Below are 43,753 nucleotides of genomic sequence, written 5' to 3'. Positions count from 1 at the left end.
CCCCCGCGGGGGCGCGGCGGGGGGGGCCCCCCCCCCCCCCCCCCCCGAGGCCAGTCCCGGAGTGGTGAACGATCCGGCATGGAGGGAATGCCGGAGCGTGGTACGGCGGATCGTGCCCGAGCCGTCCGGGCGGTGCCGGGCGGGGCCGGATCGACCTGCCGATGGTGCTACTGCCTGGTCTGCGCTGGCCGCCGCTGCGGGCGGCCCGAGGTCAGTCCAGCAGGCCGATCTGCCGAGCGAGGTGGACCGCCGCGGTCCGGTTCCGTACACCCATTTTGCGCATGATGCTGCGCATGTAGGTCTTGACGGTCTCCGCGCGGATGGTGAGCTGCTCCGCCGCCTCGACGTTGGAGCAGCCGGTCGCCACCAGGGTGAGGACCTCCATCTCCCGCAGTGTGAGCCGGAAGGGCGGCGGCTTCGCCGGGTTCGGCGCCGCCGGCTCGGTCCGCAGCAGCGAATAGATGCGCAGGATCCGGCGCCGCAGATGCGGCGCCGTGAGCTGTGCGCTGAGCTCCAGCAGCTCGATCTGGGCGAGGCGGACCCGCTCCCGCTGGGTCCGTACGTCGGTCGGTTGGTTGTCGGCGCTGAACGAACCCGACGCTCGCTCGAAGCCGGCGGTCACCGCCTGGTGCGGGCGCACCTGCAGCGCTGCCGGCTCCGATACCACTGGGGCCATCGTGCTCCTCTCCCTGTCCACTCCGGTCTACCCGACCCCACGGCCTCCTGCCGCTGGCCAATCGACGCCCGCGCGCAGATTCATCCGAGGGTTGGGCGTGAGATCAGCCGTACACCACGCTTGTGGGCGGCCGGGCATGGTCTGGCCCCGGGGGAAGTGGACGCGCCGCCACTCCAGCCCCCTCCGGACTCGGCCTCCCTTCGCCGGGCCCCACGGTCGGCTACGTCAAAAAGGTTATCCCGCTGACAGGCCAGCTCGTCAATGGTGTCTGAGCCGATGTGCGAGAAGCTACGTTCATGGCCGAGGAAGGCGCGATCAGGGTCCTGAACCTCGGCGGCGCGCCACCTTCCCGGCGGGCCGGTGGCTGGCCTGATGCGTCGTCACCCGCCAGTTTGCGGGGGCACGGACGAAGATTCCGCGCGACGATCGCGGGCGCGCCGGCGATCGGCCTGGGCAGGGGCGACGAAAGCGATTCTCGCAGGCTATCCGCCCGCCCTTCGTAAATTCGGGATGACGTTGGCCGATGAGTCCGCCGTATGCACGGGAATCTGTGCGTGCCGATGGTTTGGAATGGGCGGAGTCGGCTGCCGCGGTCGCCGCGCCGGGCCCGCTCGCCTCGCCGTGCGCCGCGCTCGCACGGCCACCGCCCCGGCCGCGTCCCCGCCGTGGCGCCGCCGCGTCCTCACTGGGGCGCCGCCGCGACCCGCGGGCGGCGCCACGCGCCGGTACCCGCCGGTCGGAGGGCGGGTGCCGGCGCGGACGGGCGTCGCGCGCGCCGGTACGGTCCGGCGCCGACCGATGCTCGTCCGACGCTGGGGCACGGGCCCACCGCCCCGAAATGCGCTGTTTACCGGGGTAAAACGGCCGTCCCGTCCTGCGCGGCGGTCGCGGCCGCGACCCGGGCCGCCGGCGACGTTCGGCGTTGCGACCGGGACGGAGCGGTTCTGCCCGTTGCCGGACCGGCGGAGCGCACGTCCGGGGTGCGTCGGTCTGAACATCCGCGTGACCGGCGGCCTGGCCCGGCGCCCGGCGCGGGCCGAGGCCGGCGGGTCCGGCTCCGTTTCGCCGCCGTGGCACGGACCGCGGGCCGGCTGCCGGCGGCGTTTTCCGGTCCTGGTCGACGCGCGCCCGAACCCGGTCCGGACCAGTTGGTGAACCTGAAACCTGCCAGCGGCGACGCGTTTACCCGACGACGGGAGGGTCGGCGTTGCCGAGGGCGCATCGGCGGCGGATGAAAGGTGCTCGGAGGATTCCGCGGACAGTCGGACGAAGAGGTGACCCAGACCATGGAAACCTCTCTTCCTATCGCTTTTCCCGGCGGCCCTGGCTCTTTCGTCGAAGGTAATGGGAAACTCTGCGCGAGGTGCTGGGGCTGTGCGTCACGGGAGAAATCGGGATGCGCATCTCCGCTGGTGTGCTGTATGCGGAGCATATTTTTGTCCAGGTCCGGGCCAGGGCTGGGTGTCTGACGTCCGGATACGGTTCGGTGATCCTTCCGCCGCGTTGTCGCGGTTTTACGGCCCAGTCCACACGTGGGATTGTCGCGGTGGCAATGGACCGAAGGTGACCCCAGCGTGGAGTCCGTCGCGAAGCAGTCCGCGCGAGCGCGGGGGAATCCGGTCGATGCGGCGGTTGGGCGGGCTGCCGGCGCCCTCGGCTCGACGCGCCCGGACCACCGGGCGGTACCCGGGGTGACCATGGTGCGAACGAGGCCCCCGACCCGGCCGCGATGGGCAGCCCAGCGGCATTCCGGGACGGCCCGTCCGAGGTTTCCCGCCGGCTCGCGGGGATGCGGCCATATCACTGCCAGAGTGCGCGCCCCGGTGACCGGATGGACCTGCCACGTGTGGTGATGGCGGGTGCTCCGCCGCCGGCTCAGCAGTTTGCCGGCCGATCCTTCCGTTCACCACGCGGCGGGCTCATCCGGTCGCCCAGGTCGATCTCGCCGATACGGCCGTCCGCCCCGCCCGTCGCTCGCCGCCGTGAGTGCGTCGCGCGGCGTCCGCCGATTGCGATGGCGCTGGTCAGCGCACCAATCGCGCATTGTCCGATGTGCGCACCGCGAGCGGACGGGCCGCGCCGGACGGCGGCGATGGTGAGTGGCTGTGTCAGCGACGTGTGCAAATGTGGTCTCGGGTACGTCCGGCCACCGGAAAGTTTCAAAATCATTTGGCGGAATTGGGTGGCGCTGGTCCAGTCGCGGAGCCGTTGCGGTGGCACGGAGTGCCAAAAGGTTGTCCGCTTCTTGTTCTGGCGGACACTGCCCGTGTGCACTGCTTCAAAGTGCATTCCGCGTCGGCGGTCGACGAGTGGCCGATTGTGTTGACTTCCGGGCGTACGGTGATGCCCGTCGCCGTTGATCTCCGTCGAGGGCGACGCCTCGTGTGATGTCCGGGACCTTCGGTGAGGGCTGGGGGTGCGGGCTCCGCCGTCCGTTTCGCCATGAAGCCGGACGGCGTCGCCAGGTGGTCAATTCTGGACGGAACCCGCTGGGTTCACGCGGGTGTTGTCCGCCCGCCGTGCGGACGTGTCGGGATCGTTTCAGGCGTGGGCGACGAGCCGCCCGGTCATCGACTCGGGCAGGATCCGCACCCAGTGCGGGTGATCGATCCGATTGGCCCACGGAGCCAGTCCGGTCGCCTCCAGCCGGGCCAGTGTCTCCGCGTCGGTCACCCGCACCGCCCTGCCGTTGACCAGGACGCTCCACCCGGTGCGGGCCACCGGGTCGTGCCCGTCGACCTCGAAGCCGACGGCGGCCTCCTCCAGCGCCACGGCCAGCTTCGACCCGTCCGCCGTGCGGAAGGCGATGGCGTCCCCGTCCAGCACGTAGTTGACCGGCAGGATCAGGACCTCGCCGTCCGATCGGAAGGCGACCCGGCCGACCCGCTCGCCGGCGAGCAGCCATCCACAGGTGTCCGCGGGCAGCACGCCGCAGCCAGCGTGATCGAGGACGGCACCGCCGTCGCCGGTGAGCCCCGACGCACCTACGTTCGTCGCACCCGCAGCGGTCGATGTCATCGTGTTCCCCTCGTCCGTTCGATGGGCGTCCGGACCGCCGGGGCGCAGGGGCCGTTCGGCGACGCCGCCCTCGACGGTAGGTGCTCGCCATGGGCGGGACAGGGGCCGATCGTCGCCCGCTGGACGGGCTTTCCGGCACGGCACCGCCCCGACGGCTGGCGACCCGCGTCGCCACGGAGACCGGCGCCACGGCGCAGGCCCGCCCCCGCGCCGATCACGGTCCGCGACCGCCGATGTGACGGAGCTGGACCGGCTGCCCGGGGAGAAAGGAATGTGGGTCCCTCTGGTCGGATTCGCGCCTGAGTCGTCGCCCAGAAGGACCCACGTTCCCCCTCGGCCACGCACGACGGCCGAGGACCCCTGACCGTCGGTGAACTCGGAGGCCGGCGATGGCCCGCCACGGCCAGCCCGGGCCTGGCGCGCGCGTCGGGGGTGGCGGGGGCCCGGGCTAGTGAGGGTCGCCGGCGGGGGCCTGGCCGGGTTCGGCCCGCGCGGGCGCGGCGGGCGGCGCCTCGGCCTGGGCGGGCACCCCGGGCACGCACGCGGCCCGGAAGTCGACCGGCCGTCGTGCCTCGAACCCGAGTGCCTCGTAGAGAGCGATGGCGCGGGTGTTCGACGCGGCCGCATGCAGGAACGGCCGCTCGCCGCGGGCCCGGATCCCGGCGGCGACCGCCCGGACGAGCCGGCCCGCGAACCCGTTGCCCTGATGAGCCGGGTCGGTGCACACGGCGCTGATCTCGGTCCAGCCCGGCGGGTGCAGCCGCTCGCCGGCCATCGCGACGAGCGCGCCGCCCCGGCGGATGCCGAGGTAGGTACCCATGGTGAGGGTGCGGGGCAGGAACGGCCCGGGACGGGTCCGGGCAACCAGGTCGAGCATCTCCTCGACGTCGGCCGCGGTCAGCGGCACCGCCTCGGCGTCGGGTGTCGCGTCGACGCCCACGTCGACCATCTGCACGCCGGGACCGAACCCGGCCGCCTCCCAGCCGGCGGGCGGCGTGGCGTCGACGCAGGTGTACGGCACCAGGGCGCCGGGGCCGTACAGGGCGGCCACATTCCGCCAGGTACCTTCGTCCGGTTCGTCGGGCAGCCCGACGAACGGGCAGACATCGCGCGGGTAGCACAGTACGTCACCGCGGCGGACGGCGAAATCCGCGTGCGGTCCGAGCAGGGCTGCCCGGACGGGATTGTCCAGAACATGTCGCATGCTCACAGCATTCCTCCCGCTGGCCGCGTCGGGCCCGCCGGGAAGTCAACGCACCGGGCCGCCCGCGCCTTCCAGGTCGGTCCCGGTCCGGTCGGTCGCGGCCGGGCCGGGGTTGGCCTCGGCACCGGCGGGCAGGTCACGGATCTCGGTGAGCAGGCGGGCCTCGTCGCTCACGAGGCCGGGCGCCGGGTGGCCGCCGGTGCGCGGCGGCGCACCCCGCCCCGTCCGGACGGCCAACCCGACGTCCGTGCGTTGTCGCCGGCCGACCGGGGGGCTAACCCGACAAACCGTCCATTTCATCCCAAGCTGGCACCATCAGGGCTGCCGGGACGTGCCAGCCGTGTGCCCCTTGGCCGCACGGAAACCCTGCTCCAGGTCGGCGATGATGTCGGCGACGCCCTCGATGCCGACCGACAGTCGGATCAGGCCCGGCGTGACCCCGCTGTCGATCTGCTCGGCCGGCGTGAGCTGGGCGTGGGTCGTGGAAGCCGGGTGGATCGCCAGCGAGCGGACGTCGCCGACATTGGCCAGATGGCTGTGCAGCGCCAGGCCCTCGAGGAAGGCCCGGCCGGCGTCCTCGCCGCCCAGGATGCCGAACGCGAGCACCGCCCCGGCCCCCTGCGGCAGGTAGCGCCGCGACGCCTCGTGCCAGCGGCTCGATGCCAGCCCCGGATAGGCCACCCACTCCACCTCGGGACGGTCCTGTAGCCAGCCGGCGATCGCGGCGGCGTTGGCGCTGTGCCGCTCCATCCGCAGTGACAACGTCTCCAGCCCCTGGAGCAGCAGGAACGCGTTCGTCGGCGACAGCGCCGGGCCAAGATCGCGTAGCAGCCGGGTGCGGGCCCGCACGAGGTAGGCGCTCTCGCCGAACGCCTCGTGGAAGACGAGGCCGTTGTAGGCCGGGTCCGGGGTGGTGAAGCGGGGATGGCGCCCGCCGGCCCAGTCGAAGTGCCCGCCGTCGACGATGACCCCGCCGATCGACGTCCCGTGCCCGCCGATGAACTTGGTCGCCGAGTGGACCACGATGTCCGCGCCATGTTCCAGCGGGCGGGCGAGGTACGGCGACGCGAGGGTGTTGTCGACGATCAGGGGCAGCCCGGCGCCATGGGCGAGCTCGGCGATGCCCGCGAGATCCAGGACGTTGCCGCGCGGGTTGCCGATCGTCTCGCCGTACAGCGCGACGGTGTTCGGCCGGATCGCGCCGCGCCAGGCGGCCAGGTCGTCCGGGTCCTCGACGAACGTCGTGGTGATGCCGAACTCGGCGAGGGTGTACCGGAGCAGCGCGTACGTGCCGCCGTAGAGCGAGGCCGCGCAGACCAGATGGTCGCCGGCGCCGGCCAGGTTGAGCAGCGCCAGGGTGATCGCCGCCTGGCCGCTGGCCGTCGCGAGCGCCGCCACCCCGCCTTCGAGGTCGGCGACCCGCCGCTCGAAGGCGTCCTGGGTGGGGTTGACCACCCGGGTGTAGGTGAAGCCGACCTCGGCCAGCGAGAACAGGTCGGCGGCGTGCTTCGTGTCGTCGAACACGAACGACGTGGTCTGGTAGATCGGCACGGCGCGGGCGCCGGTCGCGGGGTCCGGCGCGGTCCCGGCGTGGAGCTGGCGGGTCTCGAAGCTCCGTCCGGTCGGGGAGGTCGTCACGGGTGTCCCTTCGGCGGTTCGACGTCGGCGTAGTAGCGGCGGGCCACCTCCGGATGGCTGCGCAGCCAGCTTTTGAGGGTGTTCTCGCCGTGCTGCGCGAAGATCGGATTGTCCGGGTCGGGGGGCGGCGGATCACCGATCTCGCGGGCCAGCTCGGCCGGCAGTGGCACCGGTTCGAGCGTCGCCGACAGTCGCGGGCCGAAGAAGAACGCCACGGACAGCCGCTCGTGGCCTGGCGGTGGGCTGACGACCCGGTGCACCGTGGCCCGGTAGTAGCCGCGGGTGGCCAGCTCGAACATCTCGCCGACGTTCACGATGAAGGACCCGGGCCGGGGTGTCGCGTCCAGCCAGCCGCCCGCGCCGTCCGCGACCTGCAGCCCGGGGCTCGCGGGCCGCCGGCCGTCGCCCGTCCGCGACCGGACGTCGTCCTGCAGGACGAACGTGACGAACCCGCCGTCCTTGTGCGCGCCGACCCCCTGGTCGTGGGCCGCGGGGTGCTCGCCCGCCGGGGCCAGGTAGCGGATCAGCTTCAGGTGCGACCGGGGCTCGTGGGCGAACGACCGGTCGAAGTGGTCGGCGGGCAGGCCCAGCGACTCGGCGAAGGCCCGCACCAGCAGCCGGGACAGGCCGCCGAGCCGGGCCATGTAGCCGAGCACCGCGCCGCGCAGTTCGGGCACCGGCCGCGGCCACTGGTTCGGCCCGTCGAGGCGCAGGTAGGGCGGATCGTCCGGGCCGAGGGTCCGGGGTGGGCGTTCGTCGGAGATGTCGATCTGCTCGCGCAGGTCGGCGCTGCCGCGGGTGATCTCCTGGCCGAGCCGGGTGTAGCCGCGGAAGTGTGGCGAGTGGATGTTCTCGATCTCCAGTTTCGCCGCCGCCGGCAGTTGGAAGAAGCGGCGGCTCACCTCGAGCACGGCGTCGGTCTGCGCGACCGGGACGCCGTGCCCGGTCAGGTAGAAGAAGCCGGGACCGTGGCAGGCGTGGCGCAGCGCGTCGAGGAAGGCCGCGCGTCCGGCGGTGCCGGCGAGGAACGGGCCGATGTCGAGTGAGGGCAGCAGACTCATGCGGGCTCCAGACCGGCCGCGCCCGCGGGCGCGGCCGGTTGGTCGGAGTGATCAGCGAGGCGAGGTCGCGGCCCGGCGGCACCCGGCCGCGGCAGGACGCGGACCGCGACACAGCGCGCTCGACACCCGCGCGTGGTCCACGTGTCGACGGCTGACGAGGGCCTCGGTGGCTGGCATCGGACCACGGTAGATCCGGTCCTCGGCAGCGGTCCAGCAGCCGGGCCCACCAGGGGCGACCGTCGCGAGGGCTCGAAGTGGACCCCAAGGTCCGGTTAAGCTGGGTACGCACAACCGGACTGTGCAGTTCACTTCTTCGGGTGCGGGATGGGGCCGATGACCAGCAGAGCGACGGAATCGACGACAGCGGGATCAACCGTGACCGAGGCGGCGCGGGGGACGGCGGGCGGCACCGCCCGGGGCAGTGGCGCCGGGACACGGTCGCGCGGCGGGGGGAACCTGGGTGTCCTCGCGCTGGCCGCGGCGGCGTACTCGCTGGCCCAGACCGCGGTGGTGCCCGGCCTCGGCGAGCTCAGCGGCGCGCTGCACACCTCGACGCAGAACGTGTCGTGGGTGTTCAGCGCCTACCTGGTCGCGGCCGCGCTGCTCACGCCGGTGATCGGCCGGCTCGGCGACATGGTCGGCAAGCGCCGGATGCTGATCGTGTCGCTCGTCGGCTTCGGCGCCGGCAGCGTGCTGGCGGCGCTGTCGCCCAACATCTGGGTGCTGGTCGTGGCCCGGGTCATCCAGGGGGTCGGCGGCGGGATCTTCCCGCTGTGCTTCGGACTCATCCACGACACGTTCCCGGCGGAGCGTCGCCCGGGTGCGCTGGGGGTGATCTCCGCGATCGCGGGCATCGGCGCGGGCGCCGGGCTGCTGATGGGCGGGCTGCTGCTCGACCACGCCTCCTGGCAGTGGATCTTCTGGGCGGGTGCGATCATGGCCGGCGCCGCCACGATCGGTGCTCTGCGCCTGCCGGACACCGGTGTGCGCACCCCCGGCCGGATCGACCTGGTCGGTGTCGTCCTGCTCGCCGTCGGCCTCACCGCTCCGCTCATCGCCCTGACCGAGACCTCGAGCTGGGGCTGGGGCGCTCTGCGCACCATCGGCCTGTTGGTCCTCGGCGCCGTGGTGCTGGTCGTGTTCGGGTTCTACGAGCGCCGGGTCGACGAGCCGCTGGTCGACATGCGGGTGCTGGGCCGGCTACCGGTGCTGACCACGAACCTCGCGACGCTGATGATCGGTTTTGGCACGTTCGGCGCGTTCGTGATCGTCCCGCAGATGGCCCAGACCGCGACGTCCTCCGGTTACGGCTTCGGCCTGGGCGCCACCGAGGCCGGCCTGCTGCTGCTGCCGGGCTGCGTGGCGATGCTGGTCACCGCGACCTTCGCCGGGCGGCTCAGCCTCTGGCTCGGCTCCCGGGCCTTGCTGCTGATCGGCATGGCGGTCTCGGCGGTCGGCCTCGGCGTGCTCGGCGCCGAACACGGCAGCGAGGGGTCGGTGATCGCGCTCACGATCGTGCTCTTCGGTGGCATCGGCCTGGCCATGGCGGCGGTGCCGAACATCATCGTGACCTCGGTCCCGGCCGAGATGACCGGGCAGGCCACCGGGGTCAACACCGTCGTGCGCTCGGTGGGCTCCGCGCTGGGCTCCCAGGTCGTCGCCACCCTGCTGGCCTCCAGCGTGCCCGCCGGCCGGACGCTGCCGACGAACAGCGCGTTCACCGACGCGTACCTGCTCGGCGGCGCGGGCCTGCTGTGCGGGGCGCTCGCCGCGGTGTTCATCCCGCGCCGAGGCCGGGCGGAGCCGGCGGCCGCGATCCCGGTGGTCGGCGCGCCGGACTCCGCGGCGGAGCTGCTGGTGAATCCCGAGGTGATTCCCGCGCCGACGGTCGTCACGCCGGTCTCCGACCTGGATCCTGCGTGAGCTGAGCCGGTCGGTCGGGCATGCTGTGGTCATGGTTTCCCTGCCGGACGGCGCGGTTGGCCGCGCGGATCCCGACTGGTCGGCGCGCCGGTCCGACGCCCGGCGCAATCACGAGCAGATCATGGCGGCCGCGATCGAGGTGTTCTCCGAGAAGGGCCTCACCGCCACCGTGACCGAGGTGGCGGCCCGGGCCGGCGTCGGCAAGGCCACGGTCTACCGCAGCTACCCCACCAAGGACGCGCTGGTCCAGGCCGTCGCCGAGCACCAGATCCGCTGGGTCGACGCCCGCGTCGCCCAGGCCGCGGCCGAGGAGGACCCCTACCTCGCCCTGCGCGACTTCCTGGACGACCTGTTCCAGCGGCTCGTGCACGACCCGGTCCTGCTCGCCGAGGTAATGCCGAGGGAGGAGCTGCGCGCGGCGACGACGGCCTCCCTCGAGACGCTGGGACGCATCGTCGACGCCGCCCGCGATCGCGGGGCGCTGCGCGCCGACGTCACCGCCCTCGACGTGCGGATTCTGAGCACCGGCTGCGCCCGGGCCCTGGTCGATCTCGGCAACCGGGACCCGCAGGTGTGGCGACGCTTCGCCGGCCTCGTGCTCGCCGCCCTCGGCCCCACCGCCACGAGCGTGCGACCCGACTGACCCGGCGCCCGGCGCAGTGCCTTGACCTCAACCCGTGTTCAGGGTGGAGGCTGGACGGGGCGCCAGATCGGTGCCTCGAACGGACACAGGAGCGTGGTGGCGCATGACGGTTCTGGTGACGGGCGGGCGCGGCGCGGTCGCCCGTGCGGTGGTCGATGACCTGCTGGCCGAGGGTGTGCCGGTGCGGGTCGCCAGCCGCGAGCCGGCGCGGGTGGACGTGCCGGCGGGGGTCGAGGTGGTGGGCGCCGACCTGGCCCGACCCGAGTCGGTCCAGGGCGCGCTCGATGGCGTGGGCGCCGTGTTCCTCTACGCCTCGCCCGAGGGCGTCGAAGGGGTTCTCGCCGCCGCGGCGGCGGCGAAGGTCGACCGGATCGTGCTGCTGTCCTCCCTGTCGACCGAGCAGGAGGGCGCGTCGAACGAGATCGCCCGCAGGCACGCGGTCGTCGAGGAGGCGATCGCCGCGTCCGGGCTGGCGTGGACCTTCGTGCGGCCGGGGGCGTTCGCGACGAACGCGCTGGCCTGGGCGCCGACGATCCGCGCCGGCGAGGTGGTGCGCGAGACCTATCCGGAGTCCCACGCCGCGCCGATCCACGAGCGGGACATCGCGGCGGTGTCCGTCCTTGCGCTGCTGCAGCCCGGCCACGAGGGCGCCCGTTACGCCCTCACCGGACCGGAGTCGCTGACCAGGCGCGCCCAGCTCGACCTGATCGGGCAGACCGTCGGCCGGCCGGTCCGCCTGGCGGAGATCCCCCCGGACGAGGCGCGCGCGGAGATGCTGGCCCGGTTCGGTGGCCCGGCCGCCGCCGGCGTCGTCGACGCGCTGCTCGGTTACCAGCGGGACCAGGTCGGCGTCCCGGCTCAGGTCACCGACACCGTGCGGGCCGTCACCGGCCGCCCGGCCCGGACGTTCGCCACCTGGGTGGCGGACCACGCGGCAGACTTCACCGCGGCCTGAGGGCCCGCCCGCGGCTCAGCCGGCGAGGATCGAGGTGATCCTCGCCCCGGCTGGGCCGGGTAGGTCCGCGACCGGCAGCCAGCGGTGGTCGGTCACCTCGTCGAGACGCAGGTCCACCGTGCCCGGTGAATGCGACCGCTGAATCTGAAAAACAAATCGAAAGTCGTAATGTGTGTGTTCTGGTTCGGCCCGGGCGGGATTCTCGGGAATGACATGGACGTCGATGTCCATGGGCAGCTCGCGCAGCGGCCGGGCCGTCGAGGGGTGAACACCCGTCTCCTCGGCGAGTTCCCGCAGCGCGGCACCCGCGAGGGTGGCGTCCTCACGCTCGACGTGGCCGCCCGGGAACAGCCAGCGGTCCAGCACGCGGTGGTGGATCTGCAGCACCCGGAACGTCGTGTCCACCACCACCGCGCCGCAGGTCACGTGCCCGGGCAGCGTCGTGCGGGCGGTGACCGGCGAGCTGGCGGACGCCAGATCGAGCAGCGGCGTCAACGCCTCGGCCTCCGCGGGATACGCGACCAGATAGTCCCGGACCAGGGAGATCACCCGATCGTTCAATCTTTGTTCCTTATTCGTCGTCGGTAGGTGAAGTCGGCCTTCGCCAGAGCAGGGCCCGCCGCTGACAGCGTTCCTGCCGGCCATCCCATGATGGCACGCCGGGCGCCATTTCCGGCCGTCGCGGCCGGCGGGATCAGTGCCGTCCGAGGGCGGTTCCCGGTTCCGGGGCGGACGCGGTGCCGAGGGCACGGATGGCGAGCTCCGCGTACAGGGCGGCGCCGTCGGGCAGCACCGTCTCGTCGAACCGGGCCCGCGGGCTGTGGTTGAACGGCGCCGTGCGCGGATCGGCGCCGGCCACTGCGGCGCCGATCGCGACGAGGCTGCCCGGCACCCTCGTGAGCACCCGGGAGAAGTCCTCCGAGCAGGCCAGCGGATGCGCGAGCTCGGTGTAGCGGCGCTCGCCGAACGTCTCGGCCACCGCGCGGGCGGCGAGCGTCGCCGCGGCCGCGTCGTTGACCGTCGCGGGCCGTTCGGGGACGAACTCGACGTCCACCCCGACACCGTGTGCCGCCGCGATGCCGTCGAGCACCCGGCGGGCCTCCCGCTCCACCCGTTGCCCGGTCTCGGCGGAGAACGTCCGCACGGTCGCCTCGAAGACCGCCTCGTCGGGGATGACGGTCCGGCGGGTACCGGCCCGCAGCACCCCCACGGTGATCACCACCGGGTCGAACACGTCGAACCGGCGGGTCACCATCGACTGCAACGCGAGCACCATCTCCGCGGCGACGGTGACGGGGTCACTCGCGCGGTGCGGCATCGACCCGTGCCCACCCTCGCCGCGCACGGTGACCCGCAGCATCGCCGACGCCGAGGTGATCGCCCCCGCGCGGCCGCAGAACTGGGCCCGCGGCAGCGCCGCGGAGAACACGTGCAGCGCGTACGCCGCCGACACCCGCGGGCCGGCCGCGTCGAGCACCCCCTCGTCGATCATGTGCCGGGCGCCCTCCCAGCCCTCCTCGCCGGGCTGGAACATGAACACGACGTCGCCGGGCAGCCGGTCGCGGCGCTCGGCCAGCAGCCGGGCGGCGCCGACCAGCATGGCCGTGTGCAGGTCGTGGCCGCAGGCGTGCATGACGCCGTCGAAGACCGACGCGTGCGCGTGGGTGGTGAGCTCCTGGACTGGCAGCGCGTCCATGTCGCCGCGCAGTAGCACCGCCGGCGCCCGGGTGCCGGGCCCCGCCCCGCCGCGCAGCACGGCGGTCACCGAACTGAGGGTTCGGCCGAGGGTGACCTCCAGAGGGAGGCCGTCGAGCGCGTGGAGCACCTTCTCCTGCGTCCGGGGCAGGTCCAGCCCGATCTCCGGCTCGCGGTGCAGGCGGCGGCGCAGCTCGGCCAGGTCACCGGCCATGACCTGGGCGTCCTCGAGAACCGACATGCCCCTCCTCGCCGTCGCGGGCGCCGAGGTCACCCGCCGGCCCGTGGACCGGCGGCCGGCCCCGCGGGCGGAAGACCTCGACCGTTGCACTCAGTGTGCGCGCCAGCGGTGACGATCGTGGGGCGCCGGGCGTCGCCGCCGGCGGATACTGCGGAGGTGGACATCGACCGGATTGACCACCTTGTGCTGACCGTGACGGACGTCGAACGCACCGTCGACTGGTATGCGCGGGTCCTCGGGATGACCCCGGTGACCTTCCGCGGTGGCCGCCGTGCCCTCGCCTTCGGCCGGCAGAAGCTGAACCTGCACGCCGCCGGGCACGAGTTCGAGCCGAAGGCGGCCCGGCCCATCCCCGGCTCGGTGGATCTCTGCCTGGTCAGCGGGCTGCCGCTGGACGAGGTGCGGGCCCACCTGGACGCGCTCGGCGTGCAGGTGGAGCAGGGCCCGATCGCGCGTACCGGCGCAACCGGGCCGATCACCAGCGTCTACGTGCGCGATCCCGACGCCAACCTGATCGAGATCAGCACCTATGACGACGAGGTGGGCGGCGACGAGGTGGGCGGCGACGAGGTGGGTCCGGCGGCGGGAGCAGGCTGACCCGTCCGCGGTGCCGGCAGGTCCGGGCTGGCGGTCGTGTCGGGGCCGGCGGTCGTGTCCGGGCCGGCGGTCGCGTCCGGGCCGGCGGTCGCGTCGGGGCCGTTCGGAACGCCGGCGAGCCACAGCGCCACGCTGCCGACGATGGCGATGACGAGGTTCAGCGCGAACGCCGTCACGGCGATGTACCCGGCCCGGCCGAGACCGGGCACGGTCGCCAGCGATCCGCCGAAATGGTGGGCGAGCGGACTGTGCTGTTCGTACGCCATCAGCGTGCCGTAGACCATGCCGACCAGCCAGCCGCCGAGCAGCGCCCGGCGGTGCAGCCGCGGGCGCCACAGTCCGAGTGCCACCGCGGGGAAGGTCTGCAGGATCCACACCCCGCCGAGCAGCTGCAGGTTGATCGAGTTCTGCGTGTCCAGGCCGAGGACGAACACCAGCGCCCCCGCCTTGACCAGCAGGGACGCGATCTTCGAGACCTTCGCCTCCTCGGCCGCCGTCGCCGCCGGGCGCAGGTGGCCGACGTACACGGTGCGGGTGAACAGGTTCGCCGCGGCGATCGACATGATCGCGGCCGGGACCAGCGCGCCGACCGCGATCGCGGCGAACGCGACACCGGCGAACCAGGCCGGGAACTCCTGGTCGAACAGCAGCGGGATCGCGAGCCGCGGGTTGGTCGTGTGCACCCCGGCGGCGATCGCCACGTAACCGAGCAGCGCCAGGAAGGCGAGCAGCAGCGTGTAGAGCGGCAGGACCGCGGTGTTGCGGCGAATGACCTCGCGGGAGCGGGTCGCCAGCACCCCGGTGATCGCGTGCGGGTACATGAACAGTGCCATCGCCGAGCCGAGTGCGAGGGTGCCGTAGGCGAGAAAGTCCTTCGGCCCGGGGATGAACACCGCCGTCGGGTGCCGGCCGGCGGCGGTGGCCGCGGTGTTCGCGGCGTCGAACTTGCCCTCGGCCGCGTCGAAGACCGCGCCGAAGCCGCCGACCCGGTGCGGGATGACGATGATCGCCACCGCCACCACGAGGTAGATGAGCAGGTCCTTCGCGAACGCGATCAGCGCCGGCGCCCGCAGGCCCGCCGTGTAGGTGCACACGGCGAGTACCCCGAAGGCGATGATCACCGGCAGGTCCCGCACGAGCGCGTTGCCACGGTCCGTTCCGACGCCCATCACCTCCAGCACCGCCTGCATGCCGACGAGCTGCAGGGCGATGTAGGGCATGGTCGCCACGATCCCGGTGACGGCGACGGCGAGCGCGAGCGAGCGCGAACCGTAACGGCCGCGGACCAGGTCGGCCGGCGTGACGTAGCCGTGCCGGTGCGACAACGTCCACAGCCGGGGCATCAGGACGAACACCACCGGCCAGACCAGCGTGGTGTACGCGACGGCGTACCACCCGGACACCGCGCCCGCCGCGTACATCGCCCCGGGCACCGCGACGAACGTGTACGCGGTGAAGATGTCGCCGCCGACGAGGAACCACGCGACGAACCCGCCGAACCCACGCCCGGCGAGCCCCCAGTCGTCCAGGCTGGCCAGCGCCCCCGGGCCGGCACGGCGCCACCGGGTCGCGACGAAGCCGAGCACGGCCACCGCGGCGAGCAGCACGGCGAACACCGCGAACTGCGCGCCGTGAAATCCTCCCGTCGGGGCGCCCGCCGCGGCCGGCGCGCTCATGCCCGCCGCCCGTCGTCGCCCGAAGCGCCCGAGCGGGTGGCCTCGGCGCGGCTCAGCAACCAGACGCAGCCCGCCATCCCGACGGCGCCGATGAGCAGCCACAGCAGCGAGTACCAGTAGAAGAACGGCACGCCCCACAGCCGGGGCCCGCGCCGCGCGTAGGTGCCGACCAGCAGCACGGCGGCGATCTGGCACCCGAGGACGACCGCGGTGGCCATCCGGGCGAGCGGTGCGATGGCGAGACGGGAATCCGCCGGCCGGCGGGCGCCGCGCCGCCGATGGCCGCGCCCGGTCCGGTCGAGGTGCGCGGGGCCCTTGCGCTGGCCGCGCTCGCTGGCGCGGCGGTCTTCGGTCATTCGCAGTCGCTCCCGCGCCGAGCCATACCCAAAGTGGTCGGTTCGCCACTCTAGGGTGCGCAGGGTGTGCGGCCGAGCGGGCACGATCCCCTGGCTGTGGGCTCCAAGTGATCTCACGGCTGGGTACGGGCGGCCGGGCGTGCGCGGCTGGGGGAGGGGGCCGCGGCGGCTGGGCGGGCTGGCGTCGGGTGCGGACCCGAGCGGCCACCTGTCGCTTCTGGTGGGCTCGGCATCCGTTTTGCCCCTACAGACGCGACATCGGGCTGGCTTCCCGTGACGTGTCCCGGCTGGGTCAGCCGGAGGTCGCCGCGGTCGTGCTCGCGGTCGCGGCGACGGTGGCGGCGGCCGCCTGGGCCTCCTGGATCACCTTCCTCACGATCGCGGCGACCGGCGCCTGCTCGGTCGCCTCCTTGATCCGGTCCTTGGCGTGCCGGCGGTCGGCGCGCTGCGGCGCGACGACCTCCAGCAGCCGGGAAGGCCCGGACAGCGCGAGCACCGTCGCCGTGCGCGGGTCGAACGGGCCGTCGCCGGTCGCGGCCGCCCGCAGGCGGCGGACCACCTCGTCGCGCACCTCGGGACGCAGCACCGGATGGTGGGTGACGGTCACGATGACCACCCGGTCCCGGCGCCGCCCGAGTACCCCGGCGTCCACCAGCGGGTCGACGACCCGCCCCCACACCCCGCCGAGCGCCCGGTCCATCCTGCCGAGCTGGTCGGCCGCCCGCCGGCCGCGCACGGTGCCGAGCAGCGCGTGGGTGTCGGCCAGCAGCGGATGGTCGGGCGGCGCGCCGATGGGGGCGAGGCGCCGCCCGTCCTCGGCGATGAGCCCGAGCAGCCCGAGCTCCGCGATCAGCGCCCCACTCAGCGCGACCTTCAGCGGGTCGCGCGAGGAGTTCACCGGCGTCCCGGTCTGCGGATCGAGCGCGAGCAGCAGCAGGTCCTCAGCGAGCAGCATGGCCGTCATCCCCTCGGAGATCGTCGCGGGCCGTCGGAGATCGTCGCGGGCTGAGCCAGTGACGAAGTTCGAGGATCATTCCCGCCCCGCCGAATCGCAACCTCAAGGTCGCCGACCCGACAGGCCACCCTCCGGCGGTCACGAAGAGACGATCGACCTGGGCGTCACCTACCGTTACCGCTGGTGGTGACCGTGCAGGCTGAGGGGGCAGGTGGGTCCTTCTGGTCGAGTTGGCGCCCGCATTGTCGCCCAGAGGGACCCATACATCACGCTTCCGGTGCGGCCCTGGCGCCGCCGGGCACGGTGGGTGACCGCGGGCCGCCCGGCGCTGCCGGGCGGTCAGAGCCAGCCGGAGTCCTCGGCGGCGCGCAGCGCCTCCATGCGGTTGCGGGTGCCGGTCTTCGCGATCACGGCCGAGAGGTAGTTGCGGACGGTGCCCTCGGACAGGAACAGCCGCCCGGCGATGTCGGCGACGGTGGCGCCGTCGCGGGCGGCGACGAGGACGTCACGTTCCCGCCCGGTCAGCGGGCTCGCCCCGCCGGCGAGGGTGGCGGCGGCCAGCGTCGGGTCCACCACCCGCTCGCCGCGGGCGACCCGGCGGATCGCGTCCGCGAGGGCGTCCGCCGGGGCGTCCTTGACGACGAAGCCGAGCGCGCCCGCCTCCATCGCGCGGCGCAGGTAGCCGGTGCGGCCGAACGTGGTGACGACGAGCACCTGGGTGGCGGGGGCGGTGGCCCGCACCGCCGCGGCGGCGGCGAGCCCGTCGATGCCGGGCATCTCGACGTCCATCAGCACCACGTCGGGGCGCAGCACGGCGACCTGGGGGACGACCTCGTCGCCCCGGCCGACCTGCCCGACGACCTCGATGTCGTCCTCCAGCGACAGCAGCGCGGCGAGCGCCCCGCGAACAAGATGCTGGTCGTCGGCCAGCAGCACGGTGATCATGGCTTGCCCAGGAGGGCCGCGCGGCCGGCGGCCGCGTCCCTGTCCCCGGCTGCGTCCCTGCCCCTGGTGGTGGTCGCCGCCGGGGAGCCGGCCGGGTCCCGGGTCGTCGGCGTCGGTGGGAGCGGGGCGGCGGCCCGCAGGCGGAAGCCCGGTGCCGAGCTGCCCGGGTGCGCGGGGCCGAACTCCAGGCGACCGCCGGCGGCGCGCACCCGTTCGGCGAGGCCCGCGAGGCCCGCGCCGTCCGTCCGGCGCGACTCGGCAGGGCCGCGACCGTCGTCGACGATCTCGATGGCGCCGCCGTCGACGGTGACCCGGAAATGGCTGGCACCGCTGTGCCGCACCGCGTTGGTCACGCCCTCGCGGAGCACCCAGCCGAACAGCTCCCGCAGGCCCCCGGGAACCTCGTCCACGGACGCCGGCAGTTCCCCGCGGATGCCCGCCGCGGCCAGCACCTGGCGGGCGGCGGCGAGTTCGGTGACGAGGCTGACCTCCCGGTAGCCGGCGACGGTCGCCCGCACGTCGGCGAGACTCTGCCGGCCCAGCGCGGCGACCTGGGCCATCTCGTCGGCGGCCCGAAGCGGGTCCCGGTGGGCGAGCTTGGAGGCGAGCTCGGCCTTCACCGTGATCGTGGTGAGCGCGTGGCCGAGCAGGTCGTGCAGGTCGCGGGCGATCCGCAGCCGTTCCTGTTCCTTCGCCAGCCGTTCGATCTCCAGGTTGGCCCGGCGCAGCTCGGCCTGGTTGCGGGCGCCGCTGCGGATCACGTGCATCGTCAGCGCGGCGAACAGCACCGGCGCGCACAGCGACCACTGCGGGCCGTTCGCCCGCCACCAACCGATGTGCTGGGGCAGCCAGGTGTCCACGGCGGCGATCCCGAGCACCATCGGGATCGAGGCGACCGGCGCCACCACCAGGGTGAGCGCCACGGCGAGATAGACCGTCATGACCAGGCCACCACCGCCGACGACCGGCAGGTACGCGACGATGCACGCGGTCATGCCAGCCAGCAGCGGCGCGCGAAGGTCCAGCCGGCCGTGGAAGACCGCGAGGGGGAGGGCCCACATGTAGAGCACGCAGAAGGCGACCAGGATGACGCCGCCGTACGCGATGACGATCGCGCTGTCGTGCAGCGCGAACATGTCCGAGACGGCGTAGCCGAGGTAGACCAGGAAGACGCCCGAGACGCGCCGCCAGCGCCAGGCATCCATCCCCGGCCGGCCTTGCGTCGGCGTCGGCGTCGGCGTCGGCATCGACGTGAGCAGCCAGCGACGCATCGCGCCGGCCTGCGCAGTCCCCATCTCGCCTCCCTGTACCGGGCGCGGTTTCAGGCGCGGAGCTGGTCGCGCAGGTAGGCGCGGCCGCCGATCGCGCCGAGGACGACCGCCCAGATCGCCAGGGTGACCAGGCCGCGCATGCCGATCCAGCCGCCCTCGAGCACCGCGCGGCCCGCCTGCGCCGACCAGTACATCGGGAGCAGCTTCACGATATCGGCGAGCCAGTGCGGGAAGTTCTCCACCGGCACCCAGATGCCGCCGGCCAGTGCCAGCAGGCTGAACACCCCGCCGGTGATCGCCTGCATGCTCTCCGGCCGCACCAGGTATCCCAGCCAGATCGCGAAGCCGCCGAGTGGGATGAGGCCGAGCAGGATCGAGGCACCGGCGCCCAGGTAGGTGCCGGCGGACAGGCTCACCCCGCGGGTCGCGCGGGCAGCGACGAACACCGCGATGATCGGCAGGATCGCGATGGTGAAGCCGATCGCCGCCTTGCCGATCACGTACTGCGGCCCGGACAGCGCGGTGAGCCGCAGCTGCCGGTTCCAGCCGATGGAGCGCTCCACCGAGATCCGCCCGGCGGTCCCGAGCACGGCGTTCATCGCGCCGAACGATGCCATGCTGATCATGATGTAGGGGGCGACGTCGAGGGAACCGATGTGGTCGCCCTCGCTGGAGGCGCTGAACGCCGAGAACAGCAGGATCGGCATCAGCAGAGTGAAGATCAGTAGCCGCGTGTTGCGCCAGGCGTGGGTGATCTCGGAGCGCATGTACCGAAGCGAGGTGGTCGCCCAGGCCATGGTCGGTCCCGGCGGAGCCGTGCCGGCGTCGGGAGTGGTCGAGGAGAGGGTCATCGCGTGGTCTCCGTCTGGCTCGTGGCCGTGCGTCCGGCTGGGATCGGGGCGGTGCCGGTGTCGTCGGTGCTGTCGGCGGTCAGGGCGACGAAGGCATCCTCGAGACCGGCACCGACGACCTCGATGTCCTCGACCCCCGGGAACGCCGCAAGCAGTGCCCGCAGGGCCGCGTCGCTGTCCGGGCAGGACAGGCTGATCGACTCGCCGCGGCCCTCGACGTGCGCGACGCCGGGCAGCCGGCCGAGCGCGGCGAGCGCCCCCGCGTCGAGGCCGCGCAGCGTGGCGCGGATCGTGCGCCCGCCGACCAGCGCCTTGACTTCGGTCGTCGGACCGTCGGCGATGACCCGGCCGCGGCGCAGCAGGACGATCCGGTCGGCGAAGTCGTCGGCCTCCTCCAGATAGTGGGTGGCGAACAGCACGGTCCGGCCCGCCGCCGCCCAGGCGCGCATCGCCGTCCAGAAGGCCCGGCGGCTCTCGACGTCCATCGCCGCCGTCGGCTCGTCAAGCACGATCAGATCGGGGTCCGGCAGCAGCGCGAGCGCGAAGCGGACGCGCTGGCGCTGCCCGCCGGAGAGCCGGTTGGTGCGGGCGTCGGCCAGTTCGCTCACGCCGGCCCGCGCGAGCACCTCGTCAGGCGCCAGCGCGCGTGGATACAGCGCGGCCACGGAGGTGAGCATCTGCCGCACGGTGATCTCCGGACGAAGGCCGCCGTTCTGCAGCATCGCGCCGACGAGTCCGGCGACGCAGGCCTGCCGCGGGGTCCGGCCGAACAGCTGGACCTCGCCCTCGTCCGGGCGGGTCAGCCCGAGCAGCATGTCGATGGTCGTGGACTTGCCGGCGCCGTTCGGCCCGAGCAGGGCGACGATCTCACCCGGGGCGATCGCCAGGTCGACGCCGTCGACGGCCTGCACATCGCCGTAGCGCTTGCGCAGGCCGACGAGGTGCACGCTGGGCGTCGGCGCCGGGGCCGCGCCGGGGGCGAGGCCGGCCGCGGTGGGCAGCTCGCCGGGCGGGGAGGAGTGCCTGGTCATGAAGGAAGGATTCCGCGGATCGGCGCGGCGCCCCAGTCATGACCGTCATCGGTGCGCCATGACAGTTGTCACGATCCGGCCCCTGCCTGTCTCTGCCCGTGCCCGGCGCGCGTCTGCGCCGTGTCTGCGTCGTGTCCGTGTCGTGTCCGTGTCCTGAGCCTGTCCGGCTCGTGGTTCTGCCTGTTCCGCGATCCGGCCGGTGGGTGATCGGCTGCGGACGGTGGGGGCGGCGCTGTGGTGGCGGGAACCGTTTGTAAGGCTGGGGCCATGGATCTGCGCATCTTCATCGAGCCCCAGCAGGGGGCGTCGTACGAGCGCCAGCTCGCCGTGGCGAGGGCCGCGGAGGACGCCGGTTTCGACGGCTTCTTCCGCTCCGACCACTTTCTGCGGATTGGACCGGGCGATCCGTCGCCAGGTCCGTCGGACGCCTGGGTGACGCTGGCGGGCCTCGCGCGGGAGACCTCCCGCATCCGGCTCGGCACGCTCGTGACCAGCGCGACCTTCCGGCTGCCCGGACCGCTCGCGGTCGCGGTCGCGCAGGCGGACGCGATGAGCGGCGGCCGGATCGAGATGGGACTCGGCGCGGGCTGGTTCGACGCGGAACACGCGGCGTACGGCGTGCCGTTCCCGCCGGTCGCGGAGCGCTTCGACCGGCTCGCCGAACAGCTCGCGATCATCACCGGGCTGTGGGGCACTCCGGAGGGGGAGACGTTCTCCTATGACGGCGTGCACTACCAGCTCGCCGACAGTCCCGCGCTGCCGAAGCCGGCGCAGCGCCCGGGCCCGCCGATCATCATGGGCGGCGCTGGCCGCCGGCGGACCCCGGCGCTCGCCGCCGCGTACGCGGCCGAGTTCAACGCCGCCTTTGCCCCCGCCGACGTCATCGGCGAGCGGTTCGCCCGGGTCCGGGAGGCCGCCGCCGCGGCCGGACGCGCACCGGATGACCTGGTGTACTCCACCTCCAACGTCGTGGTGTGCGCGCGGACCGACGCGGAGCTGGCGCGCCGCGCCGAGCGGATCGGGCACGACGTCGACGAGCTGCGGGCGAACGGGTTCGTCGGCACCCCGGCGGAGATCCTCGCGAGACTGGCCGAGTTCGGGCCGGACGGCGCCGGCGCCTCCCGCGTCTATCTACAGGTCCTCGACCTCGAGGATCTCGACCACCTCGATCTGATCGCCGCCGAGGTGCTCCCGCACGTCTGAGCGCACTGTGTCGGCGGTCCAGGACCGCCGGCACAGTCCTTCGGGGTTGCCCGAAGGCGCGAAGTTTCGACTGTTACGCCTGCGCGACAACGGTATGTGACTCTTATCACATCTACCGCTGACGTTAGATGGAGGAGCTAGCCTCCTGTGTCGTGACGACCCCTGACACCGCTGGCGGTGGCCTCGCGCCGATCGGGGCCCGCGCCGTCCCGACGCAGTCCGGACGAGACTCCTACAAGTGGATCGCGCTGTCGAACACGACCATCGGCACGCTGATGGTCACGATCAACACGTCGATCCTGCTCATCGCCCTGCCGGACATCTTCCGAGGCATCCGGATCGACCCGCTCTCGCCCGGGAAGACCTCGTACTTCCTCTGGGTGATGATGAGCTTCCTGATCGTCACGTCCGTGCTCGTCGTGAGCCTCGGGCGGGTCGGCGACATGTTCGGCCGGGTAAAGATGTACAACCTCGGCTTCGCGATCTTCACACTGTTCTCGATCCTGCTCGCCGTCACCTGGATGCACGGGACGGCGGCCGCCTGGTGGCTCATCCTGATGCGGGTCGGGCAGGGGGTCGGTGGCTCGTTCCTGTTCGCGAACTCCAGCGCGATCATCACCGACGCGTTCCCCGAGCACGAGCGGGGCTTCGCCCTCGGCGTCAACGGCGTCGCGGTGATCGGCGGGTCGTTCCTCGGCCTGCTGATCGGCGGCGTCCTCGCGCCGATCGAGTGGCACCTGGTGTTCCTGGTCTCGGTGCCGTTCGGGATCTTCGGCACCGTCTGGGCGTACCTGAAGCTGCGCGACAACGGGATGCGCACCCCGGCGCGGATCGACTGGGCCGGCAACATCACCTTCGCGGTCGGGCTCGTCGCGATCCTCACCGGCATCATCTACGGCCTGCAGCCGTTCGGCGGCCACACCATGGGCTGGACCAGGCCGTTCGTGCTGATCTGCATGTTCGGCGGGCTCGCCGTCCTGATCGCCTTCGTCGTCATCGAGCTGCGCGTCGACGATCCGATGTTCCGGCTGCAGCTGTTCCGCCACCGCGGCTTCCTCATGGGCGGTCTGGCCACCCTGCTCGGCGCGCTGTCCCGCGGCGGCCTGCAGTTGATGCTGATCATCTGGCTGCAGGGGATCTGGCTGCCGCTGCATGGCTACAGCTTCGAGCGGACCCCGCTGTGGGCCGGTGTCTACATGGTCCCGCTGACCGTCGGCTTCCTGATCGCCGGGCCGCTCGCCGGGCGGATGTCCGACCGCTACGGCGCACGCCCGTTCGCCACCGTCGGCCTGCTCGTCTCCGCCGCCTCGTTCGGGCTGTTCGACGTCCTGCCGATCGACTTCAGCTACTGGTCCTTCGCGCTTGTCCTCGGGCTGATGGGCCTGTCGATGGGTCTGTTCGCCGCGCCGAACACCAGCGCCGTGATGAACACCCTGCCGCCCGCCGAGCGCGGCGCCGGCGCCGGCATGCTCAGCACCTTCCAGAACTCGGCTGGTGTGCTGTCCATCGGTATCTTCTTCACGATCATCGTGCTCAGGCTTGCCGCGAGCCTGCCCGACGCGATGTTCTCCGGCCTCACCGGCCAGGGCGTGCCGGTGGCCAAGGCGCACGAACTGGCCAACCTGCCGCCGATCGGCAGCCTGTTCGCCGCGTTCCTCGGCTACAACCCGAGCCAGACGCTGCTCGGGCCGGACACCCTGAACGCCCTGGACCCGGCGAAGGCGCACTTCGTCACCGGCCAGACGTTCTTCCCGCACCTCATCTCCGGCCCGTTCGGCGACGGACTGCGCCTCGCCTTCGCCTTCGGCGCGGCCTCCTGCGTCCTCGGCGCCGTGCTGTCCTGGCTGCGTGGGCGCGGCGCCCCGCAGGTGCACCGTTCGTTGCGCGAGGACGCCGGGATCGGCCTCACCGGCGCCGGCGCGGCCGCGGCCCTGGAGGAGGGCGCCGGCATCGCCCTGCCCGCCGCCGGCGCGCTGAGCGCCGAACGGTAATGGCCAGAACCGCGCGGGGCGGCGTCATGCGGAACAATCACGTGATGGGCGACACGGACGCGACGACGAAGACGGCACAGGGGCTGCTCGGCATCGGTCAGGCAGCGCAGGAGCTCGGGGTGTCGGTGCGGGCACTGCGGTACTACCAGGAGATGGGCCTGATCACGCCGTCCGGGCGGACCTCGGGCGGCAACCGGCTCTACGCCGAACCGGACCTGGCCAGGGTCCGCCGGATCAGGGAGCTGCAGACGCTGCTCGGCTTCAACCTCGACGAGATCCGCGCGATCCTGAGCTCGGAGGACCGCCTCACCCAGGTCCGGCTGGAGTACCGGGCCGCCTCCGACGACGGCGACCGGTTGCGGCTCCTGCTGGAGGCGCAGGCCGCCTACCAACGGCTGCGCGGCGAGGTGGACGAGAAGGTCAGCAGGCTGACCGCCTTCCGGGACGAGATCGACGAGCGTCTCGCCCGCACCGAGCGCCTGCTCGGCGACGCGGTCGTCCACTCGTCCTGACCGGCGACCAGGCCGTCGGCGTGCGTCTGCCGGCAGCTCACTCAGCTGGGCGGCCCGCGGCGAAGCATTCCGCTGCGGGCAGCTCCATGGCCAGCAGTGCCGCATCGTCGCGCTGCGCCGCATGGGTCCAGGCCCGCACCCGCTCCACCAGGCCGTCGACCGCCTCGTCGAGGTCGGCTCCGGCGAACGCCGCCTCCACTGCCGGCACCAACGGGAGGAACTGGCCGGTCGCGGGATCGCGGGCCTCGGTGATGCCGTCGGTGTAGAGCAGCAGCCGGTCGGCCGCCCGCAACGTCACCTCGGTGGTGTTGTCCTCCGCGGACAGCAGCCCCAACGGCGGCAGCCGCAGTGCCATCTCGAGCGGTCGGGCCCGTCCGCCGCGCACCAGCAGCGGGTCGGGGTGCCCCGCGTTGACCAGCCGCAGGCACCGCCCCTGGAGCTGGCCGACGACGGCGGTCACGAAGTCGTCGGGCCCGCGGACCTCCGCGGCCTCGGCGTCCAGAGCGGCGAGGACGGCCCGCGGGTCCTCCGCCTGCCGGGCCGACCAGCCGAAAGCAGCTGAGCACCCGACTCGCGATGCGCACCGCGTCGAGCCCCTTGCCGCGGACGTCCCCGACCAGCATCCGGGTGCCCCAACGCGTCTCGACCACCTCGTACAGATCCCCGCCGATCACGGCTTCGGCGGCGGCGCTCTCGTAGCGCGCGGCGAACCGTAGCCCCCCGGCCGAACGCGGCACGGGGGTGAGGATCGAATGCTGGGCGACCTCCGCCACCCGGGTGACGTTCAGCAGCTTCGTCTCCCGCCGGGTGTTGCACCGGCTGACGAGCACGGCCAGCACCGCCCCCATTGCCACGCCGCCGACCCGCACCGACTGTGCGGCGGGACCGCCACCGGCCTTGCCGAACAGGTCGTCGTGCAGGCCCAGCAGCACCCCCGCGAGGACGGCCAGCACCCCGTACAACGCGGTCAGGCGCGGCCCGGCGAAGGTGGCGGCGAGCATCGGACTGAGAACCGCCAGTTCCAGGACGGTCCACTCCTTGTCGGCCAGTTGCAGCCCGACGACGATGCCGAGCATGAGCAGCGGCAGCAGGCCGACGACCACGCGGTTCACCGCGGCGGTGACGCTGGGCGGGCGGCCTGCCCGGCCGACCGGGTGCGTCATGGCAACCCACTACCCCCTGGTAGCGCCGCTGACGCATGGGACCCTTGGGAGCCGGTTTGGTCACGGCGGTCGCAAGGCGATGCCACCTGCGGCTAAAGTTACGCCCGCAAATCATCTCATACCTTTCGGTGGCGGCGGTCACCTGCCCGCCGGCAGCATGCGTGGCAGAGCTGACCGTTCGACTGTGGGAGAGCTGTGGGAGAGAGAGGTTCGATGCCGGAGTCCGGTGGTTCGACCACGACAGGTCCAGGGGCACCGGCCGCCGCCGGCATCGTTCCCGGTGACGGCGCCGTTCCCGGTGACGGCGCCGTTCCCGCTGACGGCGCCGTTCCCGCTGACGGTGGCGCGGTCGCTGGCGCCAGCCCGGCGGGCTCCGGCCTGGTCGTGCCGCGGCAGCGGTCGCCGCGCCGCCCGGCGACGGGGTACAACCCGGCGCTCGACGGCCTGCGGGCCCTCGCCGTCCTGGCCGTTCTCGGCTTCCACATGAACGTGCTGACCGGCGGGTTCCTGGGCGTCGACGTGTTCTTCGTGCTCAGCGGCTTCCTGATCACCGGGCTGCTGCTCGCCGAGCGGGACCGGACCGGCAGCGTGTCTCTCGGTCGCTTCTACGCGCGCCGCGCGTTTCGGCTGTTGCCGGCGTTCGGGGTGTTCGTCGCGATCGGCGCGGTACTCGTCGTCGCGGTGAAGACTCGCGCCGACCAGTGGGACTTCCTCGACAACGCGGTCACCTCGCTGCTCTACGTCAACAACTACTACCGGGTGTTCCGGCCCGAATCCGGTGGCGCGTGGTTCGGGCACACCTGGTCGCTCTCGCTGGAGGAGCAGTTCTACCTCCTCTGGCCCGTCGTGCTGATCCTGCTGTGCCGCCGGCCGGCGGCCCGTCGGCGGCTGCCGGTGATCCTCACCGCGGCCGCGGCAGGCGTGTTCCTCTGGCGGGAGGTGCTGATCGCTCTCGGCGCGCAGGACCCGCGGATCTACTTCGGCCTCGACACCCGCGCCGATGCCCTGCTGGTGGGCTGCGGCCTCGCGGCCTGGGGCTGGCTCGGCACGCTGCTGCCCGCCTCGCACGGTCCGCGGGACGCCCGGCTGACCCGCTTCGCCAGCGCGATGCGCCTGGCCGCCTTCGGGGCCCGGACCAGCCTGGTCGCCGGGAGGATCCTGGTGGTGGCCGGACCGGCCGCGCTGGCCGCGCTGGCCGTGCTGGCCGTCGTCGTGCCGGAGCCGGGCCACGGGATCACCGCGATGGACCTCGGCGGCTTCACCGGGGTCGCCCTGCTGGCCGGGATCGTGATCGTCAGTGTGGACCGACGCCGGGACGGGCCGCTCGCGGTGGTCCTCGGCTGGGCGCCGCTGTCCTGGTTCGGCAGAATCTCCTACGCCTTCTACCTGTGGCACTTCCCCGTGGCCGGCACGGTGCGCGACAAGCTGGGCGGCCGGCTCGACACGGCCGCGCAGGTCCTGATCGCGATCGTGCTGAGCACGGCCCTCGCCGCCGCCTCCTACTACCTGGTGGAACGGCCGGTGCAGCGGCGCAGGCCGCGGTGGGTCGCCAGCCCGGCCGGCCAGGCCGCGCCGGTCCGCCGTCCGGACACCGCCGCTGTCAACCTCATGGGCTGACTACTTCCGGTGGGGATGCCTGCCGGGCGACGCGGCCGGGTGGTGTGGCGGTGGCCGGTCGCCCGGGCAGGCGATCGATCTACTTCTGGTGCGCCGCGGGGTTGGGGGTGAGCTGTCCGCGGGCGAGCTGGCCGAGGAAGTCGGTGTTGTCGTAGAAGTGCTGCGTGTCGGTGAGGCGGAGGTCGTCGGTGACGTGGGCGACGGTCACGCCGAACATCTCGATGCGTTCGCCGGTGGGCTGGACCCCCTTGTAGGGACCGCTGAAGGTGCCCCAGTGCCGCCACTTGAAGGCGATGACGGGCGGCGGTGAGTAAACCTCCAGCACCTCCCAGAAGAAGCCGCCCGGAAATGCCGTATGAAAAACGTCATGTGACGACTCGAAGGATTCCTCGCTCGCCGAGTAGTAAGGGTTCTCGCCGATCAGGACGTTGTAACTGCCCTGTTCCGCCAGCTCGGTGCTGCCGACCGAGGGTCCGCCGTTGACGCTGACGCGGACCTGGTCGGCAACCATGCTGACCCATTCGGTGGGGTTCTTCTTGTGCGAGAGTTCCATCTCGAACACCTGTACGACCCGCTCGACCACGTCGGCGAGAGATCCCGGGGCGTGCTGCGTGGTGCGTTCCGCCGGCATGGTCTGGTGGGACAGGTGATAGTCCGGCGGATGGCCGTCGCGCCACGCCGCGTCCGGCATGGCGGCGATCACCGCTTCTCGGCCCTGCAGATGCAGCGGCTGATCGGGCGCAGTGTCGTCGGTCACGTGTCGTCCTCCGAAGTCTGAAAACCGTGAGGTCGCGGCCTTCGTGGGCCCGCGGCGGCCAACTGGTCACCGGGGCCGGAAGATTTTGGCCGGATGTCCATCGGCCTGATCTTCAGCGAAATTCCTCGGATTATCTGGTGCGCACTGCCGGAACGGCAGGAAACGGGACGAAGGTCCGCCGCCCGCGTCGACCGTCGAGCCACGGGGCGGGTAGATCGTCGAACATTTCCGGACGCCGTCGGCTCGCGCGTGATGTCAGGTGACGTCGGCCGGCGGTGGAAATCCTGTGTTCCGATCCCGGCCGTTGGTCGCATGGTGTTTCCCGGACCGGCGGCGCGCGGCGGCGGGCGAGCCCGTCGGTCCCGCAATGGTGCCCTCCGCGGGCCTAGGCTGGGACGCCGCGCCCGGCCGGCCGCGTCTGGACGTCACGACGTGACGCCCGGCAGGCATGCCATCCGGGCAGACGTGACACCCGGCATCTGTGCAGGTCGGCGGCGAGTCGCCTGTGATATAGCCAAGATGGGGCAGGTAGGAACTATGCCTCCCTCGGCATGACTACCAGACCAGTGGTCATAAATATCTAGTGCCCACCTGTTGGTCGGATGTTCATCCGGCGCTGCGAGCCTCTGCTCGGCGCGCCGGGTGGCCGCGTCCGGTGTCGCGACGTCGAAGGGGACCGACATGGGAGATGGGGATCCGTTGATCGTCGGAGTCGATGCCGGCTCCGCGACGCTGCGTGACGCCGACGGGCTCGTCCAGTACCTCGTCGAGACACTGGCACTGCCGGCGGACACGGTTGCCTGCACGCACCTCGTCGACGTCGGGAGTCCGCACGTCGCGCTGTCCTTCGCGTTGCCGCCGGCCTGGCGTGACCCGCAGTCGTGGGGTCGGGTCGCCCGGCTGGCCGGCGACCTCGCCGCGGCCAGTCTGCGCGCGGCCCGGCCGGAGGCGCTGGTGGGGCTGGTCGACCTGGGCGCACCGCTCGCCGGCCCGGTCGGGGTGGCCGCCGGCGCGGAGCGGATCGGGCCGGCCGCCCTCGCGGACGGCGCCGCCCGGGCGGTCGCCGACCACGCCGGCCGGCACGGCGGCCGTGCGGTCGTCTACCCGGGCGTCGGCCGGCTGCGGGGCACGGTGCCGGTGGAGACCGTGCTGGGCCAGACCGCCGTGGGCCGGGTGGTGGCCTCCGCGGGCCAGGCGGCGCCGCGGCGCTCGGACCTGCTGCGCACCCGCGACCACGTGCGCCCGGTGTGGCGCGACGGCGTGCTCACCCTGCACACGGCCGCCGAGCGCGGCCGGGTGTTCGCGCCGGCCGAGGTCCCGCCGGTGGCCGGGGTGGTCGCGCGCCCCTGACCCCCGGGCCGAGCTTGGCCGGCCGGGACGCCGGGACGGCTCAGTAGGTGCAGGAGGGCGTCTCCGTGGCCGGTGTGGCCGGGGCGGCGGCGGCCGGCGGCGCGGGCGCTGCCGTCGTGGCGGTGCTGGCGGGAGCGGTGCTGGCGGTTGCCGCGGTGGGAGTGACGACCTCGGTGAAGCTGGAGCCGAGGACGAGCTGCACGCCGGTGACGGTCGAGTCGGGCAGCAGGGTCGAGCCCGGCACGGCCGCAGCGACGGTGCGCGCCTCGGCCTCCTGCCCGGTGCCGTAGATGACCCGGGAGGTCTCGTGGGTCAGGGCCGAGGCGTTGCCCGAGCTGCGGGCGCGGAAGCCCTTCGCGGTCAGCTCGCTGACGACCTTCGAGGCCAGCCCGGCGCGGCTGGAGCCGTTGAGGACCGCGACCCGCACCTGCGACGGCTGCGCGGTCACCCCGGCGGCCAGGGACGGCCCGACGCCGCCGCTGGTGTCGTCGGTGGGGGTGGCGCCCTCGACCTTCCCACCGAGCGGGGTGACCAGCCGGGCAAGGTCGTCGGGCCGGTAGAACTGCACCGACGCCCGGACGCCGTGCAGTTTGATGTCACCGAGGTCGTCGACGGCACCCTCGGCGCGGGTCGGCGCGTGGGTCGGCACGGTCTGCATCCGGATGCCGCCGCTGGCCAGCCCGTGGAGGCGGGTTGCCAGCGCGCGCAGGTCGGTGAGCTGGGTGTGGTCGTCGAGAGTGAGCGCGCTCGCGGCAGCCGACGTCAGGCGTTCGACCTTGACGGGGTTCGTCAGGGTGTCGCCAGACATGATCTTGTGGAACATGGCGCCGATGAACTGCTGCTGGCGGGCGATCCGGTCGGTGTCGCCGGCCGGCAGCCCATGGCGCTGGCGGACGAAGGCGAGCGCCTGGTCGCCGTTGACCTCGATGGTGCCCGGGCCGCCGACGAAGCCACTCATCGGGTCGTTGGTGTTCGTGCTGGTCCGCCAGCGGCCGTCGTCGTCCTGGAAGTGCTGGGAGGCCGCGGTCGCCTTGATGCAGACCTGGACCCCGCCGACGGCGTCGGTGAGCGTCTTGAAACCCAGCAGGTTCATGGAGAGGTAGTGGTCGACCTGCATGCCGGTGAGGCTCTGCACGGTCTGCACCAGCAGTGCCGGGCCGCCCGAGGAGATCGCTGAGTTGAACTTGTCCTTGGTGGCGGCGTGGTGCTTTCCGGCTGCGTCAGTGTATTCGGGGATGGTGACGTACGTGTCGCGCGGGAACGAGATCATGGTCGTCGTCCCGTCCTTGTCCAGGTGCGCCAGGATCGTGGTGTCCGAGCGCTGCCCGTCCAGGCCCGGCCGGTCGTCCGTGCCCACCAGCAGGTAGTTCGCCACCCCGAGGGCGCTGGACCCGCTCGAGCCGAGACCGAGGTTGATCCGGTTGACCTTGCCGTTGATGAACGCGTACGCAGCCCATCCGCCGACGGTGACGACGAGCACGCTGGTCGACAGGAACGCGAGGAAGGCCAGCAGCCCGCGTCGGCGGCGGCGGGGAGGGAACCCGCTGGGGGCGCCTCGGCCCGCCCGGCCCGGCCCGGAACCCCGGGGGTCGAGCCTCGCCGGAAGTACGCGCGAGTCGTGCTCCAGGTGCGGTGCGGTCACATCCCGCCTTTCCTCGAGGGTGCCCTGCGCGCAGGGTCCGACGTAGTGCGGAAAGTAACACGTATAGGTCGAAGCTTCTCATTGGGGGTCCGGTAGGGATTCTCCGTATCCGCTCTGCGACTCTTACGTTCGCGGATTGGAATGAGGTAATCCCGGCTCATCGCGCCAGGGCGTGACAGCCCGCGCTCCACGTTCCCTTCGTGCGCTCCGGGCGCATACTCGTGGTAGTGAGGGATGACCTGAGGTCCATGTGGCGTCGGGGGCGTTCGGCCGCTGCTGCGGCGCGCGGGCCGGGCGGGCCGGGTTCGGCCCCTGGTTCCGCTCGCCGTCCTGGTCGCGGTCATCGCTCTGGGGCAGAGCGGTGACCGTCAGTACGCGGTCATCACGGCCATGGTGATCAGTCCGCTGCTCGCGGCGGCGCTGACCGGCCCTTGGGCGGCTGCGGCGTACGCGGTGCTCGCGATCGTGGCCTCGGCGCTGCAGGGCATCACGCTCGGCCACTACAGCGGGGTCGGCCATGAGGGCGCCCCGCCTCAGGTCATCCGGCTGGCGGTGATCGCCGCCGGGGGGCTGATAGCGGTGGCGGCGAGCCGGGACCGGATCCGCCGGGAGGCCCGGCTGCGGGACGTGACCCGGGTGGCGGACGTGGCGCAGCGGGCCATCCTCGGTGGTGTGCCGGACCGTCTCGGTGAGCTGCGCCTCGCGGTCAGCTACGACAGTGCCAGTGCCAGTGCCAGTGCTCAGGCCCGCGTCGGCGGCGACCTGTACGAGGCGGTGGCCAGTCCATGGGGGATGCGGATCCTCGTCGGTGACGCCCGGGGAAGGGGCTGGACGCGGTCCGGCTGGCCAGTCGGATCACGGCCACCTTCCGGCTCCGCGCCGGGCGACGACGTGGGCCCGCTGGTCACCGAGTTCGCGCCGACGGGTACCCCGGCCGCCGGGTGGCAAGGACGCTCCGCCAGCCCCGTCTTCCGCACATGGGGAATCGATGGTTTGGTCGATCCACCCGTGGATCATGATGGTTGGGTGCGGTCGACGCCGAGGATGTCGAAAAGGTGTTGCTGGAGGGGGCCGGGTCTGGGGATGCGGGCGGGCTGGTCGCCGGTGGCGGGGATCAGGCGGAGCCGGGCGAAGGCGTCGAGGATGAGGCGGCCGGTGGGGCGGGCGGGCCTGCCGACGTAGAGGCCGGGGATCTTTCCGTCGGGGCCGGCTCCGTGGCGGGCTTGGCGTTCGATCAGGGAGAAGACGAGCAGGGCCAGGCAGATGACGTGGACGAGGGCGTGGATCCGCCGGTTGGAGTGCAGGAACATCGGGGCTACGGCGAGCGGGCTTTTGAACTCGCCGTAGCGGCGTTCGACGACTTCCTGGCCCTTGTAGCGGCGCAGGACCTCGGCCGCGTCGATGGTGTCGGGCAGGTTTGTCAGCAGGGCGTACCAGCCGTCGGTCGCGGTCTCGGCGGCCAGCGCCTTGTCGTCGAAGTGCCAGGAGAGGGTGGGTTTCCCGGTGTCGGGGTCGGTGGCGGTGTAGCCGCGCAGGTAGGCGGCGACGCGGCGGTCGCGGCCGATCGCGGTCAGCCGGGCGGTGACGGCGGCCGGGCCGGCGGGACGTTCGACGCCCGGGACCCGGTTGGCTGCGAGCGTCAGGCGGTCAGCAGCCGGCGGGGGCGACCGCCGCGGATCCCAGGGCGGTGTAGAGCATCTGCCGCCACAGGTTGGCCAGTTCGAGGTGCGCGGAGTTCGTCGAGCACACGGGTGTGTCGTTGTCGACGACCGGTTCGTCGTGCGCGGGGTAGATGTACGAGGTTCCGGTCGCGTTACTGAGGAGCACGTGGCTGTGGCCGTACGGCGGTGCTGTAGTCAGTGTCCCGGCTGTGTTGTCGACGCTCACCGGGGCGCCGAAACTCTCCAGGCCGCCGCTGACGCCGCCGAGTACTTTCTCGACCGCGGTGACCTTGGTGATCCACGGGTCGTTGGCGTTGGTCGCGAGGATGTAGCGGGACAGCGGGGTGGCGGAGGAAAAGGGGTGGCTGGCCCAGTAGGCGACGGTGGTACCGGCGGTCGTGCAACTGTCGGCCGGGTCGGGGGAGTAACAGTCGTCCGGTGAGGAGAACAGGACGGCGCCGGTCACGGTCCGGATGCTGCCGAGGTAGGCGGCCTCGCTGGCGCCCTGCGAGTGGCCGCCGACGACGAGGGAGCCGTAGGCGGGCAGGCCGTTGCTGAGGAAGGCGGACCAGCCCGGGTTGTCGTTCGCGGCGAGCCAGGTGAGAGCGGCGGTGAGGCGGTGCTCGATGCCGTGGGTGGCGTCGGCGCTGCCCGTGTCCGACCACGACTCCGCGGTGCCGTTGAACCGGTTGAGGTGAAGGCCTCCGTAGCAGTCGGTGGACGGCGAGGTTCCGGTGTTGCTCCCGCACACGATCGCGGCCAGGGCGCCGTTGTTGTAGCTCATCCCGACCGTGTAGAAGCCGAGCTGCTGGGCTTGGACGAGGACGTCCTGGTAGTACGACGGGACGGCACCGGTGCCTGGGAAGAAGACGAACAGCTTGCCGTTGGGAGTCCCTGTCGGCCGGCCGTAGCAGACCGTGCCCGCCATCGAGCCGGTGCCGCTGATGGCTGGGTCGGTGGTGGCCGGGTTGACTCCGCCGAGCGGGCTCCCCGTGCTGCCGCAGGGCGGCAGGGCTGTCGCCGCTGAGGCGGTGGCTGGCGGCAGGACGACGACGAGGGCGGCGAGGGCGGCCGCGGTGGCCGTCACGGCCAACAACCCCGATCGCCGTAGCGCGTGGGTCGATCGCACCGGGTGGCTCCTTCCGTCAGGCATCTCAAATATCGATGCAATCCAGATACTGGCATAATCTCAAATGAGGGGAGGGCTTGGGCTCCCGGGCGGCGGCTGGCCGTGACGGCTCGGCCGAACTCGGACCGGGATCGCCTAGATTCGGTCGATGGAACGCACACGCCTGAGCCGGGAGGAGTCCAGGGCACAGACCGTGGCGCGCATCCTCGCGGCGGCCGACGCGCTGTTCCGGGCCAAGGGCTTCGCCGGGGTGTCCGTCGCGGAGATCGCCGAGGAAGCTGGCTACTCGACGGGCGCGGTCTACGCGAACTTCCCGAGCAAGGGCGCCGTCCTTCTCGAGATCAACCGCCGCTGGCGCGACGACGAGGACCGCGAGCTGGGCGCCCTGATGGCGCAGGCGGATTCACCGGCTGCGGCACTGGCCGCGCTCAGACGCTGGCACGCCGGCCTCCGCCGCGACGAAAGTGCACGCTTCCTGCTCGACAGCGAGACTCGCCTGGTGATGGCGCGGCGGCCGGAGCTGCGAGCCGTCGGCGCCGAGGGCTACCGGCAGGCGCGGGTTGACCTCGCGGCCCGCATCGCCGAGCAGGCCGCCCGGCTCGGAATGACCCTGCTACAGCCCGCGGACGTCCTCGCCACCCTGCTCATCGCGCTGCGGCGGGGGATCGAGGCCCAGTGCTGGTTCGATGACGACGCGGTACCCGACGATGTCTTCCCCCGGGGGGTCGCGCTCCTGTTCGGGCTCGACCCCGATGCGGCCCTCGGTGTGAGTCCCGAGCCCGAGAGCGGACCCGGGAGATCGTGACCTGGTCGACGTCAGGGCCGCGCTCGGCCAGCGGCTCCTCGACGGCCCGGACCACAGTGCCCAGCGAGCGCACCTGAGCCTGCCACGACCCGGCTCAGCACAACGGCGGCGGCGGGTCCGGTGGGCTCCATGCCGAATGCTGCCCGCACGCGGTCCACACGGAGCCCACATCGGAGGTTCGGACACTGGCGCCCGATGCCCCTCCCGCGTCTGGAGATCCGCTGTGTCAACCCCGGTCGAGTCCACGTCCCCCGGAATGTTCCGTGATCCAGCCGGGGGCGGGTCGCCCGTCACGGCCGCGGCGCCCGGCTTCGCGGCCGATCAGCCTCCGCCGCCGAAGCCCGTCGCCGAGACGCCCCTTCCCCAGGGGCGCAGGGGGCCGCGGCGCCGCCGGGTCCGTGTGATCGCTGTGCTGGTCGCCCTCGCCGGCGTCCTCGCGGTCGCCGCCGTGCTGGTCGAGGGAGTCCCTGCCGGCCGGGCCGGGTCCAGCGTCGTTGCCGTGCCGCACCCCGCGGACCTTCCGAGACCGTCCGGTGACACCGGCGGGTCCGGTGCCGACACCGCGACGGCCGACCGCAACGTCATCGCCGTCCTCGGTTCCGACCTCGCCGACCCCTACGTGCTCACCGTCGGCGCCGTGAGCTACGCGTACGGCACGAACACCGAGGCAGGCGGCAACGTACCGGTGTTGAGCAGCACCGACCTGAGGGCCTGGAACCGAGTGGGGGATGCCCTGCCGACGCTGCCCGGCTGGGCCGCGGACACCGGCCTCACCACCTGGGCTCCGGCGGTGTCCGCCGTCGACGACGGGTACGACCTGTACTACGCGACCCGCGTCGCGGCGCTCGGGATCGAGTGCGTCTCGGTCGCGCACGCGACCGGCCCCGCCGGCCCGTTCACGGACTCCTCCACCGGACCGCTGATCTGCCAGGAGAGCGAGGGCGGCAGCATCGACCCGAGCCCCTTCTCGGACGGCGGCGAGCGCTACCTGACCTGGAAAAGCGAGGGAATCCGACCCGGAACCACCCCGGCCCTCTGGGCGCAGCGGCTCAGCGCTGACGGCCGTTCGCTGGTCGGCACACCGGCCCGGCTTCTGGGACCGGACCTGCCCTGGCAGGACGGCGTCGTCGAAGGCCCGGCAATGCTGGCCCGGGACGGGACGTTCACGCTGTTCTACTCCGCCGGGGACTGGCACAGCCCCACCTACGCGACCGGGACCGCAGCGTGCGCCGGGCCGCTCGGCCCCTGCACCGAGAATCCCCAACCGATGCTGCGCACCGGCGACGCGGGCGTCGGCCCAGGCGGGGCCGAGCCCTTCCGCGCCGCCGACGGCAGCTGGTGGCTCGCCTTCCACACCTGGACCCGACGCCAGCCCGCGGCCTGGCCGCACGCGGACCGCCAGCTCGTCCTCGTGCCTCTCACCCCAACCGGCGCCCCGACCATCACCGCCGACGCGGCACTACGAGCAGGCCGGGTGACGCGGACTCCCGGCGCGGGTCGCACGGGGTGACCCAGGCCGTTCCCGCTCGGGCAGTTCGGACCGTGGCCGAAGGCCGGCTGACGGGAGCCGGACGAAGCGAGAGCGTGTCCGGATGCACGCGCGCGTCACGAAGGGGGTGCACCATTCCGGGCCCGCCTTAGCTGAGATCGGCGATGATCTGGATTGTCGCCTCGGCGATCAGCGACTCGTCGACCGGGGTGTCGTACCCGGAGCGGTCCGACATGATGGCCATAGCGAGCGGCGCGCCTGTGGGCGGCCACACGACAGCGATAGCGTTGGCCCGCCCGTAGTCGCCTGTTCCGGTCTTGTCGGCCGCCGTCCATCCCTTGGGAAGCCCGGCTCGGATGCGGTGCGAGCCGGTCAGGTTGCCTTTGAGCCAGTCGGTGAGCAGGGCACGTCTGTCTGCCGTCAGTGCGTCGCCGAGCACCAGGCTTCAGTAGTCCGCCGCGATCGCGCGGGGAGTCGTCGTGTCGCGTGGGTCCTCGGGCGCCCTTCTGTTCAGCTCGGGCTCGTAGTCGTCCATGCTGCTGACGGTGTCACCGAGGCCGCGCAGATACGCGGTCAGTTGCGCCGGACCACCGAGGTCACGCATCAGCAGGTTGCCCGCCGTGCCGTCGCTGAAGCGGATGGCGGCGTCACAGAGCTGCCTGATCGTCATTCCGGTCGCGACGTGATCCGGCGTGATCGGCGAGGTGGAGTTGACATCTTCTTTCGTATAGGTGACCAGCTTGTCGAGGTGGCTGAGCGGGTTGTTGTGCAGCACCGCCGCCGCCGCGAGGGCCTTGAAGGTGGAGCAGAACGCGAAACGCTCATCCGCTCGGTAGGCCACGACAGCGCCGGTGTCCGTCGTCAGGGCGTAAACGCCGAGGCGGGCCTTGTGCTCACGTTCGAGTGCCAACCACCGCGCGGTGTCGGGGGGACGGACAGTGGTGCGGGTCGCGGGCAGCGGGGAGATCGGATGGTCGGCCGCGCACGCCGCCAAGGGCGCGAGAGCCGCCGCGACGAGCACAGCACGGCGGGACGCGTCAGACGTGGGACGAGGCATTCTCCGGACCTGTTCTCTCCTAATAACGGGACTATTCGTGCTGTGGACACCGCCGACCATACGTCACCGCTGTTGTGCCGCTTACGTCCGGCCCGGTCAGGCAATGGCGAGGATCGCGCGGCGAAAAACAGCCTCGGGTCGGCCCGACGCAACAAGACCCGGACCGAACCCGCATGTTTCTCGAGTCCTGCTCATATCCCACCCACACGAACCGAAGCTCTACGGCACGTGGGTAAAGGCCCTCCGCGGCTCGCCCGACAGCGAATTCGATGCGCCACGAGGTGTTCAGGGCGCTGTCGCGAGATCCGGCCCCGCCCCAGGAGGCCCTGCGGGCTCGGGGAGCAGGCGCATAGCCGGGTAGGCCGGGCGCGTTTGGAACCGTGAACGAGGCCGGCCGGCGGAAGGGCCGCGGTCCGGCGAGGTTGACGAGGACCCCAGCCGATCGGAGCCGAGGGTGCGTGCGGATGAGGAACGATCATTTGAGGCGTTCATGGGAGCCGCGGCCGAGCGGTTGCTCCTGACCGCGGTACTGCTCTCGGGTGGCGACTGGGCCGCCGGAGAGGATCTGCCCGCATGTCCGGCCAACCCGGTCGTCGTTCAACGCGTCCGCCGCAATGTCGAACATCTCCTCGACCGCCCAGGACCTGGCCCATTCCTGGACGTGCAGCAGCGGGGTCGGCGACGTCAACCGGTTCGCGATCAGCACGGCGATCACCTGGCCGTGCGTGACACGCGCGACGTCACGGACCGGGCAGAGCCGATCAACCGTGCCGACCACGTCCAAACGCGCCAGGAAGTCCCGCACGACCGGCAACGCCCCGAGCGGCTTGTCCACGCTCGCAGGCCCGTACTCCACCGTCACCGACACAGCCCCGAACCGTGCCAGCCCGGACACTCCCCGCACCAGCCCCGGCAACATCACCAGCTCAAAAGATCACGCAACCAGCCCATCACACGCACGTGCGGAAGACGGGGCTAGCTGACGAGGGCGTGCATCGCCTGGTCGAGCAGTGCGGGCAGGTCGGCGTGGCCGTCGGACTCCCGCCACGCCGTCATGGCGGCGTGGTAGCAGCCGAGCGCCGCGGAGGCCAGCGCGCCGGGCCGGGGATCGACGGCGCCCGCCGCGGCGGGGCCGAGCCGGCGGGCCAGCTCGGGGGTGAGCAGCCGCTGCCAGCCATGCTCCCGCTGAAACTGGCGGGCCTGCAGCGACGGGGTGACGGCCATCATCCGGGACAGCCGCAGGGTTCGCTCGGGGTTGGCCGCGCTTTCGGTCGCGATGAGCCGCAACGCCTCGCGCAGCGCCTGCCATGGCGACTCGTCGACCGGTCGGGCGGCGAGCGTGTCGCGCAGGTGCAGGCCGCGCTCCTCGATACCGAGCAGGACGACGTCCTCCTTGGTGGCGAAGTAGCGGAAGAAGCTGCTGCGGGACAGGCCGGCGCGCTCGGCGATCTGGTTGATGGTGGTCGCCTCGAAGCCCTGCTGGTCGAACAGGTCGAACGCGACGGCCATGATCTCCGCCTGCAGGGCGCGCCGGGTGCGGCTGCGCAGGTCGCCGCCGGCAACGGCCGCGCCGGACCCGGCGGGTGACGGCGCGGAGTTTCTGGCCATGGAGCCAGGGTACCACCAGTGAGATTTCGGCCCGAAATTTGGACTGAGTCTCACTTTCGGGCTAGAGTCCGACACTGGATCGACCCGCACGCCCACGTGAGAGGTGGCACATGACCGTGCAAGCCGCAGCATCCGGCGGCGACACGTCTGCGACCCGGCTCGGCCCGTGGGCGCGGTACCGAGCGACGTACTCGCGGCTGCCCGCCGCCGCGCAGATGATCGGCCTGCAGCTCTGGCTCCCGTTGCTGTTCGTGCTGGCCTTCTGCCTGTGCTACATCAACGCCTTCCACCAGCCGAACCCGCGCGACATCCCGGTCGCCGTGGTCGGCACCGGCGCCGCGGCGGACACGTTCGCGCAGCGGCTGCAGGACGCCTCGGGCGGGGTGCTGGCCGTGTCCACGGTCGGCTCGGTGGACGAGGTCCGCGCTGACCTGCGCAGCGGTGACCTGGCGGCGGTCTTCACCCCGGGGTCCGCGAGCACCCCGGCCCGGCTCATGCTCACCAGCGCCGAGCAGTTCCAACTCGCCCAGGTCGCCCGGCAGAGCTTCGCGCCGGTCGCGGCGGCGGAGGGGACGACCCTCGCCGTCGACGATCTCGCCCCGCTGCCGAAACACGACGCCTACGGCACGTCGCTGTTCTACGGCGCGCTGCTGTGGACGATCCCGGCCTACATGGTGGGGATGTTCGTCGGGACGATGGGTGCGGCGCTGCGCCACCGGGTGCGGCTCGGCATCATCGCCGGCTCCGGGTTCGTGCTCTCCGGGCTCGGCGCCCTGTTCGTCGGGCCCGTCCTCGGCGCGGTGCACGGGCACTTCCCGCAGCTGTGGTTGCTGGGCTTCGCCGCCGCGCTGGCCGTGGGGCTGCTCGTCAACGGGCTCGCGTACTTCTTCGGCCGGTTCGTCAGTGGCGCGGCGATGATCATATTCGTGTTCCTCAGTGTCCCGTCGTCGGGCGGGGCGTATCCGGTCTCGTTCCTGCCCGAGCCGTTCCGGGCGCTGCATCCCTACGTCTTCGCGACCGGCCTGCTCGACGTGCTGCGCGACGTCGTCTACGGCGTCGGCCCAGGGGTGGGTCGGGGCGCGCTCGTCATCGGCGGCTACGCGGCGGCGGGCGCGCTGCTCACGGCGCTCGGGCGGCCTCACTACCTGCGGTTGACCGCGCGGCGCGCGGCCAGCGGGCGGCCGCTGCCGATGATGCAGGCCGCGCAGCGCGCGATAGCCGCCGCCAGCATGCAGCCCGGTGCTGCCCAGACCGGTGCTGCCCAGACCGGTGCTGCCCAGACCGGCGCGGCGGCGCCCGCCGTCGCCGCGGTCGGCAGCGGGTCCGCCGGTGCGGCGGGGGCCACGGCCGAGTCCGGTCGGAGCGGTGACCCGGCAGGGCAGGGCCGCCAGGAAGATCCCTGCGCCGATGACTACCGGGAGGTGGCCGCCGACTCGGACGCGGCCGCGGTGTCCGGTGCGGCGGCGGGCAGCGGCGCGGCCTGACCCGGGCGGTGCCCGCTGTGCGGTGCGGCCTGCCGCGCGGGACCGCTCCGCGGAGGTCCGCTGGTCAGCTGGTGGGGACGGACCAGCGGACCCGGGTGCCGCCGTGCGGGCCCGGTTCGATGACGAAGGTGCCGCCGAGTCCCTCGGCCCGGCTGCGCAGGTTCGCCAGGCCGCTGCGCCTGGTCGTCGGGCCCATGCCGACGCCGTCGTCGACCACCTCCGCGCTGACCCGCCCGTCGGCGGCGGTCACCGTCACCTCGACCGCGTGCGCCTGGGCGTGCCGGGCGGCGTTGGACAGGGTCTCGCGCACCACCGCGACGAGATGGTCGCCGACGGCGGCGTCGATCGCGCTGTCGACCGGGCCGTCGAGATGCAGCCGCGGGGTGAAGCCGAACGCGTCGGCCATGTCGTCGATGATCCCGAGGATCTTGGCTCGCAGGCCGCTGCCCGTCGCAGGGGTGGAACGTCCCCGCAGCTCGAAGATGGTCTGGCGGATCTCCCGAACGGTCTCGTCGAGATCCTCGACGTAGGTGTTCATCCGCTCGGCGCGGGCCGTGCGTTCCTCGCTGGCGGCCAGGCCCTGTAGGCCCATCGCCACCGCGAACAGCCGCTGCATCACATGGTCGTGCAGGTCACGGGCGATGCGGTCGCGGTCCTCCAGCAGCGACAACCGGCCACGGGCGGCCCGGGTGCGGGCCAGTTCGAGCGCGAGCGCCACGTGGGCGGCGAAGGCGGCGGCGAGTTCGAGGTCCTCGTCGGAGAACAGGCCGCTGCCGCGGCGGCGGCCGAGGAACAGCGCCCCGGAGGTGACCTGGGAGGCGATCAGCGGGACGATCATGATGGGGCCGACGTCGAGCCCGTCGACCTCGGATCCGCCGAGCGAACGCGCGTCCCCGACGACCAGCGGTGCCCGTTCGCGCACCGCCCGTCCCGCCAGGGAGGCGTCCATCGGAACGTGGCGGCCGCGCAGCCGGTCGGCGTCATGCCCGTCGGCGACGTCGAAGCTCAGCGCCCCCGCCGCCGGGTCGCACAGGGCGAGCGCACTGGTGTCGGCGCGGGCGACGTTCCCGGCGCGGCGCACGATGAGCTCCAGCGGATCGTCGCCGTCGGCGAGCAGGTGGCGGGTGATGTCCGCCGACGCCTGCGACCACTGCTGGCGGTGCTGGGCCTCGCCGAACAGTCGGGCGTTGTCGATCGCCACCCCGGCGTTGGCGGCCAGCGCCAGGACCAGCTCCTCGTCCTCCGTGGTGAACTCCGCCCCGCCGCGCTTCTCGGTGAGATAGAGGTTGCCGAAGATCTCGTTGCGGACCCGGATCGGCACCCCGAGGAAGCCCTGCATCGGCGGATGGCCGGACGGGAAACCGACGGCGTGGGGATGATCGGCGATGTCGTCGAGGCGCACCGGCGTCGGCTCCTCGGTGAGCAGGCCGAGCACGCCGTCCCCGCGCGGGGTGCTCCCGATCGCCTCGACCATGCTGGGATCCATCCCGACGTGGACGAACTGCTCGAGGTGGCCATCGCGGGCGATGACGCCGAGCGCGCCGTAGCGGGCGTCGACCAGCTCGCAGGCCGACTCGACGATCCGGCGCAGAACCACGTCCAGGCTGAGGTCCGCGGTGATCACCCGGTTGGCCCGCAGCAGGCCACGCAGCCGGCCCTGGGTGGACAGCACGTCCTGGGCCCGGTCGACGAGCTGTGCCAGCAACTCGTCGAGTTCGAGGCGGGCCACCGCCGGGAAGATCAGATCGCCGGGGGACGGGGCGCCGTGTCCCCGAACGCTCCCGGAGCGGGGACCTCCTGGAACGGCGAGGTGGTGCTCGGCGTCGGTGCCCGGGCGGCGGGGGGAGTATCCGCCGGCTGACGCCGGACCGAACTGGTCGCGGTGTGGACGGATCCCGCGGGCTGGCCATCCGTCGGTGGTGGGCATCGCGTCAACACACTGGTCGAGGGAGCTTCCGCACCGCATGCGCCGGTTCCGTCGACACCTCGCGGACCTTCATCGGATGTCCTCCCTCCTGACTGCCGGCCGGCACCGCCCCGCACGGCCGTGACACAGCCGCAGATGGTTCGTCTCCTCTGATCTTCGGCCGGCGTCGTCGCGGCGCCCAGGGACCTTCGACCCGCAACACCCGTGCCGTTACGACCGCCCCGGCCCGCAACGACCCTGGGCGGCCACCGCCGTCGGCCCGACCGGGCCAGGCCGTGCCGCACCGGCCCGGTGGCGAGCCGGTGCGCTGATACCCGTCAGGTCAGGGTCGGTCCGTTCGCAGTCCGGCGATCACGATGGTCAGCAGGCGTGCGGGCCGGCCCGGCTCGGCGTCGTCGTGGGCGGCGATGAGCAGGCCCTTGATGATCGAGATCAGGTCGGCCGTGGTGACCTCCGGACGCACTGCTCCTGCCTGCCGAGCGCGGCTGAGCAGGAGGGAGAGTGCGTCCTGCATGGTGTCCCGCAACGCGCCCGGCACGGCGATCGCGTCGGAGGTGTCCCGCTTGGCCTCGGCCTCGGCACCCAGCTGGGCGAGGAAGTCGAAGAAGGCGGCACCAGGGTCGGCACGGGTGGCCAGGCGCTGGGCGCTGGCGACGAGGTCGGCGACGCGGGCGGTGGCGACAGCTTCGAACAGGGCTTCCTTCGTGGCGAAATGCCGGTAGACGGTACCTGCTCCGACGCCGGCACGCGCGGCGATCTCGTCCAGCGGTGCACCGAAGCCGGATTCGGCGAACACCTCGCGCGCCGCCTGCAGCACCCGCTGCCGGTTGCGGCGGGCATCAGCCCGCAGCGGCGGATCGGGGTCAGCCACGCCCGTTGCCAACCGGGGCGTGCGTTCCGTATTCTCTAACCGGGTCCACCGTTCCGATTTTACTGGAGGGCGCATGGCGAGCAGCCCGCGCGAGGTCGTGGAACAGGTGCGTCGCATGGTGGCAGGTGAGGGTGTGGTCTTCTCGGACCTGTTCGCCCGAGACGGCGTGCTGGAATACCCCTTCGCGATGCCCGGCCAGCCTCGGGAGCTACGCGGCAGGGAGGCGATCCGGAGCTACTTCGCCGCCGCCCCGGCGCCACGGGACGCGTTCGAGATGAACGGCGTCGAGGCGCTTGTCCGCGAGACCGACGATCCGGAGGTGGTCGTCACCGAGATCGAGCACTATGGGCGATCCGTCGTCACCGGTCAGCCGTACCGGTTCCGGGCACTCGGCGTGATCCGCGTTCGCGACGGCGAGATCGTGTCCTACCAGGACTACATGGATCCGATCGCCGCCGCACGGCTGCTCGGCAGAACCACGGAGCTCGCCGCCGCGCTCACGGCCGGTTGACGCCACGGCCCTCCGACAATCGGCCGCGCTGGGCCTTCGCGCTCGCCATGAGGGTGCCGCAGGAGTCCGCGACGGCCTTCTACCAGGCCGCCGCAGACCATCTCCGCCCGAGTTGGGCCGACCGCCCGCCAGGCCGTCGGGCGGGGCGGGGGGCCCCCGCCCCCCCCGGGGGCCGCCCGGGGGGGGGGGGGGGGCGCCCCCCCCGCCGTGGGCGGGCGCCCCCCCGGGGGCCCCCCCCCC

37 protein-coding genes and 3 pseudogenes are annotated in these 43,753 nt (G+C 72.7%); 14 read left to right on the top strand and 26 right to left on the bottom strand.

What is annotated here, in order from left to right:
* Positions 1 to 211 precede the first annotated feature (211 nt).
* The 6 genes from MXD60_RS19360 to MXD60_RS19335 all read right to left on the bottom strand — a co-directional run bounded on the left by MXD60_RS19360 (position 212) and on the right by MXD60_RS19335 (position 7,597).
* Entirely contained in the window at positions 212 to 676 is a 465-nt protein-coding gene (locus MXD60_RS19360; RefSeq protein ID WP_248820734.1) for a helix-turn-helix transcriptional regulator, read from the bottom strand.
* A 2,541-nt stretch (positions 677 to 3,217) separates the two neighbouring features.
* The gene (locus MXD60_RS19355) at positions 3,218 to 3,694 is read right to left on the bottom strand and encodes a pyridoxamine 5'-phosphate oxidase family protein (RefSeq protein WP_248820733.1); all 477 of its coding nucleotides are present in this window, start codon (positions 3,692 to 3,694) and stop codon (positions 3,218 to 3,220) included.
* 448 nt (positions 3,695 to 4,142) lie between these two features.
* Positions 4,143 to 4,904 carry a GNAT family N-acetyltransferase gene (locus tag MXD60_RS19350; protein WP_248820732.1) on the bottom strand — a complete coding sequence of 254 codons (762 nt, stop codon included), beginning with the start codon at positions 4,902 to 4,904 and terminating at the stop codon, positions 4,143 to 4,145.
* Positions 4,905 to 4,943: 39 nt separating this feature from the next.
* Complete coding sequence (locus MXD60_RS19345; protein ID WP_248820731.1) at positions 4,944 to 5,135, bottom strand: hypothetical protein; 192 nt, start codon at positions 5,133 to 5,135, stop codon at positions 4,944 to 4,946.
* 78 nt (positions 5,136 to 5,213) lie between these two features.
* A complete protein-coding gene (locus tag MXD60_RS19340; RefSeq protein ID WP_248820730.1) occupies positions 5,214 to 6,536 on the bottom strand; it encodes a bifunctional o-acetylhomoserine/o-acetylserine sulfhydrylase in 1,323 nt (440 codons plus the stop codon).
* A complete protein-coding gene (locus tag MXD60_RS19335) occupies positions 6,533 to 7,597 on the bottom strand; it encodes an isopenicillin N synthase family dioxygenase (RefSeq protein ID WP_248820729.1) in 1,065 nt (354 codons plus the stop codon). The genes MXD60_RS19340 and MXD60_RS19335 overlap by 4 nt, the downstream gene beginning before the upstream one ends.
* Before the next feature lie 333 nt (positions 7,598 to 7,930).
* On the opposite strand from MXD60_RS19335, the gene MXD60_RS19330 reads away from it, so the two are divergent.
* The 3 genes from MXD60_RS19330 (at position 7,931) to MXD60_RS19320 (ending at position 11,118) form a co-directional block, all read left to right on the top strand.
* Positions 7,931 to 9,520 (top strand): MFS transporter, encoded by a 1,590-nt coding sequence (locus tag MXD60_RS19330; protein ID WP_248820728.1) that lies wholly within the window; start codon positions 7,931 to 7,933, stop codon positions 9,518 to 9,520.
* A gap of 31 nt (positions 9,521 to 9,551) precedes the next feature.
* Positions 9,552 to 10,163: a TetR/AcrR family transcriptional regulator gene (locus MXD60_RS19325; protein WP_248820727.1), complete on the top strand. Its 612-nt coding sequence runs from the start codon at positions 9,552 to 9,554 to the stop codon at positions 10,161 to 10,163.
* A 103-nt stretch (positions 10,164 to 10,266) separates the two neighbouring features.
* Positions 10,267 to 11,118 (top strand): NAD(P)H-binding protein, encoded by an 852-nt coding sequence (locus tag MXD60_RS19320; RefSeq protein WP_248820726.1) that lies wholly within the window; start codon positions 10,267 to 10,269, stop codon positions 11,116 to 11,118.
* Positions 11,119 to 11,133: 15 nt separating this feature from the next.
* On the opposite strand, the gene MXD60_RS19315 is transcribed toward MXD60_RS19320, so the two are convergent.
* Entirely contained in the window at positions 11,134 to 11,679 is a 546-nt protein-coding gene (locus MXD60_RS19315) for an NUDIX hydrolase (protein ID WP_248820725.1), read from the bottom strand.
* A gap of 133 nt (positions 11,680 to 11,812) precedes the next feature.
* Positions 11,813 to 13,054 carry a M20 metallopeptidase family protein gene (locus MXD60_RS19310; protein WP_248820724.1) on the bottom strand — a complete coding sequence of 414 codons (1,242 nt, stop codon included), beginning with the start codon at positions 13,052 to 13,054 and terminating at the stop codon, positions 11,813 to 11,815.
* A gap of 156 nt (positions 13,055 to 13,210) precedes the next feature.
* Here MXD60_RS19310 and MXD60_RS19305 point away from each other — a divergent pair, with 156 nt between their 5' ends.
* Complete coding sequence (locus MXD60_RS19305; RefSeq protein ID WP_248820723.1) at positions 13,211 to 13,651, top strand: VOC family protein; 441 nt, start codon at positions 13,211 to 13,213, stop codon at positions 13,649 to 13,651.
* On the opposite strand, the gene mctP is transcribed toward MXD60_RS19305, so the two are convergent.
* The 7 genes from mctP to MXD60_RS19270 all read right to left on the bottom strand — a co-directional run bounded on the left by mctP (position 13,582) and on the right by MXD60_RS19270 (position 20,736).
* Positions 13,582 to 15,327 carry a monocarboxylate uptake permease MctP gene (gene mctP, locus MXD60_RS19300; RefSeq protein ID WP_248820722.1) on the bottom strand — a complete coding sequence of 582 codons (1,746 nt, stop codon included), beginning with the start codon at positions 15,325 to 15,327 and terminating at the stop codon, positions 13,582 to 13,584. The genes MXD60_RS19305 and mctP overlap by 70 nt on opposite strands.
* Entirely contained in the window at positions 15,324 to 15,683 is a 360-nt protein-coding gene (locus MXD60_RS19295; RefSeq protein ID WP_248820721.1) for a DUF3311 domain-containing protein, read from the bottom strand. The genes mctP and MXD60_RS19295 overlap by 4 nt, the downstream gene beginning before the upstream one ends.
* A 292-nt stretch (positions 15,684 to 15,975) precedes the next feature.
* Positions 15,976 to 16,638: a GOLPH3/VPS74 family protein gene (locus MXD60_RS19290; protein WP_248820720.1), complete on the bottom strand. Its 663-nt coding sequence runs from the start codon at positions 16,636 to 16,638 to the stop codon at positions 15,976 to 15,978.
* 339 nt (positions 16,639 to 16,977) lie between these two features.
* Complete coding sequence (locus tag MXD60_RS19285) at positions 16,978 to 17,583, bottom strand: response regulator transcription factor (RefSeq protein ID WP_248820719.1); 606 nt, start codon at positions 17,581 to 17,583, stop codon at positions 16,978 to 16,980.
* Positions 17,580 to 18,878 carry a sensor histidine kinase gene (locus MXD60_RS19280; RefSeq protein WP_248820718.1) on the bottom strand — a complete coding sequence of 433 codons (1,299 nt, stop codon included), beginning with the start codon at positions 18,876 to 18,878 and terminating at the stop codon, positions 17,580 to 17,582. Before MXD60_RS19280 ends, MXD60_RS19285 begins: the two co-directional genes overlap by 4 nt.
* A 26-nt stretch (positions 18,879 to 18,904) precedes the next feature.
* Complete coding sequence (locus tag MXD60_RS19275) at positions 18,905 to 19,705, bottom strand: ABC transporter permease (RefSeq protein WP_248820717.1); 801 nt, start codon at positions 19,703 to 19,705, stop codon at positions 18,905 to 18,907.
* Positions 19,702 to 20,736: an ABC transporter ATP-binding protein gene (locus tag MXD60_RS19270; RefSeq protein WP_248820716.1), complete on the bottom strand. Its 1,035-nt coding sequence runs from the start codon at positions 20,734 to 20,736 to the stop codon at positions 19,702 to 19,704. Before MXD60_RS19270 ends, MXD60_RS19275 begins: the two co-directional genes overlap by 4 nt.
* Before the next feature lie 267 nt (positions 20,737 to 21,003).
* Here MXD60_RS19270 and MXD60_RS19265 point away from each other — a divergent pair, with 267 nt between their 5' ends.
* The 3 genes from MXD60_RS19265 (at position 21,004) to MXD60_RS19255 (ending at position 24,442) form a co-directional block, all read left to right on the top strand.
* Positions 21,004 to 21,939 (top strand): LLM class F420-dependent oxidoreductase, encoded by a 936-nt coding sequence (locus MXD60_RS19265; protein WP_248820715.1) that lies wholly within the window; start codon positions 21,004 to 21,006, stop codon positions 21,937 to 21,939.
* A 152-nt stretch (positions 21,940 to 22,091) separates the two neighbouring features.
* Complete coding sequence (locus MXD60_RS19260) at positions 22,092 to 23,930, top strand: MFS transporter (RefSeq protein ID WP_248820714.1); 1,839 nt, start codon at positions 22,092 to 22,094, stop codon at positions 23,928 to 23,930.
* 44 nt (positions 23,931 to 23,974) lie between these two features.
* A complete protein-coding gene (locus MXD60_RS19255; protein ID WP_248820713.1) occupies positions 23,975 to 24,442 on the top strand; it encodes a MerR family transcriptional regulator in 468 nt (155 codons plus the stop codon).
* A gap of 37 nt (positions 24,443 to 24,479) precedes the next feature.
* Here MXD60_RS19255 and MXD60_RS19250 read toward each other — a convergent pair whose 3' ends face one another.
* Entirely contained in the window at positions 24,480 to 24,944 is a 465-nt protein-coding gene (locus MXD60_RS19250) for a PP2C family protein-serine/threonine phosphatase (protein WP_248820735.1), read from the bottom strand.
* An 874-nt stretch (positions 24,945 to 25,818) separates the two neighbouring features.
* On the opposite strand from MXD60_RS19250, the gene MXD60_RS19245 reads away from it, so the two are divergent.
* Positions 25,819 to 27,222 carry an acyltransferase family protein gene (locus tag MXD60_RS19245; RefSeq protein WP_248820712.1) on the top strand — a complete coding sequence of 468 codons (1,404 nt, stop codon included), beginning with the start codon at positions 25,819 to 25,821 and terminating at the stop codon, positions 27,220 to 27,222.
* A gap of 79 nt (positions 27,223 to 27,301) precedes the next feature.
* On the opposite strand, the gene MXD60_RS19240 is transcribed toward MXD60_RS19245, so the two are convergent.
* Entirely contained in the window at positions 27,302 to 27,979 is a 678-nt protein-coding gene (locus tag MXD60_RS19240; protein ID WP_248820711.1) for an ester cyclase, read from the bottom strand.
* A 681-nt stretch (positions 27,980 to 28,660) separates the two neighbouring features.
* Here MXD60_RS19240 and MXD60_RS19235 point away from each other — a divergent pair.
* A complete protein-coding gene (locus MXD60_RS19235; protein WP_248820710.1) occupies positions 28,661 to 29,329 on the top strand; it encodes a hypothetical protein in 669 nt (222 codons plus the stop codon).
* A gap of 40 nt (positions 29,330 to 29,369) precedes the next feature.
* Here MXD60_RS19235 and MXD60_RS19230 read toward each other — a convergent pair whose 3' ends face one another.
* From MXD60_RS19230 to MXD60_RS19220, 4 genes are all read right to left on the bottom strand, one after another.
* A complete protein-coding gene (locus MXD60_RS19230) occupies positions 29,370 to 30,971 on the bottom strand; it encodes an LCP family protein (protein WP_248820709.1) in 1,602 nt (533 codons plus the stop codon).
* Positions 30,972 to 31,339: 368 nt separating this feature from the next.
* Positions 31,340 to 31,462 (bottom strand): hypothetical protein, encoded by a 123-nt coding sequence (locus tag MXD60_RS28915; RefSeq protein WP_283098636.1) that lies wholly within the window; start codon positions 31,460 to 31,462, stop codon positions 31,340 to 31,342.
* A gap of 522 nt (positions 31,463 to 31,984) precedes the next feature.
* Entirely contained in the window at positions 31,985 to 32,281 is a 297-nt protein-coding gene (locus tag MXD60_RS19225) for a hypothetical protein (RefSeq protein ID WP_248820708.1), read from the bottom strand.
* A gap of 337 nt (positions 32,282 to 32,618) precedes the next feature.
* Positions 32,619 to 33,719: a BPSS1187 family protein gene (locus MXD60_RS19220; protein WP_248820707.1), complete on the bottom strand. Its 1,101-nt coding sequence runs from the start codon at positions 33,717 to 33,719 to the stop codon at positions 32,619 to 32,621.
* 190 nt (positions 33,720 to 33,909) lie between these two features.
* Here MXD60_RS19220 and MXD60_RS19215 point away from each other — a divergent pair, with 190 nt between their 5' ends.
* Entirely contained in the window at positions 33,910 to 34,566 is a 657-nt protein-coding gene (locus MXD60_RS19215) for a TetR/AcrR family transcriptional regulator (RefSeq protein WP_248820706.1), read from the top strand.
* Between the two features lie 400 nt (positions 34,567 to 34,966).
* Positions 34,967 to 36,076: a glycoside hydrolase family 43 protein gene (locus MXD60_RS19210; protein WP_248820705.1), complete on the top strand. Its 1,110-nt coding sequence runs from the start codon at positions 34,967 to 34,969 to the stop codon at positions 36,074 to 36,076.
* Positions 36,077 to 36,203: 127 nt separating this feature from the next.
* On the opposite strand, the pseudogene bla reads toward MXD60_RS19210, so the two are convergent.
* Positions 36,204 to 37,112: pseudogene (gene bla / locus MXD60_RS19205) on the bottom strand (class A beta-lactamase).
* Between the two features lie 454 nt (positions 37,113 to 37,566).
* Between bla and MXD60_RS19200 the strand changes: the two are divergent.
* Positions 37,567 to 37,680, top strand: a pseudogene (locus MXD60_RS19200) (SigE family RNA polymerase sigma factor); the annotation flags it as partial.
* 42 nt (positions 37,681 to 37,722) lie between these two features.
* Here the strand turns inward: MXD60_RS19200 and MXD60_RS19195 are convergent.
* Positions 37,723 to 38,031: pseudogene (locus tag MXD60_RS19195) on the bottom strand (DUF4277 domain-containing protein); the annotation flags it as partial.
* A gap of 56 nt (positions 38,032 to 38,087) precedes the next feature.
* On the bottom strand, positions 38,088 to 38,720 hold the full coding sequence (locus MXD60_RS19190) for a TetR/AcrR family transcriptional regulator (RefSeq protein WP_248820704.1): 633 nt from the start codon (positions 38,718 to 38,720) through the stop codon (positions 38,088 to 38,090).
* Positions 38,721 to 38,830: 110 nt separating this feature from the next.
* On the opposite strand from MXD60_RS19190, the gene MXD60_RS19185 reads away from it, so the two are divergent.
* The gene (locus MXD60_RS19185; protein ID WP_248820703.1) at positions 38,831 to 40,204 is read left to right on the top strand and encodes an ABC transporter permease; all 1,374 of its coding nucleotides are present in this window, start codon (positions 38,831 to 38,833) and stop codon (positions 40,202 to 40,204) included.
* Between the two features lie 64 nt (positions 40,205 to 40,268).
* Here the strand turns inward: MXD60_RS19185 and MXD60_RS19180 are convergent, their stop codons facing one another.
* Entirely contained in the window at positions 40,269 to 42,131 is a 1,863-nt protein-coding gene (locus MXD60_RS19180; protein ID WP_248820702.1) for a GAF domain-containing sensor histidine kinase, read from the bottom strand.
* Between the two features lie 322 nt (positions 42,132 to 42,453).
* On the bottom strand, positions 42,454 to 43,002 hold the full coding sequence (locus MXD60_RS19175; protein WP_248820701.1) for a TetR/AcrR family transcriptional regulator: 549 nt from the start codon (positions 43,000 to 43,002) through the stop codon (positions 42,454 to 42,456).
* A gap of 73 nt (positions 43,003 to 43,075) precedes the next feature.
* Between MXD60_RS19175 and MXD60_RS19170 the strand changes: the two genes are divergently transcribed.
* Positions 43,076 to 43,513 carry a nuclear transport factor 2 family protein gene (locus MXD60_RS19170; RefSeq protein ID WP_248820700.1) on the top strand — a complete coding sequence of 146 codons (438 nt, stop codon included), beginning with the start codon at positions 43,076 to 43,078 and terminating at the stop codon, positions 43,511 to 43,513.
* The last annotated feature ends 240 nt before the right edge of the window (positions 43,514 to 43,753 follow it).

The sequence above is a fragment of the Frankia sp. AgB32 genome (genome assembly GCF_023243045.1).
GTDB lineage: Bacteria > Actinomycetota > Actinomycetes > Frankiales > Frankiaceae > Frankia.
The sequence above is the reverse complement of the archived record's forward strand: the minus strand, read 5'-3'. Positions and strand labels throughout refer to the sequence as shown.

Excerpts from the sequence above, each read along its gene's own strand:
- MXD60_RS19235 (WP_248820710.1), top strand. The coding sequence starts at position 28,661 with ATGGGAGATGGGGATCCGTTGATCGTCGGAGTCGATGCCGGCTCCGCG.
- MXD60_RS19330 (WP_248820728.1), top strand. The coding sequence starts at position 7,931 with ATGACCAGCAGAGCGACGGAATCGACGACAGCGGGATCAACCGTGACC.
- MXD60_RS19295 (WP_248820721.1), bottom strand. The coding sequence starts at position 15,683 with ATGACCGAAGACCGCCGCGCCAGCGAGCGCGGCCAGCGCAAGGGCCCC.
- MXD60_RS19265 (WP_248820715.1), top strand. The coding sequence starts at position 21,004 with ATGGATCTGCGCATCTTCATCGAGCCCCAGCAGGGGGCGTCGTACGAG.
- MXD60_RS19225 (WP_248820708.1), bottom strand. The coding sequence starts at position 32,281 with ATGTTCCTGCACTCCAACCGGCGGATCCACGCCCTCGTCCACGTCATC.
- MXD60_RS19180 (WP_248820702.1), bottom strand. The coding sequence starts at position 42,131 with ATGCCCACCACCGACGGATGGCCAGCCCGCGGGATCCGTCCACACCGC.
- MXD60_RS19280 (WP_248820718.1), bottom strand. The coding sequence starts at position 18,878 with ATGGGGACTGCGCAGGCCGGCGCGATGCGTCGCTGGCTGCTCACGTCG.
- mctP (WP_248820722.1), bottom strand. The coding sequence starts at position 15,327 with ATGAGCGCGCCGGCCGCGGCGGGCGCCCCGACGGGAGGATTTCACGGC.
- MXD60_RS19310 (WP_248820724.1), bottom strand. The coding sequence starts at position 13,054 with ATGTCGGTTCTCGAGGACGCCCAGGTCATGGCCGGTGACCTGGCCGAG.
- MXD60_RS19355 (WP_248820733.1), bottom strand. The coding sequence starts at position 3,694 with ATGACATCGACCGCTGCGGGTGCGACGAACGTAGGTGCGTCGGGGCTC.
- MXD60_RS19320 (WP_248820726.1), top strand. The coding sequence starts at position 10,267 with ATGACGGTTCTGGTGACGGGCGGGCGCGGCGCGGTCGCCCGTGCGGTG.
- MXD60_RS19215 (WP_248820706.1), top strand. The coding sequence starts at position 33,910 with ATGGAACGCACACGCCTGAGCCGGGAGGAGTCCAGGGCACAGACCGTG.
- MXD60_RS19190 (WP_248820704.1), bottom strand. The coding sequence starts at position 38,720 with ATGGCCAGAAACTCCGCGCCGTCACCCGCCGGGTCCGGCGCGGCCGTT.
- MXD60_RS19170 (WP_248820700.1), top strand. The coding sequence starts at position 43,076 with ATGGCGAGCAGCCCGCGCGAGGTCGTGGAACAGGTGCGTCGCATGGTG.
- MXD60_RS19360 (WP_248820734.1), bottom strand. The coding sequence starts at position 676 with ATGGCCCCAGTGGTATCGGAGCCGGCAGCGCTGCAGGTGCGCCCGCAC.
- MXD60_RS19275 (WP_248820717.1), bottom strand. The coding sequence starts at position 19,705 with ATGACCCTCTCCTCGACCACTCCCGACGCCGGCACGGCTCCGCCGGGA.
- MXD60_RS19325 (WP_248820727.1), top strand. The coding sequence starts at position 9,552 with ATGGTTTCCCTGCCGGACGGCGCGGTTGGCCGCGCGGATCCCGACTGG.
- MXD60_RS19185 (WP_248820703.1), top strand. The coding sequence starts at position 38,831 with ATGACCGTGCAAGCCGCAGCATCCGGCGGCGACACGTCTGCGACCCGG.
- MXD60_RS19245 (WP_248820712.1), top strand. The coding sequence starts at position 25,819 with ATGCCGGAGTCCGGTGGTTCGACCACGACAGGTCCAGGGGCACCGGCC.
- MXD60_RS19285 (WP_248820719.1), bottom strand. The coding sequence starts at position 17,583 with ATGATCACCGTGCTGCTGGCCGACGACCAGCATCTTGTTCGCGGGGCG.
- MXD60_RS19270 (WP_248820716.1), bottom strand. The coding sequence starts at position 20,736 with ATGACCAGGCACTCCTCCCCGCCCGGCGAGCTGCCCACCGCGGCCGGC.
- MXD60_RS19255 (WP_248820713.1), top strand. The coding sequence starts at position 23,975 with ATGGGCGACACGGACGCGACGACGAAGACGGCACAGGGGCTGCTCGGC.
- MXD60_RS19290 (WP_248820720.1), bottom strand. The coding sequence starts at position 16,638 with ATGCTGCTCGCTGAGGACCTGCTGCTGCTCGCGCTCGATCCGCAGACC.
- MXD60_RS19335 (WP_248820729.1), bottom strand. The coding sequence starts at position 7,597 with ATGAGTCTGCTGCCCTCACTCGACATCGGCCCGTTCCTCGCCGGCACC.